The organism is Furfurilactobacillus entadae, from assembly GCF_045862745.1.
Taxonomy (GTDB): domain Bacteria; phylum Bacillota; class Bacilli; order Lactobacillales; family Lactobacillaceae; genus Furfurilactobacillus; species Furfurilactobacillus entadae.
Window position 1 is genome coordinate 57672 of record NZ_BQXN01000006.1, and the last position, 52948, is coordinate 110619.

Here is a 52948-nt window from a genome sequence, read left to right on the forward strand (position 1 = left end):
TTTTGATCATTAATGGCGCCGGGGGTGTCGGGTCCATGGCCATTCAGCTAGCAAAGTGGGCTGGTTTGACGGTGACAGCTACGGCGTCCCGTCCGGAAACCATTGCCTGGGTTAAGCAACTGGGCGCTGACCGGGTGTTTAACCACCGGGAAAACTTAGTTGAGCAAGCCCATGCGGAAAACATTGATGGCTTTGACGGAATTTTGATTTTGCATTCAACCGATCAGTACTTTGAACAGGCAGCACAGCTTGTGAAGGCGTTTGGTCATGTCGCCTCGATCGTTGAAAATCAGGGGCCGCTACCACTGGGCCTGTTGAAAAATAAGGCGGCCAGCTTTGACTGGGAGTACATGTTTGCTAAAACAGACTACCAGCAGGACCTCGCAAGCCAGGGACGTGAGCTGGCCCAAATTGCGACATTGGTGGATGCTGGGGCCCTGCAAAGTACCCTGACCAAAACCATTGCTGACGGGATTAATGCGGCTAGTTTACGGGCAGCCCATCAACTGGTTGAAGCCAATAAGATGACCGGCAAAGTGGTCGTGACTGGGCCGTTTAACGGATCGGTCATGCAGTAACCAATCGAAAAGGGGAATAACGAGACGTGGAGTGGACTGAAGTTGCAGTAACAACAACGAACGAGGCCGTTGAGGCCGTTAGTAACATTTTAATGGACGCCGGGGCGACCGGGACCAAAATTGAGGACGCCGCCGATTTTCTTGCGCTTCAAGCGGAGTTTCCGGGTGAACTGTTGGATAAGAAGAGTGTGCCTCATTTGGATCAGGGTGCGGTGGTCACGGCGTACTATCCAGAGACCGTTGTCATGGCGGAAGCATTAACCACAATCAAGACCCGCTTGGCTGAATTAACAACGTTTGGCCTGGATGCTGGTGACGCGAGTGTCATGGTCAAACCAGTGGCGGATGACGACTGGGCCACAGCGTGGAAAAAGTATTATCATCCGGTTCGGGTAACCCGCTACCTAACCGTGGTGCCAAGCTGGGAGCATTATGAACCGACCTCAGCCGATGAAAAGTTACTGGTTTTAGACCCCGGCATGGCCTTTGGTACCGGGACTCACCCGACAACGTCATTGATGTTGCAAGCGTTGGAAATGGTGGTCCGTGGTGGTGAAACGGTGCTAGATGTCGGGACTGGTTCTGGGGTGTTGTCCATTGCGGCAAAACAACTGGGGGCTGGCGACGTGTATGCATATGATGTTGATCAAATTGCCGTGGATGCTGCCAATAGTAACTTGGCATTAAACCCGGTTGCCAGCGATGTCCAGGTGGCAGCAAACGACTTGTTGGCTGGCGTAAACCAGCACGCAGACATCATCGTGGCGAACATTCTTGCTGAGATTCTGGTGCCATTGATTCCGCAAACGGCGCCCTTGTTACCAGAACACGGCCTTTTCTTGCTCAGTGGAATCATTGTCGACAAGTATCCGCTGATTAAAGAGCAGCTTGAAGTGGCCGGCTATCGGATCGTTGAAGTTATGCGTCGTGGAGACTGGTACGGCATTATTGCACAAAAACCGGGGGTTGATGATTAGTCATGCAACATTACTTTTTACCGACCGAGCTGGTGTTAACGACGGTGGGCGAAACGTTTTCACTGACACCCGCCCTTTATAAACATTTTGTTCAAGTGCTTCGGGCCCAGGTGGGGACAACCGCCGAATTTGTTACCGGGGAACATCAGCTTCTGGAAGCCCAACTGACCACGTTGACGCCAGACGATAAACAAGCGGTGATGACCGTGACCGCATTTAAACCGAGCACGGTGGAGCTACCAGTTCACACCCGGATCGTTTGTGGTGTGCCAAAGGGTGACAAGGCAGAATTGATCACACAAAAAGCGACAGAACTTGGGGTTGCTGAAATTGTGTTTGTGCCCACAGCTTGGGCGGTTGCGTCATGGAAGCAAAAAGCGGCTAAGAAAATTAGTCGTTATCAAGAGATTGCGACAAACGCGGCCCAACAGTCACACCGGTTGGTTATCCCGACTGTTCGCTATTGTGAATCGTTGACAGCGGCCTTAACACTGCCCACTGATGCTGGACTGGTAGCGTGGGAAGAAGCCGCCAAGCAGGGGGAACAGGCACAGTTAGCCCAAACGTTGACACAGCTTCAACCGGGTCAGTGGGTCACGGCCATTTTTGGCCCTGAAGGCGGGTTGAGTCAGGACGAAGCGGCCCAGATTACCGCTGCTGGTTATGTAACGGCTGGTCTTGGCCCCCGGATCTTACGGACAGAAACGGCACCGCTGTACTTTTTAAGCGCCGTTTCGTATGCGACTGAACTGTTTGCCTAGCAGAAGTTTGAAAGAAAACCTTAAGGGCACGATGTTTTTGTGACGCCACGTAGAAAATTGACTATAATAACCACTATGATTAAAATTCGATAACAAGCGTGGCGATAGTATGAGTTATTTTAAAAAACATAGCGGCTGGCAATATTGGCTGGGTGGATTGGTTGTTGGCGCGGTGTTGCCATGGCTGGTTAATCTCTCCAGTTTGTCGGTGTACCATAAGGTTTTGTGGCTTCTCATTGGGTTTAACGGCCTGTATGCAATTCTCGTGGGGTGGCGTGTTAGTCGCCAACAGCGTGATAATTGGCACGTGGTGATTTTCCCGATGGTCTTTGCCGTAGCGACATTTCTGTTCAAAACGAACGCACATGATTATGCCTATTACATGGCCATTGGCTACGCATGTATCAGTTACTTTGTGGTTGGCTTTAATGCTGGTTTTATGGTGGGCCAACAACCAACCCGACCACGGCAGTCACAGACGACTGAACAACCAACTGTGGGGAGTCAGGGCTAATTGAAAAAGGTTAACGGCACTTTTTGAAAGTGTTCTTAGCGTAAACAGACTGACCCCTGAAACGATGGTGGTCAGTTTTTTTGTGTCTGATCAGGGTTGATCAGTCGACGAGGCTCATTTTTCGGTCAATTAACAGAAAATCCGTTAATTAGACCGGATTTCAGCTCGTTAGGATTGTTTAATTTGACAATTCGGTTAAAATAAGGAAAACAATTCATTAATTTTATTGGGGTGAGACGATGTCAAAAGAACACATTTGGACCGCTGAAGAGGTTATGACCCAGGTGGGCACCTATATGAACGATGACCACGTGGCAGAAGTCCGTGAGGCATATGATTTTGCGGCCCGGGTTCACGCTGACCAACAGCGCCAATCTGGTGAGGCTTACATCATGCACCCAATTCAGGTTGCCGCCATTTTGGCAGATCTGAAAATGGACCCGGCAACGGTTGAGGCCGGTTTTTTACATGACGTTGTGGAAGACACAGTAGCAACGTTAGACGACCTGCGTGAACTGTTCGGTAATGACGTGGCCGAAATTGTTGATGGGGTCACTAAGATTGGGAAAATCAAGTACCGGTCAAACAGAGAACAATTGGCGGAAAACCACCGAAAGTTACTGCTGGCGATGTCACACGACATTCGGGTGATCATCGTGAAGCTGGCAGACCGCTTGCACAACATGCGGACGTTACAGCATTTGCGGCCGGATAAGCAACGCCGCATTGCTAACGAAACGTTAGAGATTTACGCACCATTGGCGGACCGGTTAGGGATCAGCACCATTAAGTGGGAACTGGAAGACTTGAGCTTGCGGTACCTTAACCCAGAACAGTATTACCGCATCGTTCACTTGATGAACTCTAAGCGTAACCAACGGATCGAGATCATCAATGAGGCCATTGACGAATTAAACGGTGCAATCAGTGACCTCGGCATCGAAACCGAAGTGTATGGGCGTCCGAAGCACATCTATTCTGTGTACCGAAAGATGGTTGATAAGCACAAACAGTTTGACCAAATCTATGATCTGCTTGCCATTCGGGTGATCGTGAAATCAATTCGTGATTGTTACGGCGTTTTAGGGGCCATTCACACCCACTGGACGCCAATGCCTGGGCGGTTTAAGGATTACATCGCCATGCCAAAAGCAAATATGTACCAATCACTGCACACCACGGTGATTGGACCAGAGGGCAAACCACTTGAAATTCAGATTCGGACGGAAGACATGCACCGGATCGCTGAATACGGGGTTGCTGCGCATTGGGCGTACAAAGAAGGGCAAACGGATGAAGTGCAGGAGACGTCAAACGATGACCGGTTAAACTGGTTTAAGCAGATCATCGAATTGCAGAATAACGCCTCAAATGCGGACGACTTCATGGAAGGCGTCAAGGGGGATCTATTCACGGATTCCGTTTACGCGTTCACACCAAAGGGTGATGTACTGGAACTGCCAAAGGGTGCCGGGCCACTTGATATGGCCTACATCATTCATACGCAGGTCGGTAACCACACCACTGGTGCCAAAGTGAATGGGAAGATTGTCCCCCTGGATTCCGAAATTAAGACGGGGGACATCGTTGACATTTTAACGTCACAAAATTCAAGTGGGCCGAGTCGTGACTGGGTCAACCTTGTGCACACACGGCGGGCACGGAATAAGATCAAACAGCATTTCCGGAAGCTAGATCGTGATGATAACATTGCTAGTGGCCGTGACATGGTCATGCATCAGCTTCGTGAACTGAATTTTGATGCGCGGGAAATCATGACGGATGAAAATTTGGCTAACGTTGCTGAACGGATGCACTATCGGTCAACGGATGATCTATTGTCGGCCATTGGCTTTGGTGACGCAGCACCAATGGGTGTCGCCAACAGGTTAACGTCTGATAAACGGGCGCAGCTAGAGGCCGATCGCCAGGCAGAAGCGGAGCGGGAGATTTTATCCGATAACGGCGACAAACCAAAGGCCGAAGAACCACAAACGATTGCGGCTAAGGACGATGCCAAACGCTCCTCTTCTGATGGGGTCATCATCGAGGGGGTCGATAACCTCCTTGTTCGTTTGAGTCACTGTTGTTCACCAGTGCCTGGCGATCCCATCGTTGGGTACATTACGAAGGGCCGCGGGGTCTCTGTTCACCGGGCTGACTGTCCAAACGTCCGTGCAGCTGAAGAACACGGTGAACGAATCGTTGATGTTGTGTGGGAGGATCCAGAAAACAACCGCACCAACTACAACGCTGACATCGAAGTTCGCGGCTACAATCGTAACGGGATGTTAAATGACGTGTTGCGTGTCATCAACAACACCACAAAATTCCTATCATCGGTTAGCGGCAAGGTTGATCACAACAAGATGGTTGTTGTTTCCGCAACCGTTGGTGTCCGTAACGTTGAGGTATTGAATCACATTATGGATAACATCAAGAATGTTCCGGATGTTTACGAAGTTTTACGAGCAACCCATTAATTTGTCGTATTTTTAAGAAGGGGTGTTAAGGATGCGGGTGTTAGCACAACGGGTTCGGCAGGCTACCGTGACCATTGATGGCCAGCAGGTGGGCGCCATTGACCACGGATTATTACTGTTGGTCGGAATTGCGCCAACCGATACTGCGCAAACGGTGGACTACCTGGCGAAAAAAATTCTGAATTCACGGTTGTTTAGCGATGAGGATGGCAAGATGAACAAGAGTGTGCAAGACGTGGCGGGCGCGATCTTATCCGTGTCACAATTCACGTTGTACGCGGATCTTGTCCATGGCAACCGGCCGGGCTTTTCAACGGCAGCGACGCCTGAAATTGCTGAACCACTATGGGCGCGACTGAACCAACAATTGGCGGCGGTCGTTCCACTTGAAACCGGCGAATTTGGTGCCGACATGCAGGTGAGTTTGGTCAATGATGGCCCAGTGACCTTACTGTTCGAACGTGACTAAGACAACAAAAAAGACGGATCACCCAACTAACTTGGGCGGTCCGTCTTTTTAAATTGAAGTAGATCTATGTGCTACTGGGCCTTAGCGGCAAAATACTGATCCAAACCGGTTGTAACGGAATGCGCCACCCGGTAGGGATACGTTATGCCGCTGATGGTTCGAAAGTCCTTCTTGTCGTTAATGTAACCCATTTCTAGAAGCACAGCGGGCCGTTGGTTTTCACGAATGACCTCGAAGTTACCAAACTGAATGCCCTTGTTAGGCATGGGGTAGTGGTTCATCTGCTTGTTTAATGCTTCTGCAAGCCCGTATGACGTCCCTTTATGGTAATAGTAGGTCGTTAGCCCAGAGGATTGATTAACGGCCGGAGATGAATCGAAGTGGATACTGATGAATGCGTCAGCTTGAACCTCGTTTGACAGTGCTGGTCGTGGTGCAAGGCCAACATATTTATCCGTGTCGCGGGTCATGATGACATGGGCACCGCGGCGGCGAAGGTCGCTAGCGACCGCCTGGGCAACCTTCAACGTGTACGTTTTTTCCATGTCCTTTGCTTTAGTGGCATCCATGGTGTGCAGGGCGCCTGAATCAGCGCCACCGTGACCGGGATCAATCACAATTGTCGCCTCTGAAAGGGAGGTGGCCTTCTTCAGGTTTGTCCGCCGGTCAACTAACCAACTGGCAACCCACCCGGTGTGACGATCATCATAACGAACGTGGTACCACAAGTTTTTTTCGCCAATTTTCACCAGCCGACTGTTAAGCTTGGCCTTATGAATGGTTTTATCCGATAAGCTGGGGCCAGAATGCACGTTAAGGTTGTCCACACTGACCGTCACCGTTTGCTCACGGGTTAGCCAAAAGAGAAGAAGCCCGACGGTAATGGTCACGACAATGGTGACCGTGAGCTGAAACCAACGTTGTTTCAAAAAATTCATAGTTTTTTCAATCCTTATTTAGTAAATTAGACCAATTATAGCAAATTCTCCGGGTTCAAACCGCAAATTCAGTGAATCGACTTGACAGATGGGCAAAACTAAACTAAGTTTTAAACACGATATAACAATATTAAAACCGGTGATGGAAGACCATTAGTGGTGCCGATTAACCAAGAGAGCAAGTGGGTGGTGAAAACTTGCATAATCAGCAACATGAAGACACTTTCTAGGTGGATGAAAATCCCGTCGCAAATGACGTTACCCGTGAGAACCAATAAAGGTGGTACCGTGCGCAAGCACCCTTGAATTTAACGTCAGGGGTGTTTTTTTATTTTTTCGGCACCATTAACGATCACGTTGCATTGTTATGCTAACAATTTTGGAGGTCAAGATTATGAAATACCAACGCCCAAAAGGGACCGCAGATATTTTACCCGGTGAATCAGCAAAGTGGAGTTACGTGGAAGAAACGGCCCGACTGCTGTTTGATAATTACCAATTTCATGAAATTCGGACACCGCTGTTTGAGAACTTCGAAGTTTTCTCACGGTCTGCCGGAGACACCAGCGATGTCGTTACCAAGGAAATGTACGATTTTCATGATAAGGGCGATCGCCACATTGCGCTACGGCCAGAGGGAACGGCTGGGGTTGTTCGGGCCTACGTTGAAAATAAACTGTACGCGCCTGAACAAGAGAAGCCATACAAAGTCTACTACATGGGACCAATGTTCCGTTATGAACGGCCACAATCTGGGCGGATGCGTGAATTTCATCAAATCGGGGTTGAAGCCTTCGGGAGTGATTCACCAGCAGTTGATGTTGAAGTAATGGCCATGGCCATGGACTTCTTCACCCAATTGGGACTGTCAGGCTTGAAGTTAGCCATCAATTCACTGGGTGACCAGGAGACACGGGCAGCGTACCACCAAGCACTTGTTGATTATTTGGAACCTCATTTTGCCGAACTTAGTGAGGATTCACAGGCCCGCTTACACAAAAACCCATTACGCGTGTTGGACAGTAAAGCAGACCAAGACAAGGTCATTGTTGAAAATGCGCCATCCATCCTTGACTTCATGACGCCAGCGGCACAAGCCCATTTAGACGCCGTCAAGGAGATGCTAACGTCATTATCAATTCCGTTTGAAGTGGATGCAACGATGGTGCGCGGTCTGGATTACTATAACCACACAATTTTCGAAATCGAAAGTAACGCGTCTGTTTTAGGGCACGGATGGACAACCATCTGTGGTGGTGGTCGTTACAACGGGTTGGTTGAAGAATTGGGTGGCCCAGAAACACCTGGCTTTGGTTTTGGGATCGGATTGGAACGGCTCTTATTACTGCTGGATCAAGCAGCAGTCAGCATGCCAACCGAAATGCCACTTGATGTTTACGTTGTCGGTATCGGTGAAGAAACCAGCAGCACAACGCTCCAACTTGTGCAGGCCATTCGCCACGCTGGCTTCAGTGCGGACCGGGATTACCTGAACCGGAAACCAAAGGCTCAGTTTAAGACGGCCGATCGCCGTTCAGCACGGTTTACAATGACCGTTGGTGAAAAGGAGTTGGCAAGTCAAACGGTCAACTTTAAAAACATGGCCTCTGGCGAAGAAGTAACGGTGCCAATGGCGGATGTGACTGCCGACTTTGGTCGGATTTTTGACCGTTATTTTGAAGAAGATTAGGCAATAAAAGGAGAGTTCAACAATGGAACGAACACAATATGCGGGCCTCATTGATGAAAGCTATGAAGGCCAAGAAGTCACCCTTGAGGGGTGGGTCCAAAAACGCCGGGACTTAGGAAAGCTGATTTTTATTGACCTGCGTGATCGTGAAGGCCTAGTTCAACTGGTCTTCAGTGCGGCCAATGGTGAAGCAGCGTTAGCAGCTGCTGAAGAAATGCGGAGCGAATTCGTTATTAAAATTAACGGAACGGTCAAGGCCAGAAGTGCAAAGGAAGTTAACCCGGACATGAAGACCGGGAAGGTGGAAGTGGAAGTTAACGCTGCTGAAATCTTGAACCGGTCAAAGGTGCCGCCGTTTGATATTTCAAACGGGGTGGAAGCCGCTGAAGACCTGAAGTTAAAGTACCGTTACCTTGATTTACGGCGGCCAGAGATGCAACGTGGATTGATCATGCGAAGTAAGATCACCCAGGCTGTGCACAGTTACTTTGATGAAAATGGCTTTATCGACATCGAAACGCCAGACTTAACGAAGTCGACACCAGAAGGGGCCAGAGATTACCTGGTGCCAAGTCGGATCTATCCAGGTCATTTCTACGCATTGCCACAGTCACCACAGTTATTTAAACAGTTATTGATGGGCGCTGGGTTTGACCGTTACTACCAAATTGCGCGGTGTTTCCGTGACGAAGATCTCCGTGGTGACCGGCAACCTGAATTTACACAGATTGACATGGAAACCAGTTTCATGAGTCAACATGACATCATGGACATGACGGAAGGGCTGATCGCCCGGGTGATGAAGAACACGTTGAACATGGACGTGACGTTGCCATTCAACCGGATCACATGGCAAGAATCCATGGATCGGTTCGGAACGGACCAACCAGACTTACGGTTTGACATGGAATTAAAGGATCTGTCAGCATTGATGGCTGACAGTAGCTTTAAGGTCTTTAGTGGCGCCGTTGAAAACGGTGGTCAGGTGAAGGCCATTGCCGTGCCAAACGGGGCGGACCACTACTCACGGAAACAGATCGACGCCTTCACGGACTACATCAAGCGGTTTGGTGCTAAGGGGTTGGCCTGGGTCAAGGTCGTTGACGGTGCCTTCAACGGCCCGGTTGCCAAGTTCATCAACGATCAGTTTGATGACATTACGACGGCGACAGCAGCTAATGATGGTGATTTGATCCTGTTCGTCGCTGACAGAAGCAAAGTTGTTGCAGATAGTTTAGGCTACTTGCGGACAACGATTGCTAAGGAAATGGACATGATCGACGCCGATAAGTTTGCGTTCTTGTGGGTGATTGACTGGCCACTGTTTGAATACGATGAAGGGGCTGAACGATGGGTCCCAGCGCACCACCCATTCACAATGCCAAATGAAGGCGATGAACACTACTTGAATGATGGTGAAGATCCTTACAAGGCCCATGCCCAAAGTTACGACATCATTTTAAATGGTTTGGAACTTGGTGGTGGCTCAATCCGGATCCACACGCGTGAGCTACAAGAAAAAATGTTGAAAGCCCTTGGGTTTACGCCAGAGCGGGCCAATGATCAATTTGGCTTCCTGCTGAATGCCTTGGATTACGGGTTCCCACCACATGGTGGTTTAGCCATCGGGTTAGACCGGTTTGCCCGGCTATTAGCGGGCGCTGACAACATTCGTGAAGTCATTGCCTTTCCAAAGAATTCAAAGGCAACAGAACCGATGACAGAGGCCCCAAGTCAGGTATCTGATCACCAATTAACAGAATTATCGCTGGCGGTCAATGAACCGGCAGCAACGTCAGAAGATAAATAAGAATCAAGCAATCGCCGTGAGCCCTGCTCGCGACGATTTTTTAGTGGGTAAAAATGGCAATTACCACTGGTTCGATAAAAAAAGTCAGTGACTTTCTTTGCCAAGTGTTGTGAATTTACTTACAATATGTTTGAATAAAGGAATCTATTATTGTAAGTAAACCACTTTGCTATTGTTGGAGGAGAACTATGAATAAGTACGTTGCAATCGTCGGCACGAATGCTGATCACTCAACGAATCGGCAACTGTTGCAGTTCATGCAACAGCATTTTAATGACCAAGCAACCATTGAAATTGTCGAAATCACCAATTTACCGTTGTTTAACAAACCAGAAAACATGAAGGTGCCCGCAGTGGCCACGAACATTGCGGATAAAATCGATCATGCGGATGGTGTAATTATCAGCACCCCAGAATACGATCACTCAGTTCCTGCGGCCTTAATGAACGCCTTGGAATGGTTATCTTACGGGATTCACCCATTTGTGGACAAACCGGTCATGATCACTGGTGCTTCATACGGTTCCCTTGGTTCTTCACGGGCACAGGGGCACTTACGGTTAATTCTTGATTCACCAGAATTACGCGCCCGGATCATGCCAAGTTCAGAATTTTTGTTGGCACACTCATTGCAGGCGTTTGATGAAGACGGGAACTTAACTGATCAAGAACAAGTGACCAAGCTAGATGGTCTGTTCGCCGACTTTGAAACGTTTGTTGCCATGACAAAGCAACTGAACCACACGACCGCTCAGGACCAAAAAGAAGCGGCCAATTTCTCATGGGATAATTTATAGGAGGCGCGGAAAAATGAAATTAGTTGGAATTGCCGGCTCCATTGCCGATCATTCATATAATCGGATGTTATTAAAGTTTATTGCCAACCACTTCAGTGACCAGGTTGAGATTGAATTGTTAGACATCAATGATGTCCCACTGTTTAACGAGAGTGATGACCAAACCAATAGTCCTGCCATTCAATACTTAACTCATAAAATTGAAGCGGCAGACGGGGTGATCATTAGCACACCAGAACACAATCACACGTTGACGGCCAGCTTGAAGAGCGTCATTGAATGGTTATCTTACAACGTTCATCCGCTGAACGATAAGCCAGTTATGATCGTGGGAGCGTCTTATTACGATCAAGGCTCATCACGAGCTCAGCTAATGCTGCGGCAAATTTTGGAATCACCTGGTGTTAACGCCATTGTGATGCCCGGAAACGAATTCTTATTGGCAAACGTTAAGGACGCGTTTGACGATAACCAACAACTGGTTGACCAACGGACGGTTGATTTTCTTGGGAGCACATTAGCAAAGTTCTTGAACTTTGTTCGGGTCATTAACACGTTAAACGAACCAGCAGAACCAACTGGCGCAGCGGCAGAAGACTTAACGGCGAGCGGCCACATTGATACAACGGTTGATGGCGTTGATATGAGCGCCGATGATTGGTTGGAACAAGCGGCAGAAAAGACCCATGCTGTCAGTGGAAATACCTACGTGAAGTTGGACCGGGGGTTGTTAACGGTTGATCAACTGAACGCCTTTTTGAACGCGATGCCGATGGAATTGACGTACGCTGATAGCAACAACCAGTTCTTGTACTACAACCAACAAGGGCCAGCCAAGAAGATGCTGGCACCACGTGTACCTGGTCAAGTGGGAAGTGCGCTTTCCATGGTTCACCCAAAGCGGGCGGAACAGCACGTTGCTGAAGTGATTAACGCCTTGCGGACTGGTAAGACACCAGAAGTGAAGATGGCAATTCCGGGTAACGGGCCTGATAAATTTATCATGCACTATTACCGGGCCATGCACGACGGCAAAGATCAGTACATGGGGATCAATGAATACGTGCTCGATTTGATGCCAACCATTAACTACTATCTTTCACAAACAGGGCAGAAGCTTGTGGCTGATCCGGATGCACCGGACGCCGTCTCTGGTGCATCAGAGAAAGAGGCAACGCCTAAGGTTGCCGCAATGGCACCTGCTGAACCTGAGACAGACGACACAACCAGTGCTTCGGTGGACATGGATGAAGGCGAAGAAACGGTAGCTGCACCGGTAACGCCCACACCAGTAGAAAAGCCGGTTGAGCCTGAAACAGATGACACAACTAGTGCCTCTGTGGACGACTAAGTCACAGCTTTGTGAATAGCGGTGGTGACTAACCGACGCAAGTTGTCGGTCTGTAAATTAAAGCGGCTGCTTTCCCATAGACGGGAAAGCAGCCGCTTTTTGAATGTGTTTATATTATAACAATGGGCCTCACCGAGATTACTGCTCGTAGGTCACCTGTCGTTTAAAATCAATGGTGCGTGTTTGCTGATGCTTTGAGGTTTCTTTACCACGAAGTTGTTGACCATGAGTCCCCAGTGTTTTGGTGACTGAAGCTGGCTGTTCAGACCATTTTGCTGACGTGAGGTGAACGGTCAGGGTGCCTGGCGTCAGTGGGTCGCCGTTGACAGTGAGTGGGCTTGTCTTAAACGTCTTCTCCGATGTAACCGTAACATCATCACCAACCACCGTGTTTTTGGCGGTAATGACCACATGGAGTTTTGTTTTTTCCGGAAGGTTAGTGGTTCCAGTCAAACGGACGTGACCATTGTGATCGACTGTCATGTGCAGGGTCGTTTTTGCCGCGACTGTTTTGGTCGAGTGGCTTGTGTCGAGCCATGTTTCACCAACCTTGGGGTTTCCCGATGAAGGGGCAAGACCAGCAATGGTCCAGACACCAATGGATAAAAGGGATAAACAGATGGCAAGAATGAGCTTTGTCTTATTTTTCCACGGGCCGAATTTGTACATCACGTAAATGCCGGCTGGAAAGAAAATAACGGTTAAAACAATGCCAAACCAGGGTTCTTTATAAAAGCTATTTGCTTGTGTATTCATGAAGACCTCCAAATCTGATTCTCTTAGTATAGCATGTGGGTCCGGTTAAAAACTGCTGACTTTAGCCCAGTATTGCGCGGACTTTGTTATAATGGGGCCATCAATTAAAAAGGATCTGAATCATGAATGACTTACAGCAGTTAATCGAACGGCATCAGTACACGGGTCGATTGGGAACCGCCTTTATTTACTCAATTTGTGTCTCCATCGCCCTAAACTTCTTCTGGAACCCCGGTCACATTTATTCTTCTGGGATTACCGGGGCAGCACAATTGACCCACACACTATCGTCGCGCTACCTGGGTGTTAATTTGGGAATCGGGGAATTGCTCTTTCTCCTAAACGTGCCGTTATTTGTCCTCGCCTGGCTTAAAATTAGTCACCGGTTTACTGTGTTCACCGTGATTGCCGTTGGGCTATCCACGGTCATGATCAAGGTGCTTCATCCCGTTACCTTAACGACCGACCCCATTGTTTGTGCCATTTTTGGTGGAGCAGTCAACGGCTTTGGGACTGGGCTGGCTCTGCGTTACGGGATTTCGACTGGTGGTTTGGATATCCTGGGAATCGTGATTCGCCGGGCGACCGGCCGGAAAATCGGCCAAATCAACATGATGTTCAATGCGTTTATCGTGGTGGCCGCTGGGTTCGTCTTTGGCTGGCCCTACGCGTTTTACTCAGCCATCGGGATCTTTGTGAATGCCAGGGTCATGGACATGGTCTACACCCGGCAGCAACGGCTCCAAGTGATGATCATTACCGACCGGCCGAAGACGGTGGTGGATTCCGTTCAGCACCACATTCGGCGGGGAATCACCATTGTTCACGGTGCCGAGGGGGCCTATAAGCACGATGAAAAGGCAATTCTCTTTACCGTGATCTCTGGTTACGAGGTCGGCGAGCTCCAGGAAGCCATCAATGAATCAGATCCTGGGTCATTCGTTTCATTGAGCAACATTACCCGGATCTTAGGGAACTTTTATGAGCCACGGTTATAAACCAAAGGAGTGTTTAACTAAATGTTAGTTGGATCGCATGTCAGCATGAGTGGTAAAAAAATGTTACTGGGCGCCGCTGAAGAGGCTGCTAGCTATCATGCTAGTACCTTTATGATTTATACGGGGGCCCCGCAAAACACACGGCGAAAGGCCGTTAGCGAGATGAACGTTGAAGCCGGCCACGACTACATGGCTGAGCAGGGGCTTGCTCATGTTGTCGTCCACGCGCCCTACATTGTGAACTTAGGGAACACCTATAAACCAGAAAACTTTGCATTTGCGGTTGATTTCTTACGTGAAGAAGTGCGCCGGGCGGATGCGCTGGGGGCTGAACAAATTGTTTTACACCCTGGTGCTCACGTTGGTGCTGGTCCGGACGCTGCGATTGCGTCCATCATAAAGGGGCTAAACGAAATTTTAACGCCTGAACAACACGCCCAGATTGCGATTGAGACCATGGCTGGTAAGGGAACTGAGGTCGGCACGACCTTTGAACAGCTGGCAGAAATGATTGATGGGGTTACGTTAAACGAAAAAATTTCCATTTGTTTTGATACCTGTCACACCAGTGATGCCGGTTATGCCATTAAGGATGATTTTGATGGTGTCATGAGTGAATTTGATCAAATTATTGGGTTGGACCGGATCAAGGTCATTCATCTGAATGATTCTAAGAATCCCCAGGGAGCCCATAAAGATCGCCATGCCAATTTGGGCTATGGTGAAATCGGCTTTGACCGATTAAACGCCATCGCCCATGATCCGCGGTTTGAAATAATTCCGAAGATTATGGAAACGCCATATGTGCCGGTTGATCCAGAAAATAATCCGAAACTGAAGCGGTCACCTTATGGTTATGAAATTGCTGAATTGGAAGCCGGGCAATTTAATGCGCATTTAGCAGCGGACATTATTGCAGACCGTCCGTTTGATGCGTTTCTAAAATGATTGCAGAATTTTAAAATAATTAGCTGTTAGTAATTGACGTTGGGCAATGGTTTCTGTATACTCTTTTAAGGACAGTTAAGTGCGAATCGTACAAAACCGTTACTAAACGCTCGAAGGGAGGGGATTTCACAATGGCAAAGACAGTTGTTCGTAAGAACGAATCCTTAGATGATGCTCTCCGGCGTTTCAAACGGACCGTTTCTAAGAACGGAACCCTTCAAGAATACCGTAAACGGGAATTCTATGAAAAGCCAAGTGTTAAGCGCAAGCTTAAGTCAGAGGCTGCTCGTAAACGCAAGAACAAGAAGAGCCGCTTTTAATGATTAAACGTCAGTTATTGTAACTGGCGTTTTTTTATGGTTTTTATTCGTGTAGGCCTGCCCCCTGTTTTTGGGAAAAGCGGTATACTAGATTCATTAGTTAAGGGAGGTACATGAGAAATGACACTATTAGACCAATTAAACGCTGATTTGAAGACGGCAATGAAGGCACGGGACAAACAGACCCTAACTGTCATTCGCTCGCTTAAATCGGCTGTTATGAATGAACAAATTGATTTGGGCCACGATTTAACGGATGACGAAGGGGTTACTGTCGTCGCCCGGGGCTTAAAGCAGCGCCGTGAATCACTCGCTGAATTTGAAAAGGCTGATCGGGCCGAATTGGTGGCTGATACAAAGGCCGAAATCGCAATTGTTGAACGGTACATGCCGGCACAAATGAGTGCAGACAAAATTGCTGCGGTGGTTAAGGAAACGGCTGACCAAGTTGGCGCAACCAGTAAGGCGGACTTTGGTAAGTTAATGGGGGCCGTAATGCCTAAGATTAAAGGAAAGGCTGACGGGAACATGGTTAACCAAGCAGTCAAGGCGTTGTTAAGTTAACAATACTATTGAAGCTAACCTTAAAGAACATCACGACGGAGATTACTCCGGTTGTGATGTTTTTTTGTGATGCTAACTAATTTTTCCGGCTGAAGAAGCATCGCGAAACTACATATTTCGTTTAAATATTCATTAGATGAATAACTAATAAAAAACAATTTGAATAAGTAATATAATTGTTTTTAACAATTTTTTTATATATTTTTGATGATTTATCTGTTATTTAATTAAGTTTACGGTTACACTTAGAAGTGGTTAGAACACAAGACGGTTGTTCACTGCTTAATTAATATTTGTTTAATAATACACAATCAAAAAAATAAAATTTGTTGATTGATTTTTTATTGATAGGCTTTGGGGGCAATAACATGAAAACCGATTTAAACAGGATGGGTTGGCCAGGTAAAACACATTATAAACTGTATAAGTCTGGCAAAATGTGGGTCACCGCTGGGATGACACTTTTTTCGATTGGATTAGGCTTAACGGTCAGTCAACCGACGTTAGTAAAAGCGGCAACGGTAGATGACGGAACTGACGCGGAAACAACGGCGAGTTCAGTCACACCGCTCACTGAGCAAAAGGCGGTGACTTTACAATCATCAGCGGCAGACAATTCACAAGCAACAAGTGAAGCAACTTCGACAGCGAGTGCCACCACGGCTCAGTCTGCGACAAGTGCTGCAAGTGACGCTTCATCAACGGCTAGTCAAGCGACCGTAACGTCTGCAACAAAGACGACAGACACGCGCTCACAAACTGACACAACAACGGCAACGTCCGCCGCTAGTTCTAGTGCTGCCACGGCAAGTGCTGCCGCAACAGAAACGGTTGCCAGTCAAGCGCTCGCAACACAGAAAGTCGCGACGACTCAAATTGTTGCGGCCGATGACACCGTGGCAACGCCAACTGTGAGTTTAGTTACTAGTGGAACAATTTCAATGGTTTATAAAACAGGTGCGGCTAATCTGGGACAGTTGAGCTTATATGTTAGTTCACCAACAACATCGCCAGCCAATGATGCAGCCCTATATATGCAAGATGACTCTGGCAATTATTTTGTTGACGCAAATGGAACAAAAGTTAACTTGCTGTATTTATTATTAAACGATCCTTCGGCTGAGAACTACTTGAGCATTACCTATACAGATCTTAAAGGAAATACAATAACTTATCCTGATGGAACTGATTTAACGACACTTACGGCGCCGGGTGACTACGCAATCACATTAAATGACGCTGGAAAAGGTGCAATGGAAAGCATTATTCAGTCTCCAAATAGTGTTGGACAGTATGTACTGCCCATGAGCCCGGATGATATTACGCCAACCTTTTCGGAAGGTGCAACGGACTATACTTTCCATGTAAAGATTTTGCCTGCCACCATTAAAGCTTCTGTGGAAAATAGTGGCACTAATGATATGCGGGTTTTGCAAGGAACTCAAACTTATACGGGGCAATTAACGATGATTCCGTTAATTTCTGTTCGGGATGGTTCTGGTAATCAAGCCTTGATTATCTCAAGCGGCAAAATAAGCAATATGGCAACTGATATTAACGGAACCATTGGCCAAACGGTTTTGACGACAGCTGACTTTACCTATGCTTATCAAGGAACAACTAACTTAACCGGCGCAGATGTTGGGAATTACATTGCAACGTTGACACCGGCTGGTGCAGCAAAAATTCAGGCTGTATTGGGAACAAATTATGTTCTCGATGCTAATGCAACGTTTGTTAACCAAAATCCAAGTTTTATTACAGCCGCCAAATTAACAGTAGCAACTGTCCCAGCAACAATTATTTATGATGGTCAAGCACATACGCCAGGAACAGGAGTTATCAGCGGCACTAATTACGATAAGTTAGACTTCAGCTCAATTGCTACTGACGGTAGTGGTGCTACAAGTTATACCAATGCTGGCACATACACCTTAACGTATACTTTAGCTGACCCAACACAGGCGGCAATTTTAGCAAAGAACTATAAATTAACAGCAACAACTGGAACGCTGACGATCGATAAGGAACCGTTAACGGTAACCGTTGCGAATGACCAACACGTTACTTATGATGGTCAGGCTCACGGCACCACGACAAGCGTTACAAAGGGGACTAATTACGATAATTTGGTCTTTAAAGCGGTAGAAAAAGCCGACGGAACAACAGCTACTGTTACTAATGCTGGCACATACACAATGACTGGGACAACAGATGCTGACGTAAGTAATTACGATGTGAGTTATATCGATGGAACATTAACGATTGATAAAGCGCCTGCCACCATTACGTTACCAAATCAGACATTGTGGGCGGATGGAACGACCAAGAACCTGACACCAACGGTAACGGGTGAAGTCAACGGTGAAAAGTTAGTCTATACAATAGATGATGGTTTATCGACCGTTGGTACGAAACAAATTACGGCAACACTTGACGCAACGGCTGCGGTTAACCAAAACTATGCGGTAACCATTACGCCAGGCACATTGACGGTTGGTGACGTTGCTGTGAAATACGTTTACCAACACACGAACGCGGATGGCACAACGGCCGTTGATTCAACCGTGACGGGAACCGCTAGTCACGGGACGGATGCCAGTGCGGCTGACTATTTAAACTACACCACAACGGCGCAGCCAAAAGTGGGTTACACGCTAGTTTCTGATAATACTGGCCTACCAGCTAGTGGTCAGCTGACTGGTGAAGGTGGCACGGTCGTTTACGTTTATCAGGCCAATAAAGAAACAGCGACGGTCAAATATGTGGATGGGACGACTGGTAAGACGTTAGGTGACGTTGATACCCTGAGTGGTGATTTTGGCACAACGGATGCCTATACCCCTGCTAGTCGAATAGCCGGTTACGAACAAAAAGGGTATGCTTTAACACCATCAGGAACTGACTTTCCAGCAACCGGAGTTGTGTATGATGCTGATGGGATAGTTAAGGCGTACACGGTAACCTTGCATCATAAATGGGTGATAGTGACTCCGAATAACCCAGCTACACCGGGTCAGCCAATTGATCCAAGTGATCCAGATGGGCCAAAGTATCCAGCTGGAACGGATGAGGACTCATTAAATTTAGTGAAGAAACGCATCATCCATTACACATTAGCAGATCAAACAACAAACGTCGCACCAATGACCACGCTAACAGTGACTTATACGCGTCAAGCAGTATTCGATGCGGTTACGGGTGAAGTCACTTATGGTCCATGGACTTCGGATAATAACCTTTTTCCTGAAGTGGTTCCGCCGGTTATCACAGGTTACGATAGCGACAAATTGCTCGTTGCCGCTTCGACGGCCTTTGTAACGACTCAGCCGGTTAGTGATATTTATGTTACCTACACGCCTAAACCCGTCCAAATCTTGGTGAAATACGTCGATCAAGAAACTGGCACTGTGTTGGCCACAGATATTAAGAATGGTCCGTACACATCATCGTATTCGTACGATGCAACGGCCTTGATTGCTCAGCAGGAAAACAAGGGTTATCAATATGAAAACACTGATCTTCCCACGACCGCAATTGAACTTAGTGAGTATGGGAAGGTGTACGCCTACACGGTTAACTTTACGCATAAGCGCATCACGGTAACGCCGGATAACCCAGGCACACCTGGCGAACCAATTGATCCAAACAACCCAGATGGACCAAAGTATCCGGACGAAACGGATTATGATTCATTAGAAACGTCAAGCACGCAAACAATTACGTATGTCTACACTGATGGAACGACCGCAGCACCAAGTTCAGTTCAAACGGTCACGTATAAGCGAACTGCCACAATTGATGAAGCCACGGGTGACGTTACCCATACTGACTGGGCAACGGATAAAGGGAACTATGACACCGTTGTTTCGCCAATCATAACGGGCTATAGTCCTTTGCAAAATAAAACGCAAGTTCCTGGAAGCAATGTCCCACAAGGTGACGGTGATACGAACATTAAGGTGACCTACAGAGGAAATCCGGAAAAGGCAACGGTGACGTACTTTGATCAAACGGCTAACAAACAGCTGTCATCCAAATCGTTACCAGGTCTTTATGGTTCAACTAATTCGTATACGACTGCGGCCCAAATTGCGGCCTATGAAAAGCAGGGTTATGTGCTAGTTAGTTCTGATTTCCCAGTCGATGGGATTAAGTACGATACTGATGATGGAACGACGAAGACCTATACGGCAATTTTTGAACACGGCACAAAGACGGTAACGCCGGATAACCCAGGCACACCTGGCGAACCAATCGATCCAAGTAATCCTGATGGACCTAAGTATCCAGCCGGAACGGATCAGGCGGCGTTGACGTCGACTCGGACCCAGACGATTAAGTATGTTTATAAGGATGGGACCGTGGCGGCACCAGATGCAACGCAAACAGTAACATTTACGCGTGATGCCAAAATTGATGTCGTGACTGGTGAAGTGACGTATACCGATTGGGCAACGACAAAGAATGCTTACGACACGCAGGTTTCACCGACCTTAACGGGTTACACCGTTGATCAAACGCAGGTTGATGGCAGTGTTGTCACACAAAGTGATGCGGATAAATTGGTTACTGTGATGTACACGCCAAACGTGGAAACCGCCGCGGTCAATTATGTTGATCAAAAGACCGGAAAGACTTTGACGACGGATGATCTGAGTGGTGACTACGGGACAACCAGCGCCTACACAACGGCCGAACAGATTGCTAAGTATGAACAGCTTGGTTATGTGCTAGTTAGTTCTGACTTCCCAGTCGATGGGATTAAGTACGATACTGATGATGGAACGACGAAGACCTACACGGTAATCTTTGATCATGGAACCAAGACGGTAACGCCGGATAACCCAGGCACGCCAGGTCAGCCAATTGATCCAAGCAATCCTGATGGGCCTAAGTACCCAGCCGGAACGGATTTGAAGTCGCTGGCCGAAGCAAGCACCCAGACGATTAAGTATGTTTATAAGGACGGGACCGCGGCTGCACCAGACGCGACGCAAACAGTAACGTATACACGTGATGCCACAATTGATGTCGTGACTGGCGAAGTGACGTATACAGATTGGGCTGCTGCAAAAGATCATTATGATACGCAAGTTTCACCTGAGTTAACGGGTTACACCGCCAGTCAGATACAGGTTGATGGTAGTGTGGTCGCTCACGGCGACGCTGATAAAGCGATCACAGTGACGTACACACCAAACGTCGAAACTGCCACAGTCACCTATGTTGATGAAACGACCGGAAAAACGTTGACGACGGATAATCTGAGCGGTGACTACGGGACGACTAGCGCCTACACAACGGCTGAACAGATTGCTAAGTATGAACAACTTGGTTATGTTCTAGTTGGTTCAAATGTCCCAACGACCCTGACGTATAATGTCGACGAACCACAGAATTACACGGTGACCCTAAAGCATGGCACAAAGACGGTAACGCCTGATAACCCAGGGACGCCAGGTCAGCCAATTGATCCAAGCAATCCTGATGGACCTAAGTACCCGGCTGGAACGGATTTGAAGTCACTGACCGAAACGAGCACCCAGACGATCAACTACGTTTACTCAGATGGCACCATGGCAAAACCAAGTGTTAGTCAGAAAGTCACGTACACGCGATCGGCGACGGTTGATGCCGTTACAGGTGCGTTCGGTAATTATGGCGACTGGACAACCGCTAAGAATCATTACGACACCACGGTTTCACCTGAATTAACGGGTTACACCGCCAGTCAGGCACAGGTGGATGGTAGCGTGGTCGCTCATGGAGACGCCGATAAAGCGATCACAGTCACGTACGCGATTAACAACGAAACCGCGACGGTGACCTATGTTGATGAGACAACTGGGAAAACGTTGACGGTGGATGATCTGACTGGTGCTTATGGGACAACTGATGCCTACACCACCGCAGAAAAGATTGCGGCGTACGAACAAAAACACTATGTTCTGGTTGGTTCCGACTTCCCAGAAACAGGTATTGTGTATGATCAGGATGGCGTGGCTAAGGCATACACCGTTCGTTTGAAACATCAGGTGGTTCCGGTAACCAATGCGGATGAGTTAACCAAGACAGTCACCCAAACCATTCATTATCAAGATGATGCGGGGAATCCATTAGCGCCAGATTTGGTGCGGACGATTTCGTTTACACGAACTGGTACACTTGATTTGGTTACAAACGTAGCAACGTATGGAAACTGGGCATCGACACAGGATGGTCTTGTGTTTACCGCCGAACCGGCAAAATCAATTGCTGGTTTCCATGCGTTAATGGCGGCAACAACCGTGGTTAACGTGACGCCACAAAGTGCTGACGACGTTCAAACGTTGGTTTATGCGCGTGATGAACCAGTTACGACCCCAGGTGAAACGGTCACGCCAGGGGAACCTGGGCAATTAACGCCAACAACACCGACGACGTCAACACCAGACAACTCTGGCCAGTACGAAACGGTGCCAACTACTGGAACTGCCTCAGAGCAGACGAGCCGTGACCATCACGACGCTAACAACCAGCAGGTTAGTTTGCCTGAGACTGGTGAAACCAACCGGACGGAAACCTTGGCCGAACTGGTCGGTCTCTCTGCAGTCTCGTTATTGGCAGGGTTAAGCCTATTTCGTAAAAAGCATCACGAATAGACAATGAACATTGGATAAACTAAAACTGCTCTGGTCATGAAACTTGTGGCCAGGGCAGTTTTAGTTGTTCAGAACGACTAAGTTTGACACATTGTTTGTTGTTAGGGGGCTTTATGCTAAAATAGGGGGTAACCACACCGGCATTATGCCTGAATATTATGGTAAAGGAGTGTCATTTTTGGCAGACAACCACGATGCGTTTGAACGGAGTTTTCGTTTATCAACACCAGATTTAGAAGCTGGCTTAGTTGGGGCCAATGACGCGAACCTAACGTTGTTGGCTGAAGGAATGGCCGTCAGAATTCACCCCTTTGGTGACCTGATTACCGTGTCCGGTGATGACGAAGATCACGTTAAGCAAACGATTCAAATTATTGATAATTTAGTTCAGTTAATGAAACAGGGCATTACACTTAACAGTGCTGACATTGTCTCGGCAATGAACATGGCGCATAAGGACACCCTGGATTATTTCCAAGATCTCTATAAACAGACATTGTTGAAGGATGACCGCGGCCGCGCCATCCGGGTTAAAAATTATGGTCAGCGGCAGTACATTCAGTCCATTGGTCATAATGACATCACGTTTGGCATTGGTCCTGCTGGGACTGGGAAGACATTTTTGGCCGTGGTGATGGCCGTCGCTGCGTTAAAACGGGGGGACGTCGAAAAAATCATTTTGACCCGCCCTGCCGTGGAAGCCGGCGAAAGTCTTGGGTTCTTACCAGGGGACCTGAAAGAAAAGGTTGATCCTTACCTGCGGCCGATTTATGACGCGTTGTACCAGATTTTAGGTGCTGAACACACGCAACGGTTATTGGATCGTGAGGTCATCGAAATTGCGCCATTAGCGTACATGCGGGGCCGAACGTTAGACAACGCGTTTGTTATTTTAGATGAAGCACAAAACACAACGAATGCTCAAATGAAGATGTTTTTGACCCGTCTTGGGTTTGGCTCAAAGATGATTGTTAACGGTGATATTTCACAAATTGACCTCCCGCGAGGAACCCACTCCGGTCTTGTTGACGCCAATCATTTGTTACAACACATTGATCACATCGGTTTTGTAACGTTTAGCGCCGATGACGTGGTTCGGCATCCCGTTGTGGCAAGCATCATTAACGCGTACGAGAAACAAACCACAGCTCAATAGGCGTGGGTGAGATGAAAGGATAACCATGGATTTAGAAATTTTTGATCAAACAGAAGCTGGTGTGCCAGAAGCACAGTTGACGCTGATTCGCGGCGTGCTTGAGAAAGCTAGTCAAGAAATTGATTTGCCAGAAAACACGGAGATGTCCGTGACGCTGATGAATAATGACGCCATGCGTAAGCTCAACAACGAGTACCGTGGGGTCGACAAGCCAACCGATGTCATTAGTTTTGCCATTGAAGAGGATCCTGACGACGAGGACGCCATCATCATGGATGACGAACTGCGTGCAGAGATTCCGCTAAACATCGGCGACATCATGATTTCCGTTGATAAAGTGGGTACGCAAGCAGAGTACCTTGGCCACTCTTATGAACGGGAACTTGGGTTCTTGACGATTCACGGCTTCCTCCATTTGAACGGGTTTGATCACATGGAGCCTGAAGACGAAAAGAAGATGTTTGATCTTCAACGGAAGATCCTTGATGATTATGGCCTCACCAGATAAGCGGCAGACGGACAAAAATCATCATTTCATCCAGGCCTTTCATCACGCGATCGATGGAATCATGGACACGATCCATACGGAACCAAACATGCGCTACCACCTCATCTTTGCGCTGGCTGCGTTATTATGTGGGTTGATTTTGCAGATCAACCGTGTGGATTGGCTATGGATCACGCTTGCAATTTTTACGGTCATCCTCGCAGAATTTGCGAACACAATTGCGGAAGCCTTGAGTGATTTAGTGACCCAGGGCCAGTATAATCCGGCGGCCAAACGGGTTAAGGATGTTGCTGCCGGCGCAGTGGTGGTTGCGGCAATGTTTGCCATCATTACGGGCTGTTTAGTGTTTGTACCACGGGTTTGGCAACTATTATTTTAACGTCGAAGGGAAGTTAACAAGTTATGCAGGAACAACCAGCGTTTCATTCAGGATTCGTGGCCATTATTGGTCGCCCAAATGTCGGTAAATCTACCTTTTTAAACCGGGTGATTGGCCAAAAAGTGGCCATTATGAGTAATGTGGCCCAAACAACACGGAACAAAATTCAGGGAATCTACACAACCAACACGGAACAAATTGTGTTCATTGATACGCCCGGAATTTTTAAACCCACCAGTAAACTGGATGAATTCATGGTTAATTCGGCCGTTTCAACGTTAAACGAAGTTGACGCTGTGTTATTCATGGTTAACGCTACGCAAATGCGTGGGGCGGGTGATAACTACATCATTGATCGGTTGAAGGACATTCATAAGCCAATTTACCTGGTGATTAACAAGATCGATCAAATTCACCCAGACAAATTAATGTCCGTTCTCGAACAATATAAAGACGCATTGGATTGGAAGGAAGTGTACCCAATCTCGGCGTTGCAGGGCAATAACGTTGACGAATTTTTGACCCAATTATCAGCTGATCTCCCAGAGGGGCCTCAGTATTACCCTGATGATCAAATTACGGATCACCCAGAACGGTTCGTGGTGGCTGAATTGGTTCGGGAGAAGGTCCTTCAGTTAACACGTGATGAAGTTCCGCACTCCGTTGCTGTTGAAGTGGAATCCATGAAACGTGAGACCCGGCCGGGCAAAAACGCTGATGGTCAACCAAACGAACTGGTGCACATTGCGGCCACAATTGTTGTGGACCGGACGTCACAAAAGGGGATCATTATTGGTAAAGGTGGTAAGATGTTAAAGGAAATCGGGTCACGTGCCCGGGCCGACATCGAACCGCTTTTGGGTGACCGTGTGTACCTGGAACTCTGGGTCAAGGTGGTCCAACACTGGCGTGATAAACCATCAGCGCTACGTGAATATGGCTATAAAGCAAAAGACTATTAATTGCGTTTAGTAAGTCGTGACGGGGGCCGTTAGACCACCGTTGCGACTTGCTTGCGTTAACGTTAAGGGGGTGTCACGAATGGCAACGTACCAAAACGTTTTGTTTAATGGAATCATCATGTACAGCCAGGATTACCGCGAACGTGATCAGCTGATTAAAATTTTTACCGGCGAATATGGTAAAAAAATGTTTTTCATTAAGGACGGTAAACGGCGGGGCTTTCGCCTCCACAGCGCGCTGTTACCATTTATGATGGGCGCTTACGTCGGAAACGTGAACGATGATGGTCTTAGTTTCATTAACGCTGCCAAACAAACGACCCAGTTTCGAACGATCAGTGCAGATATCAACAAGAATGCTTACGCCACGTACATTTTAAGCTTGATTGACGCGGCATTTCATGATGGTCAAGTGGTGCCCCAGTGGTTTTTAAAGACGCAGCGGGCGTTGACACTCATTGATGAGGGGCTCGACGAACAGATCATTACGAACATTATGGAAATCCAGTTGCTGACAGCCTTTGGGGTTGCCCCTGAGTTACAGGGGTGTGCAATTTGCGGCCGGACTGACCTTCCGTTTGATTATTCGGAAGCGGCTGGTGGGCTCATTTGTCAAAATCATTTTGCGACGGATGAACATCGGCTCCACTTGGACGCCCGAACCATCTTCTACTTACGGCAATTTTCAGTGATCGATTTAGATAAGGTAACGACGATCAACGTTTCGGCAAAAACCAAACGGGGGCTTCGGCGTGTCCTAGACTTAATTTATGATAATAGTGTCGGGTTGCACCTACGTTCGAAACGGTTTATTGATCAGATGGCGACGTGGGAGGATCAACTTGCGACGCGCGGTGAACAGCTGAAGCAGCGGGCTAAATCGGAGGAAGTACCGACACCACCGGCGGCTTCAACAGAACCAGGCGAGCCAACGTCACATGAATCCTAGTCAGCAAAGAGGGAAGGTAACGAGATGAAAAAAGCGTTAATTGTTGGTGCCTCACGTGGAATTGGCCTTGGTCTTGTTAAGGAACTGGCCCACCGCCAGTGGTCGACCGTTGGGACCGTTCGGCCAGGTTCACAAACTGAGTTAGGGGCCTTTGCGACAGCAAACCCGGCGTTGAACGTGACAACGGCGACCGTTGACATTACGCTTGACCAAACGGTGACTGATCTTCAGCGTGAATTGGCTGATCAACGGTTTGATTTGATCTTAGTCAATGCGGGGATCGCACCGAAAGATGTCCCAGTCAGTGAAATGCCGGCAGGCGAATTTAGTCAGGTTATGCTGACCAATGCGTTTGCACCGGTGCGTTTCATTGAGCGAATGGCCCCGCTGCTGAACGCCCACGGCACGTTAGCTGTGACGTCTTCACGACAGGGCAGCGTGAGTCTTAATGTTCGTGGCGGTGATGATGTGTATCGTGCCAGTAAGGCAGCACTAAACCAACTCGTTCGAAGCTATGGTGCATCTTCACCACAGCAAGCGCTGTTGCTCCTTCATCCCGGTTGGGTCCAAACGGATCTTGGTCGCCAATCTGGGCAAGCCCCGCTAACAGTCGAACAAAGTGTTAGTGGACTGGCGGATGTTATTGAACGACACTTAGGCGAACCAGGCGTTTGGTTCCGTGATTATCAGGATCAAATTGTGCCATGGTAAAAAAACTAATCATCGACGATTGACAACCGTTTGTTCAATGTCTATGATGAGGAAGTTAAGTAATTTAATACCGTCGACATGGACCAAAAAGGGTCATCGTGAGGACGTTTAGCGAGCCAGGGAGAGTGTGAGCCTGGTCGTCCTTGCGAACGATTGGCATTTTGCGAGTCGACAACCAATCAAGCTGCCCGAATTCTTTTGGGAAGTAGGGTGGAACCGCGTCGATTAATTAGTCACGTCCCTACATCAACACACATTGTGTTGGTGTAGGGACGTTTTTATTTTAAAAGGAGACCATCATGGAAAATCAGATCGATCAAAAGCTTTCCGTGCAACAAATTATTCTTACGTTGCAACAATACTGGGCTGCACAGGGCTGTATGCTGATGCAGGCCTACGATACCGAAAAGGGGGCCGGAACCATGAGTCCCTACACGTTCCTGCGTGCCATCGGTCCAGAACCATGGAACGCCGCTTACGTGGAACCAAGTCGGCGACCTGCCGATGGCCGTTACGGGGAAAACCCGAACCGGTTGTACCAACACCACCAATTCCAAGTGCTGATGAAGCCAGCCCCAGCGAACATTCAGGAATTATACTTGAACAGTTTGCGTGAATTGGGCATTGATCCATTAGAACATGACATTCGCTTCGTTGAAGATAACTGGGAAAACCCATCAATGGGGTGTGCCGGTGTTGGTTGGGAAGTCTGGCTGGATGGGATGGAGATTACCCAGTTCACGTACTTCCAAATCGTCGGTGGTCAGGAAATGAACCCGGTTGCTGCTGAAGTGACCTACGGATTGGAACGGTTATCTTCCTACATTCAGGACGTAAACTCCGTGTTTGATTTGGAATGGAGCGACGGCGTTTTGTATGGCGACATCTTCAAAGAACCTGAATACGAACACAGTAAGTATTCATTTGAAGAAAGCAACCAGGAAATGTTACTGCGGATGTTTGACGACTTTGAGCGTGAAGCCCAAGCCAACCTGGCAAAGGGCCTCGTGCACCCCGCTTACGATGACATTTTGAAGTGTTCCCACACATTTAACCTATTAGATGCTCGGGGCGCCGTTTCTGTGACTGAACGGGCTGGCTATCTAAGCCGGATTCGGAACATGGCGCGGACCGTTGCCCAAACGTTTATTGATGAACGGGCTAAGCGTGGCTTCCCGTTGATCAAAGATGACAAGCAACGGCAGGCAGTTTTGGCTGATTGGGAAGCCCGTCAGGCGAAAAAAGCGGCTAAGGCAGCTAAACGGACAAAGAAGGAGGCTAAATAATGGCACATGAATTCTTACTTGAAGTTGGTTTAGAAGAAATTCCGGCGCATGTGGTCACACCTAGTATTGATCAACTGGTTGCTCGGACAACAACGTACCTAAATGAACAACGAATTACGTTTGACGCAATTAAGTCATTTTCGACACCACGGCGGTTAGCCCTCCTGATTTCTGGACTGGCTGATCAACAACCAGATATTGAAGAAGAAGTTAAGGGTCCAGCTAAACGGATCGCGCAAGACGAAGACGGCAACTGGACAAAGGCTGCGCAGGGTTTTGTTCGGGGCCAAGGGGCCACGGTTGACGACATCACGTTTAAGGCCATCAAGGGCGAGGACTATGTTTACGTTAACAAGCATGAAGATGGCCAACCGGTTGCCACGGTTCTGACTGGCTTGAAGGACGTGATCATGGCGATGACGTTCCCAACCATGATGAAATGGGGGAGCTTTAAGTTCCAATATGTCCGGCCAATTCGTTGGCTTGTGGCGTTGTTAGATGATAAGGTGCTTCCGTTTAGCATTTTAAACATCACCACTGGACGGACAACACAAGGCCACCGGTTCCTAGGAAAAGAAGTTGACCTAGCCACGGCTGCTGATTATGAAGAAGCATTGACTAGCCAATTCGTAATCGCAGACGCTGGCAAACGGAAGGCCCGGATTCGTCAGCAAATTGCTGAAATCGCTGAAACTAATGGTTGGACGATCACGGTGGATGACGATCTTTTGGAAGAAGTCAACAACCTGGTTGAATGGCCAACGAGTTTTGCTGGTCACTTTGATGACAAGTACCTGACGATTCCGGACGAAGTGTTGATCACTTCCATGCGTGACCACCAACGCTTCTTCTACGTTCAGGATGCGTCAGGAAAGCTCCTGCCAAACTTTGTCTCTGTTCGAAATGGGAACGACCAACATTTAGATAATGTGATCGCCGGAAACGAAAAGGTGCTGACGGCTCGTTTAGAGGACGCAATGTTCTTCTACCAAGAAGACCAAAAGCACGACATTGATTTCTATGTCAACAAGTTAAAGGGCGTTAGTTTCCATGACAAGATTGGGTCCATGGCAGAACATATGAAGCGGACCGGGATCATCGCCAATTTGATTGGGCAACGGATCGGTTTCTCTGACGAAGAACTTGCTGATTTACAACGAGCAAGCGAAATCTATAAGTTTGACCTTGTGACTGGAATGGTCGGCGAATTTGCTGAACTGCAAGGAATCATGGGTGAAAAATACGCGTTGCTGTTTGGTGAAAAGCCGAGTGTTGCGCAAGCCATTCGTGAACACTACATGCCAATCTCTGCTGAAGGTGCATTGCCGAAATCACGGATTGGGGCAGCGCTAGCGGTTGCTGATAAGTACGACAGCATCGTGTCCTTCTTTGCGGCCGACATGATTCCAAACGGTTCAAACGACCCGTACGCATTGCGGCGGCAAGCGTTTGGAATTGTGCGGATTCTGCGTGATCAAAAGTGGCATTTACCACTGATGAAGATGGGGCAAGACTTCGGAATTGCCTTATCCAATAAGCACGTTGAATTTAATCCTGAATTAATGGCAAACTTGGACCACAGTCGGCAACAGATCCAGGCGTTCATGAACGATCGGGTTCGCCAGTGGTTTGCTGGTCAGCATGTTCGTCATGATATCGTTGAAGCCGTAACCAACGCAAAGACCAGTGATGTGTTGAGTATGTTAGACGACGCAGCCGCACTGATCGCCCATGCCAACGATGGTGACTTTAAGGATGCCATTGAAGCACTGACCCGGGTGGCCCGGTTAACGAAGGATGAGTTATTAACGCAGACGGAATTACCAGTTGATCCAGCACTGTTTGACGATGATTCTGAACAAACGTTATTTGATGCCGTTAATGATGTTAAACGTCATTTTGACGAACGGACACCGGACGAAAACTACCGGGCCTTAGCTGATCTTCGGCCAGCCATTGAAGCGTACTTTGAAGCGAACATGGTCATGGCTGATGATGATGCTGTACGGCGGAACCGGTTGAACCAGCTGGCTCAATTAACGCAATTGACGATTCAATTGGGTGATTTACAACAGCTGATCGTGAAGTAAGCTAAATTAGCCAAAGTGCGTTAAAATAAGATTGATCGTAAACCGTGAGGAGCAACGCTCCTTGCGGTTTATTTGTTGGTGTGAATGGGGGGATGCAGATGTTACAAATCAAACGGGTGTATGCACCAGTTATGGAGACGGACGGCCAGCGTATTTTAGTGGACCGGTTGTGGGCGCGTGGCCGCTCAAAAGAACAGGCGGCGTTGACGGATTGGGCGAAAGTAATTGCACCCAGCACGATGATCCGGCAACAATTCGGGCATGACCCAAACCAGTTTCCGACGTTTGTCACGGCCTATACGGCTGAGTTAGCGGTCAATCCGGCAACGCCAAAATTTATTGAACAGGTGGCGACGGGGCTTGAACAGGGGAATGTGACCCTTGTTTACGGTGCGAAAGATGAGTTGCATAACAATGCCGTTGTCTTAAAGGCGTACTTGCTAACACAATTACCGGCTAAGTTGACAAAAGTGACCGACTAAGAATTACTTTCTGAACATGAATCAAAGTCCTGTACATTGATTGGAAAGCGTGTATAATATCTTATGTGTGTAAATGGGCCAATTTTTAGAGTCGCATTTTTTGTTTCCCCGAAGCCGACTGGTGACGAAGACGGAAGATGCGCCTTTTTACGCTCATTATTGACACTGAACTCATGAAATGAACCGTTACTGGAGGTGATGTTGTGGCAACACGAATTCCTGAAGACGTCATTGAAACAGTGCGGACATCCGTCAACATTGCGGATGTCGTTGGTCAAACTGTCCAGTTAAAAAAATCGGGTAAGAATTTGTTCGGCCTGTGTCCGTTTCATGAAGAACGCACCCCGTCATTTTCTGTCAATGAAGAAAAGCAAATCTTTCATTGCTTTAGTTGTGGTCGGGGCGGTAATGTATTCAAATTCCTGATGGAGTTAAATAACCTCAGCTTCCCGGAGGCCGTCTTACAAGTCGCTGATGATGCCAACATCAACATTGCGGCTGAGTATCGGCAGGTTGAGTCCGCACCAGTTGATACACAATCAAGTCGGTTAATCGCGTTATACGAGGATGCCGCCAAGTTGTATCACCACGTGTTAGTTAACACCCAACTGGGCGAAGAGGCCTTGGCATACTTGCACGATCGGGGTCTGGACGATGAGACCATCGAAGCGTTTAACATTGGGTTTGCGCCCAGTGAAGGGTTACTCAAACCGTTCTTTGAAGAGCGGCAGATTGATTATCAGTTATTACGGCGTTCAGGTTTGTTTATTGAAAATCAGGATGGCCAGCTTCGGGATCGGTTTAGCAACCGGGTGATGTTTACGATTCGTAGCCAGCGTGGAAAGGTGATTGCCTTTTCCGGCCGACTTCTCCACAAGGATCCAGATGCACCGAAGTATCTGAACAGTCCCGAAACCGACATTTTCCATAAAAGTGATACCCTGTTTAATTTCGATCTTGCGCGACCAGAGATTCGGAAAGCGGACGCGGTGATTTTGTTCGAAGGGTTTATGGATGTGATTGCCGCTTATTCTGCGGGCATTAAAAACGGGATTGCCTCCATGGGAACTAGTTTGACAACGGATCAAATCGGCATCTTACAACGGGTCGCCCACACCTTGTATGTCTCATATGATGGTGATAATGCCGGTCAAAACGCGACCCACCGGGCGCTGTCATTGATTGGCGAACAAAGCACAATGACGCTTGGCGTGGTTCAAATGCCGGAGGGCCTTGATCCAGATGAGTACCTGCGTAAGTACGATGCCGAACGTTTTCGGGCCGTTTATGAAGGGGCCAAAGAGACGCCGGTCGGCTTTGCGTTGCGGTACCTGGCCCGTGGTCGGAACCTCGATAATCAAAGCGATCAACTAACGTATCTGGATGAGGTGCTAAAGATCATTGCTGGCGTTCGTGCCCCCGTTGAGCGCGATTTGTACATCAATCAACTGGCGGAGCGCTTTGACGTTGACAAGGCAAGTTTAAAACAGCAGCTTGCTGAGATGTTACAGTCACGGCAAGCACCAGCGACAGTGGCTGGCGAAGGGCATTTGGCGCCCGCAGCACCACCACGACAGGTGGAGCAAGAACGGGCTGTGTTATCGCAGGTTGAGCGTGCCGAACAGCTGTTACTGGAACGGATGCTTACGGATCAAAGTGTGTGGCTGCATGTAACGGCCAATCAAGATTTTCACTTTGTTCATGACCAGTACCAAACGCTGTTTTTATTGGCACAGGGGTTTAAACAAACGCATGCGGAGCTTCAGATCGCCGGCTTTTTGGATTACATCAATGATGATGCCTTGCAACGGGTGCTGATTGAGGTGACCGAACGGCCGACCGTGACGCGGAATGATTTAACGGATGTTGATGACTGTATGCATTTGATTATGCACCAGGCGCCACTAGATGAAGCCATTCGGCAAAAGAACCTGGCCATGATCGAAGCCAAGCGGTTGAACAACCGTGATCTTCAAAATCAGTTAACGTTGGACCTGGTTAATTTGTATAAACAAAAACAGGCCATGAAGAATGCTTGATTATTTTTTAAATCAGTGTAAACTAATTGTTCTTATCGGATCGTGAATAATAAGGGGGACCTTGCATGTCTGAAAAGCAAGAAACAGCAGCAAAGAATTTTGATGAAAAAAAGTTCACCACAGCCGTTAATGGGTTAATTAAGGACCACAAGAAGGCAAAAGAAGTTCAGTACGACGATTTGCAAAAGCAACTCGTGACGCCCTTCAAACTGGACGCAGATCAAATCGATGATTTGATGCAAAAGGTTGAGGACGCCGGGATCAGTGTTGTCGATGAAAATGGTGACCCCTCTGAACACGCGTTAAAGAATAAGAAGAGCGATGTTTCTGCTAAAGAATTAAAGGCAAGTGACGCCGCACCATCCGGGATTAAGATTAATGATCCTGTGCGGATGTACCTGAAAGAAATTGGTCGGGTTTCATTGCTGTCAGCTGATGAAGAAGTGGCTTTGGCCCTGCGGATTGAGCAAGGCGATGAAGAAGCTAAACAAGAATTAGCTGAAGCAAACTTACGGTTGGTGGTTTCCATCGCTAAACGGTATGTTGGTCGGGGAATGCAGTTCTTGGACTTGATCCAAGAAGGAAACATGGGCTTGATGAAGGCCGTTGAAAAGTTTGACTACCGGAAGGGATTCAAATTCTCAACGTACGCCACATGGTGGATTCGTCAAGCAATTACCCGTGCCATTGCTGACCAAGCGCGGACGATCCGGATTCCGGTTCACATGGTTGAAACCATCAACAAGTTGATTCGGATTCAACGTCAATTACTTCAAGACTTAGGGCGTGAACCCATTCCTGAAGAAATTGGGGCCGAAATGGACATGCCAACGGACAAGGTTCGTGAAATCTTGAAGATCGCGCAAGAACCCGTTTCATTGGAAACGCCAATTGGTGAAGAAGATGATTCTCACCTGGGTGACTTCATTGAAGACCAGGATGCTACGTCACCAGCGGATCACGCCGCCTATGAACTTCTGAAGGAACAGTTGGAAAGTGTCCTGGACACGCTGACTGACCGGGAAGAAAATGTGTTGCGGTTACGGTTTGGGTTGGACGATGGTCGGACCCGGACGTTGGAAGAAGTTGGGAAGGTGTTCGGTGTGACCCGGGAACGGATTCGTCAAATCGAAGCCAAGGCGTTGCGGAAGTTACGCCACCCAAGTCGTTCAAAGCAGCTTAAAGATTTCTTGGAATAAAAATGAACAACTCGAAAAAGCGCTAATGGATGTTTAATCATCCGTTAGCGCTTTTTTTGTGGGTTGACGATGAAGGACGGCCGCCGCGGCTTTTATTGCCGCTTTTTCTGTAAAATCCTGTCGGGATAACGCGGTGATTGCTATACTGGTAAGTGACAAACAGTGAAGGAGATTCATATGGACGCAGATCATTTATCAAAACGGTTAACGAAAGTGGCCGAATACGTACCACGTGGGGCACGGATGGCAGACATTGGGTCTGATCATGCTTACTTACCAGCGCACCTTGCGAAGGCTGGCTTGATTCAGTTCGCGGTGGCGGGCGAAGTCGTGAAGGGGCCGTTTGAAAACGCCCGTTCCGAGGTCCAATCACAAGGGCTCACTGATCAAATCGAGGCCCGGCTGGGTGATGGTTTATCCGTCATCAACCCAACGGATAATCTCGATGCGATTGTCATTGCCGGCATGGGTGGCACCCTGATCAGCGACATTTTGACCCGCGGGTGGCAGCAATTAACTGGTAAAGAACGTCTGGTTCTTCAACCAAACGTTGGTGAATATCACTTACGCCAGTGGTTGGTCGAACACCAGTATGAATTGGTGACCGAAGCCATCATGAAGGATGATGGTCATATTTATGAAGTGTTGGTTGCTGAAAAGGCGGCAGCGCCAGTGATGTTGACCGAATTGGATGCACGCTTTGGACCGTTTTTACGACAAGCACCAAACGCGGCCTTTATCGAAAAGTGGCAACATGAGCAGCAACGGACAGAACGCGTGTTGGCCTCTGTGTCACAGGCCGCAGTTGTGCCAGCCGAGAAGCAACGGGCACTACAACATGAACTAGACTTAATAAAGGAAGTGTTATCTGATGCAAGCACAAACCTTAATTGATCAATTTGAAACGTTTGCCCCCCTCAGTTACCGTGAAGCAGGTGATCCAACCGGGTTTCAAATTGGTGATCGTCATGCGGAGATTCACCGGGTGATGACCACCCTGGATGTGCGCCCTGAGGTGGTCGATGAAGCAATTGCCCAAAACGTCGACTTCATTTTTGCACATCATCCGGTCATGTTTCGACCGGCCAAAAATTTGGATTTTGCGGCCGATCCACAACTTGCCATGTACGGCAAACTGGTGGCAAATCATATCACCGTTTACGCAGCGCACACCAACTTGGATAATGCACCCGGCGGCATGAATGATTGGCTTGCTGAGACATTGGGATTAACAGCGGTCAGCGGTTGGCTCCCAAATCCAGAAGCGCCAACGGTACAAATGGGGCGGGTTGGGGCCTTGCCAGAATCGATGTCGATGCAAGCGTTCGCTGAATACTGTAAAACGCAATTCAAGGTGGGCGGATTACGGCTGATTTCACATGAACCTGACCGGTTGGTTAGCCGCGTTGCTGTTTTAGGTGGCGACGGTGGAAAGTTCTTCCATGAAGCCCAGGCAACGGGGGCTGATGTGTATGTCACCGGGGACGTTTACTACCATACGGGTCATGATATGTTAGCGGCTAATTTTTCCGTGGTGGACCCAGGTCACCACATTGAAGCGGTCTGCATTCCTAAGCTGGCGGCAATGCTTCGGCAGTGGTCAGTTGAAAAGCAGTGGCACATTGACGTTGTTGAATCAAAACCAAATACCGACCCGTTTATCTTTGTGTAAGCGGATTAAATCGGGTACACTAGGTAGGTACAAACAATTTAAGGAGCGTGACAATTTTGGCAAAATATGACACATTACTCTCACGGTTTATCGGGTACGTAAAGGTCAACACGCGGTCAGATCCAGATTCAACGACCATTCCTTCTGCACAACGCGAAGTTGACTTCTTAAAGTCAATCGCTGAAGAATTGGCAGAAATCGGTCTGTCCGACATCAAGACGGATCCAAACAGCGGCTATGTAACGGCGGTTTTACCCGCTAATGATGGTGGAGACAGTGATCCCATCGGGTTCTTAGCCCACATTGATACGGCCGAATTTAATGCTGAAAACATCGCGCCACAAATCGTTAACGATTATGATGGTGAATCCGACATTAAACTAAGTGACGATGGCAAGTGGACCTTAAAGGTCAGTGAATTCCCATCATTGCGCAACTACAAGGGCAAGACGTTGATCACGACTGACGGGACCACGTTACTTGGTGCCGACGACAAGTCCGGGGTTGCTGAAATCATGACCGCCATGGAATACTTGGTCAACCATCCAGAAGTTAAGCATGGTGACTTACACGTTGGTTTCGGTCCTGATGAAGAAATCGGAACGGGTGCCGATCACTTTGACGCCAAGGGCTTTGGCGTGAAGTTTGCTTATACGGTTGATGGCGGTCCACTGGGCGAATTGGAATACGAGACGTTCAACGCTGCCCAAGCAGTCGTCGACATCCAAGGGAAAGAAGTTCACACCGCGACGGCCAAGGGTGTGATGGTCAATGCCTTACAAGTAGGGGTTGATTACCACAACTTGCTGCCTGCTGGTGACCGGCCTGAATTAACGGAAGGTCGTCAAGGCTTCTTCCACTTGTACAAGATGGACGGCACGGTTGATCACGCTAAATTAACGTACATCATTCGTGACCATGACAAGGCCACGTTTGAACAACGGAAGCAACAAATGCTGGACATTGCCGAAAAACTGAACGCAGATCTTGAAGAAGACCGGATCAGCGTCACGTTAACGGACCAATACTACAACATGCGTGAAGTTCTGGAAAAGGACATGACCTCCGTTGAATTGGCCCAAAAGGCCATGGAAGACTTGGACATTAAGCCAGTTATCTACCCAGTTCGTGGGGGGACGGATGGTTCCAAGATTTCCTTCATGGGTGTTCCAACACCAAACCTCTTTGCTGGTGGCGAAAACATGCACAGTCGGTTTGAATACGTTTCGTTAGAAACGATGGAACAAGCCGTTGATGTCTTGTTGAAGATCAGTGAATTGAACACAAAAAATTAATCATAAAAAGAACCTGATTGTGTGAGCAAGTTGCCAACACGATCAGGTTCTTTTTTATGCGTAATAAGTGCTGAACCATCAATCTAACGGATGATTATGGGACATGCTGATCCCCATATAGGTTAAATAAGCATCAAGAACCAGCCAGTGCCCAATCTTGCCCAACAAATGACGTGCGGTCATAAAGTTACCTCCCTTTAGTTTACTGATTGGTAAAGTATTTTCATAAATCATCACTGGCTTACTTTACCAATCAGTAAAGTATTGGTAAAATGGATTCAGCAAGTAAATGAGGTGGGTAGCGATGGGACGAAACAAGTCGTTTGATGAAGAAGAAGCGTTGCAAGAAATGCTCACGGTGTTTAATCAAAATGGGTATCATCAAGCTTCGATGGCGCAGTTAGAACAGGCAACGGGCTTAAAGAAAAATAGTTTGTACTTTGCGTTTGGTGATAAATACCCAATGTTCACCCGGGTGTTTCAAGTTTATTTAGACGGAATTTTTGCATCTTTGACCACCGTTCAGACACGTGGTCGGCAAAAAAACGCCCTTGAACAATTAGCGTTACTCCTGATAAATGATTTCACGCCGGCAAACTTACCGACGGCCAACTTTTATATCAATGCTCTGATTGCGTTTAAAGAGGATAACGGACCGGTTCATGATTTATTGAGCGATGCCCATGAACGATACACCAGAATATTAACGGAGACCCTGGCCGTTGGGCAGGCGCGTGGCGAGGTGACCACCATGCTGACGGTTGCTGAATTGGTCGATTACTGTTTTAATGTGCGCACGGGACTGTTAGCGACGGTTAACGTCACGCCTGATGTGGAAGACCTCAAAACGACGTTGATGATCTCTTTACGGCTCCTTGAGCCACACAAATGAACACAAAAAAGCACCGATGGTTGATAACAACCATCGGTGCTTTTTTACGTTTACGTAAGCCAATCAATGAACCTAACGAGCTTACGTTATTTATTGGCGTCAACTGGTGCAGGCTTGTCTGCCAAGAGAACCGTGCAGACACTGACAACTAAACAAACGATAGCAGCAACAATGCCGACTTCCAGAGGTTTATATGTCATCAATTCGAGTTGGCCACCGATGTAACCGATGACTTCACCCCAGATGAAGCCCCAAAAAATAACAGTTAAGTAGCGCATAATGTGACCACCTTTCAATTCAATTAGTAGTTTACCACTTTACCCATGAAATTCAATTCATGAGCGAAAACTTCATTAAAAAGCGGTCGCTCCGGGATTGGAAGTTCAGAAATCTAGATGAAGGTTTGGTATAATAAATGAACGAACAAACGTTTGAAAGGAGGCCGATCTGTGACACAAACAGACGCGGAACAAACACCGTTAATCGTTCCATTATCGGTCATGAGTAACTACAGTTTGCTCCAGAGCCCCACACGAATCAAAGACCTAGTCCAGGCAGCAAAGGACAGGGGGTACGGTGCGTTAGCGCTGACGGACACCAACGTCCTGTACGGCGTCGTGGACTTTTTTAACGCGGCAAAAGCAGTGGGGATCAAGCCCTTAATTGGTTTAGCCGTTGAGCTGACCGGACTTGTGGATGAGACCCAGACGTTTCCGCTAACGTTGATCGCAAACGACGCAGTGGGGTACCAAAACCTCATTCAAATATCGTCTGCCAAAATGACGGCGGAAGCGCCGTTGGCGATCACATTGGCCACAATCGCGCCGTGGCTGACCCACATGACAATCATTAACGGCTTGGAAAGTGAAGCGGGCCGGTTGATCAGTACCGGGCAACAGCAGGCGGCAGGGCGGGTGCTAACGGCGCAACAAACGGCTGGTGATGCTGAGGAAGTTTACCTAGGGGTGAGCGATCAGCAATCACCAACTGCAATTGAAAACCTGCGCGAGTTTGCGACAATACAGCAAACGGCACTGGTCGCGGTTAATCACGTTCAGTATTTAGACGCGACGGATCAATTTAAGGCAAGTGTGTTGCAGGCGATTAGTAAAGGCGAACAGATTAGTAACCTTGGTGCCGTCAGCCAACAACTGGGTCCCTGGTATTTACGCGACGCCCGGGCGTTGACGACACATTATGAACAACTTGGATTGCACGATGCGGTGGCTGCGACAACGACCATCGCAACGAAGGCGACCGTGGACTTTACGTTTCAGGCGCCGCAACTACCACATTTTAAGACACCAGAAGAACAACCAGCGGCAATGTTTCTTCGGGAACAGTGTGAAAAGGGCCTGGTCGAACGGCTCGGCACAGACAACCCGTTGCAAGGCCGCTACCAAAAGCGGTTGGATCATGAATTGACCGTCATTCACGATCTTGGTTTTGATGATTACTTCCTTATTGTATGGGACGTGATGAACTACGCACATGAGCACCACATTACAACGGGGCCCGGGCGTGGGTCCGCAGCTGGTTCATTGGTGGCGTACACGCTTGCCATTACCGAGGTTGACCCGTTGATGTATGACTTGTTGTTCGAACGGTTTTTAAATGATCAGCGGGCGCAGATGCCGGATATTGATTTAGACATTCCGGATGACAAACGGGATCAATTGTTGCTCTATGTTCGTGATCGCTACGGGGCGGATAAAGTGGGCCAGATTCTGACATTTGGAACGTTGGGCGCTAAGCAAGCCCTTCGCGATGTGGGCCGTGTCTTTGGCCTTTCAACGTTCCAATTGGCCGATTGGAGTCGAGCAGTTCCCAATGGCTTAGGCATTACGCTGACAGAGGCCCAAGCGGCGTCACAGCCGTTACGAAATCTAATTGCCGATAGCCAAACCAACCAGTTATTGTTTGAAACGGCGCTGGCTGTGGAGGGGTTACCGCGGCACACCTCAACCCATGCGGCCGGGGTCGTGTTGAGTGATGAACCATTGACGAACATCGTTCCGGTCCAGTCAGGGTCAGAAGGCTTACTGATCACCCAGTTTCCAAAGAACACGGTGGAAGCACTGGGACTGCTGAAGATGGATTTTCTTGGCCTTCGTAACCTCACCATTTTGGCAGCAACACTAGCCGCCGTGGCGCAGACGACGGATAAACCACTGGCTGTCAACGACATTCCGCTCACCGACGCAGAGACGCTGGCCCTTTTCCAGCGCGGCGATACAAACGGCGTCTTTCAGTTTGAATCCAGCGGAATCAAGAACGTTTTGCGAAAGTTACATCCAGAGACGTTTGAACTGGTTGTGGCCGTGAACGCCCTGTACCGACCAGGACCGATGGAAAACATCGACCGGTTTATTGCCCGTAAAAAGGGGCAGGAACCGGTGACCTATCCGGCACAGGTGTTAGAACCGATCCTCGGACCAACGTACGGGATTATTGTGTATCAAGAACAAGTTATGCGGGTTGCGGCCGTGATGGGTGGTTTCTCACTTGGAAAAGCCGACCTCTTGCGCCGGGCCATGAGTAAGAAAGACCACGCAAAAATTGATGCCTTACGTGATGAGTTTATCGCCGGCGCCACTGAAAAAGGGTTTACGCAGGCCGTTGCGGTTCAAGTTTATGACTACATCGAAAACTTTGCTTCGTATGGTTTTAACCGCTCACACGCGGTGGCGTACAGTAAGATGGCGTTTGAACTGGCGTACCTTAAGGTGCACCATCCGGCCGCGTTCTTTATGGCACTGCTGAACTCTGTTTTGGGGAACGCCGCCAAAATTAAGCTGTACCTTTTAGAGGCAAAACAGCACGGGGTAAACGTGGCCGGGCCAAACGTCAACGTAAGTCAGCCAGACTTTTCGTTAAAAAACGGGCAAATTTTATTTGGTCTTGGCGACATCAAGGGCCTACGCCGCGACTTTGTGGCAAACATCTTGGCTGTACGGGCGGAACACGGATCCTTTACGGATCTGGATGACTTTGTGACCCACATTGATCCGCAATACCGAAAGGAAGAACCGCTGACGGCAATGATCTACGCCGGCGCGTTTGATGACTTTGGGTTGAACCGGGCCGAGTTATTAGATCTCCTGCCACGGGTGATCTCAGGGGCCCAAATCAACATTGATTTATTTGATGATATTGCAGGCCTGAAGTCAAAGGTGGCCCATAAACCGGATCTATCCCTCAAAGAAAAGCTTGCTCACGAGGCTGAGGTACTTGGCGCTTACTTATCAGGGCATCCGGTTGAACAATATACCGGTCTTAGTCAGCGCCTTCACGCGGTTCCGGTGGTTGATCTAACGGTTGGTGATCGCGCCACGGTTGTTTTATACACCAGTAGAATTCGGGAAATTCGAACCAAAAAGGGCGATAAGATGGCCTTTGTAAGTGGAAATGATCCGTCTGGTGAATTATCGATCACATTATTTCCACGACTGTACAAAGCCGTTAGTGAGTGGCTGCGGTCTGAACAAGTCGTGGTGGTCAGTGGCCGGATCGATACCGGTCGCCAAATGGAAATCGTGGCGGACCAATTGCAACTCGCCAGTGACATGCAGCAAGCGCCCGGGTCAGATCAGTCCCCACAACCAGCACAACAATCGGCGACGGGAACCTGGTATTTACAGGTGACGGCAACGACTAAAGCCACTGCACAGGCTACGTTTAGTCAGCAGGTGACGCACTTAGCAGGCCCTAATCCGGTCATTTTCCATGACCAGACCAATGATTCAACGATTAAATTACAACCTGCGTTTTGGCTGGCTGATCCAACAATCATTCAGTCACAGCTAATGGACATTTTTGGTCAAAAAAACGTGGTTTTTCGGCCGAAACAGACGGAATCTTAAAAACCGTCATCAAAGTTATGAAAATAAGCCAACCGTTTTCATTAATATTTTTGAAAACTGATGAAAAGGGCGACAATCCGAGCACAAAAGTGTTAAACTAAGTACCGTATTCAAAGGGAAATGATTGTGTTTCCTTAAAATCGCCACTTGATGGCACAACTCAAAGGGAGAGATTTTTGTTATGAAAAAAACTAAAATCGTTAGTACGCTGGGACCTGCTAGTACAGATGTCGACACGATCGTTAAGTTGATTGAGGCCGGTGCCAACGTTTTCCGGTTTAACTTTTCTCACGGAGATCATGAAGAACATCTTGGTCGTTTGAACAATGTTCATGAAGCCGAAAAGATTACTGGCAAGACTGTTGGGATCATGCTTGACACCAAGGGTGCCGAAATTCGGACCACTGTTCAAAAAGATGGTAAAATCGCCTACAAGATTGGTGACACGGTTCGGATCTCAATGGACGACTCCATTGAAGGAACACACGATAAGATCGCCGTTACTTACCCTGGTTTGTACGACGACGTTCATGTTGGTGGCCACGTCTTATTCGATGATGGTTTGATCGACATGAAGATCGACGAAAAGGACGACGCTAACAAGGAATTGGTAACGACCGTTCAAAACAACGGACTGTTGGGCTCACGGAAGGGTGTTAACGCACCTGGTGTTTCCATCAACCTACCTGGGATCACTGAAAAAGATGCTTCTGACATTCGTTTCGGTTTAGACAACGAAATCAACTTCATTGCTGCTTCATTCGTTCGTAAGGCCCAAGATGTCTTGGATATCCGTGCTTTACTTGAAGAAAAGAACATGCCACACGTTCAAATCTTCCCTAAGATTGAATCACAAGAAGGAATCGACAACTTCGATGAAATTCTTGAAGTTTCTGACGGTTTGATGGTTGCTCGTGGAGACATGGGTGTGGAGATTCCACCTGAAAACGTTCCGTTGGTTCAAAAAGAATTGATCCGTCGTTGTAACGAATTGGGCAAGCCAGTTATCACAGCAACCCAAATGCTGGACTCCATGCAAGAAAACCCACGCCCAACGCGTGCCGAAGCTTCTGACGTTGCCAACGCCGTCTTTGATGGTACTGACGCAACCATGTTATCTGGTGAATCAGCTAACGGGGACTACCCAGTAGAATCCGTTGCTACCATGAACCGGATCGACATCAAGGCTGAAAACGACTTGAGTGTTGATGGTCACGCCGTTCACAACTACGACACTTCAGATGTTACGGAAGCCGTTGCTGCTGCCGTTGCCCGGACTGCAAGTAACTTGCATGTTAAGACAATCGTTGCTGCGACTGCTTCAGGTCACACTGCCCGGATGATCAGTAAGTACCGTCCAAACGCAGACATCTTGGCCGTAACGTTCGACGAACGCACACAACGTGGTTTGATGATCAACTGGGGTGTTTACCCAGTGATCGACACTGCTCCAGCAAGTACTGATGACATGTTCGCATTAGCGAAGAAGCGTGTTGTTGAAGAAGGCTTGGCTGAAAAGGGTGACACGATCATCGTGACTGCCGGTGTTCCTGTTGGAACTAAGGGCACAACGAACATCATGCGCGTTATGCGGATCGACTAAGCATTAATGTGTTAACAATAAACGGAATTATGGCATAAGACCGTTTAGAGAATTAATTTCAAGTTGAAATGGCTGACTTCCTGAGTTCAGGAAGTCAGCCATTTTTGTTGCAAGAAAAATGAGTGGCGAGTTAGCCGGGCGGCGGTCGCGTGATGGCGCGCATTCTGCTATAATGGTACAAACGAAAACGACAACGTGGAGGCAGCTATGCATGATTTACTCGGTCGGGTCATCGAAGCAAAGGTGATCGACCAAAATGACGAGAATTACGTCGTTCAAAGTAACGGCTTTTCGTTCCTATTTGCAAAAGAAGAAGCAGACCACAAACTGGGGATTGGTGCCCAGGTGGTGGGATTTGCCTATGAAAATGAACATCATGATTATCAGTTAACCACCCACATTCCTAAAGCCCAGGTGGGGCACTATGCGTTTGGCACGGTTGTCCGGTCTGCTCATGGCCTTGGGGTGTTCGTGGATGTTGGTTTACCGAACAAGGATTTCGTCGTTTCAGTCGATGAATTACCAACGGTCGCCAACCTAATGCCACAAAAGGGCGATCGGTTGATGATCAGCCTGGTCGTGGACAATAAGAACCGCTTGTGGGGACACTTGGCGGATAGTGACGTCTTTACAGCCATTAGTCGGCGGGCGACACCACAACTGAAAAATCAGGACGTCACGGCGACCGTTTACCGGTTGAAATTGGCTGGAACGCTGGTCTTAACGGATGATTATTACCTTGGATTTGTTCATCCATCCGAACGTGAACGCGAACCACGGCTTGGTGAATCCGTTACCGGCCGGGTGATTGGCGTTCGTCCCGATGGTGGGATGAACATTTCACTGAAGCCGCGGGCCTACCAAGCAATTGGTGATGACGCCGGGCAGCTTTTAGCAGCCTTAAGTCATGATGCAGAACATACCTTGCCTTTTACGGATAAAAGTAGTCCAGACGCCATTAAGGAATACTTCGGGATCAGTAAGGGTCAGTTTAAACGCGCCCTTGGTCATTTATTAAAGGACCGTTTGATCACACAAGAGCCAACGGGGATCACGTTAACGGCGGCAGGGATCAAGGCAGCAAGTCATGACAACGCCAAGTAAGGTTCCAACGAGTCTGGCAGATCCCATGGCTGACTACCTCACCTACGTTAAGGTTGAGCGGGGGTTAGCGAAGAATAGTCTAACGAGTTACGCGCAGGAATTACGTGCGTTTAATGCGTTTTTAATGCGGCGCCACATTACGGACCTCCGTCGGGTGGATCGTTACGTGATTTTAAATTATTTGCAGGCAGAAGATGAGGCGGACAAAGCGCGTGCTAGTGTCATTCATACGGTATCAGCACTGCGAAAATACTTCATGTTTTTAACCCGGGATGGTGTTATTGCGCAAAATCCCATGCTAAAGGTGGATCCACCGAAGCCTGCACGCCATTTGCCACAGGTATTGACGACGGCGGAAGTGGATCGTTTGTTACAGGTGCCTGATGTCACGAAGCCGCTGGGCATCCGTGATCGAACACTGCTTGAAGTGATGTATGCAACGGGGCTGCGGGTCAGCGAAGTCATTAACCTGACGGGTGACAACCTTCACCTTGATCTGGGTTTCATTCAAACGGTTGGGAAGGGTGACAAAGAGCGCATCATTCCAATCGGTGATCTGGCCAGTGAGTGGTTGACGACGTACATGACAACAATCCGCCCGAAGCTGATCAAGGACCAGCCAACAACGGCAATTTTTGTGAATGCCCACGGGCGCCAATTGACGCGTCAAGGGGTTTGGAAAAATTTAAAGGCCATGGTTCGGGCAGCGGATATCGATAAGGATGTAACGCCGCATACGTTGCGGCATTCGTTTGCTACGCACATTTTAGAAAACGGGGCCGATCTGCGGGTGGTTCAAGAATTGCTGGGCCACTCTGATATTTCGACCACCCAAATCTACACGCACATTTCAAAACAGCGCTTGGCGGATGTTTACCGAAAGGCACATCCCCGGGCTTAACCAAACAAATCATGATGGGAGGCAACAACGACGTGTTAGTGAAGTATCGCGATGATTACGAGAAAACCACAATGGGCTTGTTAGCCTTCTTACCGGATTTTCGAAACATGGACCATTTGAAAACGGAGATGCGGTGGTACACCGAGGTTTCAGCGCGACAAATGTATTTGTGGCGTAATGACCATCAACAGTTTACAGGGGTTCTTGGTGTGGAATTAACGGGCGATGTTGTGCTGGTTCGCCTGCTGGTCTTGTCACCGCAAGAACGGAACGATAGTACGAGAAACGCCATCCTTGATGCCGTTGCCAAGTTGTATCCGGAACGCCGGATCATGGGAACCATCGAAATGACGCCAACAATTCTCCGGTGGCAGAACCTTGACGGCCGCTGATCAGACCCCGTCAAGTGGCCAGCGGCGCGGACAAATAGCACATGACCGCGAAGCTGCCATCAACTTGGCGTTGGCAAATCAACCTACCATTAAAATTAACGATTTTGAGGGCCCCCTCGACCTGTTGCTCCATTTGATTCGGAGTTCAGAAATGGATATTTACGATATCCAAATTTCAGCCATTACGGCCCAGTATCTCGGCTACCTTCACCAGATGAAGGAAATGAAGTTGGATGTTGCTGGTGAATATCTGGTCATGGCGGCAACGTTGATGACCATTAAAAGTCGGATGTTGTTACCGCGAGCAGAACCAGAATTGACCGAAGAAGATGGTCAAGTGCTGGACCCGCGGGCAGAGTTAGTGAGCCAGTTACTGGAATACCGGCGTTATCAGCAAGCAGCCAATGAGTTGCGCGATAAAGAGCAAGACCGTAAGCAACAGTTTACCCGGGCAGCCAGTGCGGTGCCGGACGACATTACGCTGGCACCGATTTCCCCCGGTCTTAATTTGGACGACCTGCAAGCGGCGTTTGAAAAAATGCTCAGTCGGCGGCAAGTGACACAGCCACTATTTAAAACGGTGGCAACAGAACAGTTTTCGTTACGCGAACAAATGCATGTCGTGTTAACACAGCTCGATCAGGTACGGCCCACGACATTTGACGCGTTATTTACGGTGCAGCCAACGACTGACGAAGTGGTGACCACCTTTTTAGCCGTCCTGGAGTTAGCGAAGCTAAGTGCGGTTCGGTTTGAGCAGGCAGAAGCAAATGAGCCGATCATGGTGTACGCTGGGGAGCAAAACGAAGCCGCGTTAGCGGAAGCTGATTTAACAATTTTTGGGAATGAGACAACAAATGACGAACATTGAGCAAATTGAGGCCCTCCTGTTTGTGGCGGGTGACGAAGGAATTTCAATTAACGAAATCGCCCATGCAACCGGGTTTATGCGACCGGCCATCAGTACACTGTTGGATGAACTGGCCACTCGGTACCAGACAGATGAAAATTCACCGCTATGTTTACTGGAAACAGATGACCTCTACCGGTTAGCAACGAAAAAGGAATTGGCACCGATCATCAAACGCTATTTTGAAGCACCACTTGCAACGAACCTGTCGCAGGCCTCACTGGAGGTGCTCGCCATCACAGCGTACCGGCAACCAGTCACGCGGGTCGATATTGATGAAATTCGTGGTGTTTCCAGTACCACAACGCTACAGAAATTGGTTCTCCGCAACCTTGTGGAAACAAAGGGGCGTAAGGATGAACCTGGGCGACCGATTCTGTATGCCACGACCAACTATTTTTTAAACTACTTTGGACTTACCAATTTAGATCAATTACCACCACTGCCAGAAACGGAGCAGTTGGATGAGGACCAACCAGAAACGGGTGATTTGTTCCTGGCCGCGTTCACTAATCAGCTGACCAAGGCAACTGGTTCGACGAATGAAGATACTGACGAGAAGTCAGAAGAAAGTCAAGAGGACTAAAACATGGAACGACTACAAAAAGTTATGGCACAGGCGGGGATTGCGTCCCGGCGTAAATCAGAGACGCTCATTGCTTCCGGTCACGTTAAGGTGAACGGTGAAGTGATCAAAGAACTTGGCACAAAGGTTGGGCCAGAGGACGCCATTCAGGTCGACGGCGTTGCCATTCAACAAGAACAATTCGTTTACTACCTGTTGTACAAGCCGCGTGGTGTTGTCTCAACGGCGCATGATGACAAGGGGCGGACGACGGTTGTGGATCTATTTCAGGACGTGACCCAACGCATCTATCCCGTTGGTCGCCTGGACTACGATACGTCCGGCTTACTGTTAATGACGAATGACGGTGAATTGGCCAACCAACTAATGCACCCTAAATACAAGGTGGACAAGACCTACGTTGCAAAGGTTAAGGGCATTCCAACGAATGAAGCCCTGGAACAAATGCGTCATGGACTAGTGGTCGATGGTCATAAAACGGCGCCCGCTCGGAGCAAAGTCCTGAGTGTTGATAAGCGAAAGCAAACGGCCATCATTCAGTTAACGATCCATGAAGGGCACAATCACCAAGTTAAAAACATGTTAAAGGCAATCGGGACACCAGTTGAAAAGCTCCGGCGCGATAGCTACGGCCCCCTTGATCTGTTGGGGATGACGTCTGGTGATTACCGTGAATTAAAGGCGACAGAAATCACTGCCTTGCGTGAGGCCGTTACTGAGCAACGGGTTCCTCGGCGACGGTAATTAGTTGCGGTTTAACAATATTGTGTTATACTGCACTAGTAAATTAAATTAAATTGGTTCGTCTTCAGGGCAGGGTGTAATTCCCGACCGGCGGTGATAGCCCGCGACTCCTAAGTAATTAGGATTGATCTTGGTGGAATTCCGAGGCCGACAGTAAAGTCTGGTATAAAGAAGATTGACAACAGTTCACGTGGTTCTTAACGTGGGTTAATTTGTCTATCCATTGTTTCCTGAAGAAGCAAGGGGTGGACTTTTTTTGTGGTCAACCAACGAAGATGATCCTAAATGGTTTACGGACTAATTTAGGAGGACATGGTTATGGGAAACACAGCGTTACGAAGAATGATTGGGGTGGCCGTCTTGGGGGCGGTCGCTGCCGTGGTGATGTTCATCGAATTTCCAATTTTGCCGGGGGCAACCTTTATGAAATTGGATTTAAGTTTGTTGATCATCTTGCTTGGGACCATTTTATATGGTTTGGGGGATGGGGTCCTGATCGCTGTGATTGCGGTCGTCTTACACCTCCTGTTTAAGGGTGTTAATCCGTTCAGTTTGATCGGTGACAGCATCGCCCTTGTTGCAAACATCGCGTACGTCCTGCCACTTTACTGGCTATTAAAAAAAGTGCCATGGCGGCGGGGTGTCACGTTATCTGTTGGCATTCTGGTGAGCACCGTCCTGCTGACGGTCATCATGACGGCACTAAACGGCTGGCTCATGTTTCCGCTGTACATTCAAGCGGGAGGGTTACCACAGACAACCGATATTGCTGCCTTATTGGTTTCCGTGGTGGTTCCGTTCAACCTATTAAAGGGACTCATTATTGGCGGGGCCTTCTGGGTTGTTTACGTTCGCATGGAACCCTGGCTCAATCGGCAACACCAGCAGTTAAGTCAGTCACATGCTGACGTTCATTAAAATAAACCGTTAGACGACTACCCAACGGATGTGTTGGGTAGTCGTTTTTACATCGTTTACGTAGATTCAAACGGGGACTTTATCGCGGTGATGACGGCGAATGTGCTACACTAACACCAGCGAAAAATGACAGGAGGATGGTCGCGTGGCACCGACACTTTTATTAGCACTACTTTCACCGACACAACCGCGCCGACCAAAGGTTCTATATAACTGTTTACAGGGCCGGAAGACCGTGTCGATTCTTTTTTGGAGTTTACGGTATGATGTCCTCTCGTGGTCAAACGTTCTGCCAAACCTAACGTGGGCAGAAATGACGACCGCAATTGATGAGTTGGTTAAACGCCAGCAGGTGCTTGTGACGCCGGATGGCCAATTGGTGGTTGCCAAACCGGCCGTTCCAGCATGGCAAACAGCGGTGACGATGGTGACTGAACTCGTGCCAGAAACACTCCGACAACAGGCACGGTGGCTGCCGTGGCAACAGGTCAGTGAAACAGGTTTGTTGGGGCTCCAAGCAGTCGCACAGGCCCAGCACCACGAGATGACCTATTTTCCGGTTAGTGTTACGGAACAAGCGCGGGCGCACGTTCGTGAATGGTTTAAGACACTTACGGTAACCAAGACGGTTGACCAAGTGCCGCGACAACTGCACGATTGGTTACTAACCTTACCAGATCGCCAAGCACAGCTATTTGTCAGTCAATTGGTTGGCCCCGCACATCCGGGAACGACCACGACGCAGCTTAGCCAGCTATGGTCAGCACCTGGATGGACGATCCAGTTGCAGCAAATTGCCAATTGGTTAAGTTTGGCCGTGTTTTTACAGTCAGAAGCAACCGGGCTTGCGCTCTTGGTGGCGCCATTTTGGCAACCAATGTTAGCCCCTTCGCTGGATCAAACGCTGACCGCACTCAAGCAAGGGTTAACGCAAACCCAGATTCAACAGCAGCGCGGATTGAAGGTTAGCACCATCAATGAACATTTGTTGGAAGCAGCCATTTGGTTGCCGGTGGATGAATTTCCTTATAAGCGGTTGCTGACCGCAGACGTTATTAACCAGGTTCGTCAACAGCAACCGCAAAACATTGATGAGTGGCAGTATGAAACACAAACCGCAGCAGCCGATTTTTTTACGTTTCGACTTGTTCAAATTTGGGAGACAAAACATGACTCAGGGACCAACCCACGTGAAACCGAATGATCCGCGCTTAAAGTTATCGCAATCCGCGGTCGATTTTGCCAGAGAGCGCAACGCCGCATTACGTGATCACTTCGGCTTTTCAACGTTTCACCCCGGCCAAGCTGAAGCGCTCGATAGTTTGCAACATGGCCGTGATATCCTTGCGGTGTTGCCCACCGGGAGCGGAAAAACACTTGTGTACGAATTGGCCACCTATCTGTTAAACGGTCGGTGTTTGATCGTGTCGCCGTTGTTGTCCTTAATGCAAGACCAGGTTGGGCGGTTAAATGCCCGGGGTGAGCGGCGGGCCGTCGCCATTAATTCAACGTTGAACCGGTCCGAGCAGCTCACAGTCTTAAACCAACTGGCGACGTATCGCTTCATTTATGTCTCACCAGAAATGTTAGCAAACGAGCAGGTTATTAGTGCGCTGCAACGCGTGCAATTACGCCTGTTTGTGGTGGATGAGGCGCACTGTATTTCAACGTGGGGCCCAGACTTTCGGCCGGCGTACTTAAGTTTAGGCGCGGTTCGGCAAACGCTTGGCCAGCCCTTGACGCTGGCACTCACTGCAACGGCTGATCAGCACGTTCGAACCGATATTTGTGAGTGCTTAAAACTATCTTCAACGCACGAAGAATTACTGTATTCGGTGGACCGAAAGAACATCTTCCTGGACGTTGAGCAATGTCAATCGCGACAAGACAAGGATGAGCGGTTGCTTAAATTAGTGCAGCAATTGGTCATGCCAGGCATTGTTTACTTTTCTAGTAAAAACCAGGCGGATGAATGGGCGGAACGGCTGGTTCAAGCCGGGATTTCAGCGGCCAGTTACCATGCAGGGCTAGACGCTCAAACGCGGTTTACCGTTCAACAACAGTTTATGCAGGATCAACTCCAAGTGGTGTGTGCGACGAGTGCGTTTGGAATGGGCATTGATAAGGCTGACATTCGGTTTGTGATCCATTACCACTTACCAGGCAACTTAACCGATTACGTTCAGGAAATTGGCCGGGCCGGCCGTGACGGGAATCAAAGTGTTGCGCTACTGTTACTCGCACCAGGGGATTCGCAACTGCCAGCGGCATTTACAGAGATGCAACTACCGGACGAGCGGGTGATCCACCATGTTTTTGCCAACGGAACGGGAAAGCAGCCTGATGGTGCCGTTGGTCTAGTGGCCTATTACAAGGATCATGGCGCGAGTGAGACGGCGGTGATTGACCGGTTTAACGAACGGCGGCGGTGGCGACAAGACGCCCTTAGTCAGATCGTCAACTACGCTCAAAATCAAACGTGTTTACGCAGTCAGCTACGCCAGGCGTTTGGTGAAACGAGTGAACCGCATACAGAAACCTGCTGCGCACCCGGCAGTGTGCCGGTGGATCTACCGGCGTTAGGGCTTGCCCGTGAGGAAAAGGCGACGACGGCGACCCCGGCGTTACCATCATGGCAAACACAATTTCAAACACTTTTTAGCAAAAACTTTACTAACTGAACTAGCAGACTATGCTAAGATATTAGGTAGTATAGTCATCAGGGAGGAACGGTCATGAGCCAGAATAACGACCCCCGCGACCAAAAGCCGTGGGACAAACAATTTACAGAGGATAACGGTGAATCATCACGAACCGCAGCACGCAAACGAAACAGCCATAATTCATGGATCACAACGGTGCTTGTGTTGGCAATCATCTGTTTAGCAGCCATTCCGGTTTGGTACTTTGTGTCAAACATGAACACATTTAACCATCCCCAAAATTCTGCACAGGTGGCCGTGTCATCTTCTAAGAAGAAGGCGTCAAGTTCATCGTCGTCATCCAAAAAAGCAAGCAGTGCGAAGTCTTCATCAGCAAAGTCTGAATCAAGCAGTTCGTCTGTTTTAGAAGAGGCGTCAAGTGCGACATCAAGCTCAGCAGAAAGTAGTTCTAGCAGCAGTAGCAGCAGTGACGAAAAGTATGTCACCGTTGAATCTGGTCAGGGTTTATACCGGGTCGCTGTGAACAACGGGTTGACGTTACAGCAATTACTGACGTTGAACGGATTAAGCAGTTCATCGCAGGTTGCTCCTGGACAACAATTGCGGGTTAAGTAAGACTGAATTTAATAACGGCCGAATTTTCGGTAAAAGCAATCTTGATCGGAAGGTTGCTTTTTATTTGGCCATTTTTTGGCACCATTAGGCGCGTATCAAAGCATTAGTTACGAACATCAGAGGATGCGCCGGCGCTTTAATGATAAACTTGAACCAACAGTGACCAATCGTTAATAATTGCTGACGTGTGCCAGCGGTTGAAGTAAGGCGGGAACGTTTAGAATAACCGTTATTAGAAAGAAGACACGACAATGACACTCAACTCAACTCAACTCAACTCAACTCAACTCAACTCAACTCAACTCAACTCAACTCAACTTAACTCAACTCAACTCAACTCAACTCAACTCAACTCAACTCACCTCAACTCAACTCAACTCAACTCAACTCAACTCAACTCAACTCAACTCAACTCAACTCAACTCAACTCA

Annotated in this window: 44 protein-coding genes, 1 pseudogene and 1 riboswitch (1 of these 46 running past the window's edge); of the genes and pseudogenes, 42 read left to right on the forward strand and 3 right to left on the reverse strand. The window is 48.4% G+C overall.

Going from position 1 to position 52948, the window contains the following annotated elements:
• The 6 genes from ACKTR5_RS04190 to dtd form a co-directional block, all read left to right on the forward strand.
• Positions 1 to 578, forward strand: the 3' portion of a protein-coding gene (locus tag ACKTR5_RS04190; protein WP_407879486.1) for a zinc-binding alcohol dehydrogenase family protein. Its footprint begins 448 nt before the window's first position; 578 of the gene's 1026 nt are visible here — the last part of the coding sequence; the start codon falls outside the window, past its left edge; the stop codon is at positions 576 to 578.
• Between the two features lie 26 nt (positions 579 to 604).
• Positions 605 to 1555, forward strand: a complete 951-nt coding sequence (prmA, locus tag ACKTR5_RS04195) for a 50S ribosomal protein L11 methyltransferase (protein WP_407879427.1) — start codon at positions 605 to 607, stop codon at positions 1553 to 1555.
• Positions 1556 to 1557: 2 nt separating this feature from the next.
• Positions 1558 to 2316 (forward strand): RsmE family RNA methyltransferase, encoded by a 759-nt coding sequence (locus ACKTR5_RS04200; RefSeq protein WP_407879429.1) that lies wholly within the window; start codon positions 1558 to 1560, stop codon positions 2314 to 2316.
• A 109-nt stretch (positions 2317 to 2425) separates the two neighbouring features.
• A complete protein-coding gene (locus tag ACKTR5_RS04205) occupies positions 2426 to 2830 on the forward strand; it encodes a hypothetical protein (protein WP_407879431.1) in 405 nt (134 codons plus the stop codon).
• A 239-nt stretch (positions 2831 to 3069) separates the two neighbouring features.
• Positions 3070 to 5313 carry a RelA/SpoT family protein gene (locus ACKTR5_RS04210; RefSeq protein ID WP_407879432.1) on the forward strand — a complete coding sequence of 748 codons (2244 nt, stop codon included), beginning with the start codon at positions 3070 to 3072 and terminating at the stop codon, positions 5311 to 5313.
• Positions 5314 to 5344: 31 nt separating this feature from the next.
• Positions 5345 to 5782, forward strand: a complete 438-nt coding sequence (gene dtd / locus ACKTR5_RS04215; RefSeq protein ID WP_407879433.1) for a D-aminoacyl-tRNA deacylase — start codon at positions 5345 to 5347, stop codon at positions 5780 to 5782.
• Between the two features lie 71 nt (positions 5783 to 5853).
• On the opposite strand, the gene ACKTR5_RS04220 is transcribed toward dtd, so the two are convergent.
• Entirely contained in the window at positions 5854 to 6720 is an 867-nt protein-coding gene (locus ACKTR5_RS04220) for an N-acetylmuramoyl-L-alanine amidase (RefSeq protein ID WP_407879434.1), read from the reverse strand.
• A gap of 394 nt (positions 6721 to 7114) precedes the next feature.
• On the opposite strand from ACKTR5_RS04220, the gene hisS reads away from it, so the two are divergent.
• The 4 genes from hisS to ACKTR5_RS04240 all read left to right on the forward strand — a co-directional run bounded on the left by hisS (position 7115) and on the right by ACKTR5_RS04240 (position 12368).
• Positions 7115 to 8410 carry a histidine--tRNA ligase gene (hisS, locus tag ACKTR5_RS04225; RefSeq protein WP_407879435.1) on the forward strand — a complete coding sequence of 432 codons (1296 nt, stop codon included), beginning with the start codon at positions 7115 to 7117 and terminating at the stop codon, positions 8408 to 8410.
• 22 nt (positions 8411 to 8432) lie between these two features.
• Positions 8433 to 10220, forward strand: coding sequence for an aspartate--tRNA ligase (gene aspS / locus ACKTR5_RS04230; RefSeq protein WP_407879436.1), 1788 nt, complete (start codon positions 8433 to 8435; stop codon positions 10218 to 10220).
• A gap of 188 nt (positions 10221 to 10408) precedes the next feature.
• Positions 10409 to 11017: an NADPH-dependent FMN reductase gene (locus ACKTR5_RS04235; protein ID WP_407879438.1), complete on the forward strand. Its 609-nt coding sequence runs from the start codon at positions 10409 to 10411 to the stop codon at positions 11015 to 11017.
• A 13-nt stretch (positions 11018 to 11030) separates the two neighbouring features.
• The gene (locus ACKTR5_RS04240) at positions 11031 to 12368 is read left to right on the forward strand and encodes an NAD(P)H-dependent oxidoreductase (RefSeq protein ID WP_407879440.1); all 1338 of its coding nucleotides are present in this window, start codon (positions 11031 to 11033) and stop codon (positions 12366 to 12368) included.
• A gap of 138 nt (positions 12369 to 12506) precedes the next feature.
• Here the strand turns inward: ACKTR5_RS04240 and ACKTR5_RS04245 are convergent, their stop codons facing one another.
• Positions 12507 to 13124 (reverse strand): hypothetical protein, encoded by a 618-nt coding sequence (locus ACKTR5_RS04245; RefSeq protein ID WP_407879441.1) that lies wholly within the window; start codon positions 13122 to 13124, stop codon positions 12507 to 12509.
• A gap of 122 nt (positions 13125 to 13246) precedes the next feature.
• Between ACKTR5_RS04245 and ACKTR5_RS04250 the strand changes: the two genes are divergently transcribed.
• From ACKTR5_RS04250 to ACKTR5_RS04345, 20 genes are all read left to right on the forward strand, one after another.
• The gene (locus tag ACKTR5_RS04250; protein ID WP_407879442.1) at positions 13247 to 14122 is read left to right on the forward strand and encodes a YitT family protein; all 876 of its coding nucleotides are present in this window, start codon (positions 13247 to 13249) and stop codon (positions 14120 to 14122) included.
• A gap of 21 nt (positions 14123 to 14143) precedes the next feature.
• Complete coding sequence (locus ACKTR5_RS04255) at positions 14144 to 15070, forward strand: deoxyribonuclease IV (protein ID WP_407879443.1); 927 nt, start codon at positions 14144 to 14146, stop codon at positions 15068 to 15070.
• Positions 15071 to 15201: 131 nt separating this feature from the next.
• Positions 15202 to 15390 carry a 30S ribosomal protein S21 gene (gene rpsU, locus ACKTR5_RS04260; protein ID WP_017261952.1) on the forward strand — a complete coding sequence of 63 codons (189 nt, stop codon included), beginning with the start codon at positions 15202 to 15204 and terminating at the stop codon, positions 15388 to 15390.
• A gap of 120 nt (positions 15391 to 15510) precedes the next feature.
• On the forward strand, positions 15511 to 15954 hold the full coding sequence (locus ACKTR5_RS04265) for a GatB/YqeY domain-containing protein (protein WP_407879445.1): 444 nt from the start codon (positions 15511 to 15513) through the stop codon (positions 15952 to 15954).
• Between the two features lie 368 nt (positions 15955 to 16322).
• Positions 16323 to 22598 carry a mucin-binding protein gene (locus tag ACKTR5_RS04270; RefSeq protein ID WP_407879447.1) on the forward strand — a complete coding sequence of 2092 codons (6276 nt, stop codon included), beginning with the start codon at positions 16323 to 16325 and terminating at the stop codon, positions 22596 to 22598.
• A 145-nt stretch (positions 22599 to 22743) separates the two neighbouring features.
• On the forward strand, positions 22744 to 23754 hold the full coding sequence (locus ACKTR5_RS04275; protein WP_407879448.1) for a PhoH family protein: 1011 nt from the start codon (positions 22744 to 22746) through the stop codon (positions 23752 to 23754).
• Between the two features lie 25 nt (positions 23755 to 23779).
• The gene (ybeY, locus tag ACKTR5_RS04280; RefSeq protein WP_407879450.1) at positions 23780 to 24262 is read left to right on the forward strand and encodes an rRNA maturation RNase YbeY; all 483 of its coding nucleotides are present in this window, start codon (positions 23780 to 23782) and stop codon (positions 24260 to 24262) included.
• Positions 24246 to 24641, forward strand: coding sequence for a diacylglycerol kinase family protein (locus tag ACKTR5_RS04285; protein ID WP_407879452.1), 396 nt, complete (start codon positions 24246 to 24248; stop codon positions 24639 to 24641). Before ybeY ends, ACKTR5_RS04285 begins: the two co-directional genes overlap by 17 nt.
• Before the next feature lie 23 nt (positions 24642 to 24664).
• Positions 24665 to 25603, forward strand: coding sequence for a GTPase Era (era, locus tag ACKTR5_RS04290; protein WP_407879454.1), 939 nt, complete (start codon positions 24665 to 24667; stop codon positions 25601 to 25603).
• A 79-nt stretch (positions 25604 to 25682) separates the two neighbouring features.
• The gene (gene recO, locus ACKTR5_RS04295; protein WP_407879455.1) at positions 25683 to 26552 is read left to right on the forward strand and encodes a DNA repair protein RecO; all 870 of its coding nucleotides are present in this window, start codon (positions 25683 to 25685) and stop codon (positions 26550 to 26552) included.
• Between the two features lie 24 nt (positions 26553 to 26576).
• The gene (locus tag ACKTR5_RS04300; protein ID WP_407879457.1) at positions 26577 to 27263 is read left to right on the forward strand and encodes an SDR family NAD(P)-dependent oxidoreductase; all 687 of its coding nucleotides are present in this window, start codon (positions 26577 to 26579) and stop codon (positions 27261 to 27263) included.
• A gap of 311 nt (positions 27264 to 27574) precedes the next feature.
• Entirely contained in the window at positions 27575 to 28549 is a 975-nt protein-coding gene (gene glyQ / locus ACKTR5_RS04305; protein ID WP_407879487.1) for a glycine--tRNA ligase subunit alpha, read from the forward strand.
• Positions 28549 to 30639: a glycine--tRNA ligase subunit beta gene (gene glyS, locus ACKTR5_RS04310; protein ID WP_407879459.1), complete on the forward strand. Its 2091-nt coding sequence runs from the start codon at positions 28549 to 28551 to the stop codon at positions 30637 to 30639. Before glyQ ends, glyS begins: the two co-directional genes overlap by 1 nt.
• Positions 30640 to 30737: 98 nt before the next feature.
• A complete protein-coding gene (locus ACKTR5_RS04315) occupies positions 30738 to 31121 on the forward strand; it encodes a DUF488 domain-containing protein (protein ID WP_407879460.1) in 384 nt (127 codons plus the stop codon).
• Between the two features lie 203 nt (positions 31122 to 31324).
• Complete coding sequence (gene dnaG, locus ACKTR5_RS04320; protein WP_407879462.1) at positions 31325 to 33160, forward strand: DNA primase; 1836 nt, start codon at positions 31325 to 31327, stop codon at positions 33158 to 33160.
• A gap of 65 nt (positions 33161 to 33225) precedes the next feature.
• Positions 33226 to 34359: an RNA polymerase sigma factor RpoD gene (rpoD, locus tag ACKTR5_RS04325; protein ID WP_407879464.1), complete on the forward strand. Its 1134-nt coding sequence runs from the start codon at positions 33226 to 33228 to the stop codon at positions 34357 to 34359.
• A gap of 177 nt (positions 34360 to 34536) precedes the next feature.
• Positions 34537 to 35253 (forward strand): tRNA (adenine(22)-N(1))-methyltransferase, encoded by a 717-nt coding sequence (locus ACKTR5_RS04330; RefSeq protein WP_407879466.1) that lies wholly within the window; start codon positions 34537 to 34539, stop codon positions 35251 to 35253.
• Positions 35228 to 36031: a Nif3-like dinuclear metal center hexameric protein gene (locus tag ACKTR5_RS04335; RefSeq protein WP_407879489.1), complete on the forward strand. Its 804-nt coding sequence runs from the start codon at positions 35228 to 35230 to the stop codon at positions 36029 to 36031. Before ACKTR5_RS04330 ends, ACKTR5_RS04335 begins: the two co-directional genes overlap by 26 nt.
• A 56-nt stretch (positions 36032 to 36087) precedes the next feature.
• Entirely contained in the window at positions 36088 to 37326 is a 1239-nt protein-coding gene (pepT, locus tag ACKTR5_RS04340) for a peptidase T (protein ID WP_407879468.1), read from the forward strand.
• Between the two features lie 304 nt (positions 37327 to 37630).
• Positions 37631 to 38218, forward strand: a complete 588-nt coding sequence (locus tag ACKTR5_RS04345) for a TetR/AcrR family transcriptional regulator (RefSeq protein WP_407879469.1) — start codon at positions 37631 to 37633, stop codon at positions 38216 to 38218.
• Between the two features lie 86 nt (positions 38219 to 38304).
• Here the strand turns inward: ACKTR5_RS04345 and ACKTR5_RS04350 are convergent, their stop codons facing one another.
• On the reverse strand, positions 38305 to 38496 hold the full coding sequence (locus ACKTR5_RS04350; RefSeq protein ID WP_407879471.1) for a YjzD family protein: 192 nt from the start codon (positions 38494 to 38496) through the stop codon (positions 38305 to 38307).
• Positions 38497 to 38667: 171 nt separating this feature from the next.
• On the opposite strand from ACKTR5_RS04350, the gene ACKTR5_RS04355 reads away from it, so the two are divergent.
• The 12 genes and pseudogenes from ACKTR5_RS04355 (at position 38668) to ACKTR5_RS04410 (ending at position 52517) form a co-directional block, all read left to right on the forward strand.
• The gene (locus ACKTR5_RS04355; RefSeq protein ID WP_407879473.1) at positions 38668 to 42081 is read left to right on the forward strand and encodes a DNA polymerase III subunit alpha; all 3414 of its coding nucleotides are present in this window, start codon (positions 38668 to 38670) and stop codon (positions 42079 to 42081) included.
• A gap of 181 nt (positions 42082 to 42262) precedes the next feature.
• A pseudogene (gene pyk / locus ACKTR5_RS04360) lies at positions 42263 to 43678 on the forward strand (pyruvate kinase); the annotation flags it as partial.
• Positions 43679 to 43891: 213 nt separating this feature from the next.
• The gene (locus tag ACKTR5_RS04365) at positions 43892 to 44788 is read left to right on the forward strand and encodes a CvfB family protein (RefSeq protein ID WP_407879475.1); all 897 of its coding nucleotides are present in this window, start codon (positions 43892 to 43894) and stop codon (positions 44786 to 44788) included.
• Complete coding sequence (xerD, locus tag ACKTR5_RS04370; protein ID WP_407879476.1) at positions 44772 to 45689, forward strand: site-specific tyrosine recombinase XerD; 918 nt, start codon at positions 44772 to 44774, stop codon at positions 45687 to 45689. The genes ACKTR5_RS04365 and xerD overlap by 17 nt, the downstream gene beginning before the upstream one ends.
• Before the next feature lie 32 nt (positions 45690 to 45721).
• Positions 45722 to 46081 (forward strand): N-acetyltransferase, encoded by a 360-nt coding sequence (locus tag ACKTR5_RS04375; protein WP_407879477.1) that lies wholly within the window; start codon positions 45722 to 45724, stop codon positions 46079 to 46081.
• A 64-nt stretch (positions 46082 to 46145) separates the two neighbouring features.
• A complete protein-coding gene (locus tag ACKTR5_RS04380; protein ID WP_407879490.1) occupies positions 46146 to 46952 on the forward strand; it encodes a segregation and condensation protein A in 807 nt (268 codons plus the stop codon).
• Complete coding sequence (gene scpB, locus ACKTR5_RS04385; protein ID WP_407879478.1) at positions 46939 to 47577, forward strand: SMC-Scp complex subunit ScpB; 639 nt, start codon at positions 46939 to 46941, stop codon at positions 47575 to 47577. The genes ACKTR5_RS04380 and scpB overlap by 14 nt, the downstream gene beginning before the upstream one ends.
• Before the next feature lie 3 nt (positions 47578 to 47580).
• Entirely contained in the window at positions 47581 to 48321 is a 741-nt protein-coding gene (locus ACKTR5_RS04390) for a pseudouridine synthase (RefSeq protein WP_407879479.1), read from the forward strand.
• A gap of 56 nt (positions 48322 to 48377) precedes the next feature.
• Positions 48378 to 48501: riboswitch (FMN riboswitch) on the forward strand.
• A gap of 138 nt (positions 48502 to 48639) precedes the next feature.
• The gene (locus ACKTR5_RS04395; protein WP_407879480.1) at positions 48640 to 49239 is read left to right on the forward strand and encodes an ECF transporter S component; all 600 of its coding nucleotides are present in this window, start codon (positions 48640 to 48642) and stop codon (positions 49237 to 49239) included.
• A gap of 145 nt (positions 49240 to 49384) precedes the next feature.
• Positions 49385 to 50443, forward strand: a complete 1059-nt coding sequence (locus ACKTR5_RS04400) for a helix-turn-helix domain-containing protein (RefSeq protein WP_407879481.1) — start codon at positions 49385 to 49387, stop codon at positions 50441 to 50443.
• The gene (locus ACKTR5_RS04405) at positions 50409 to 51920 is read left to right on the forward strand and encodes a RecQ family ATP-dependent DNA helicase (RefSeq protein WP_407879482.1); all 1512 of its coding nucleotides are present in this window, start codon (positions 50409 to 50411) and stop codon (positions 51918 to 51920) included. Before ACKTR5_RS04400 ends, ACKTR5_RS04405 begins: the two co-directional genes overlap by 35 nt.
• Before the next feature lie 54 nt (positions 51921 to 51974).
• Entirely contained in the window at positions 51975 to 52517 is a 543-nt protein-coding gene (locus ACKTR5_RS04410) for an SAG1386/EF1546 family surface-associated protein (RefSeq protein WP_407879483.1), read from the forward strand.
• Positions 52518 to 52948 lie beyond the last annotated feature (431 nt).

Excerpts from the sequence above, each read along its gene's own strand:
- ACKTR5_RS04200 (WP_407879429.1), top strand. The coding sequence starts at position 1,558 with ATGCAACATTACTTTTTACCGACCGAGCTGGTGTTAACGACGGTGGGC.
- ACKTR5_RS04205 (WP_407879431.1), top strand. The coding sequence starts at position 2,426 with ATGAGTTATTTTAAAAAACATAGCGGCTGGCAATATTGGCTGGGTGGA.
- ACKTR5_RS04210 (WP_407879432.1), top strand. The coding sequence starts at position 3,070 with ATGTCAAAAGAACACATTTGGACCGCTGAAGAGGTTATGACCCAGGTG.
- dtd (WP_407879433.1), top strand. The coding sequence starts at position 5,345 with ATGCGGGTGTTAGCACAACGGGTTCGGCAGGCTACCGTGACCATTGAT.
- ACKTR5_RS04220 (WP_407879434.1), bottom strand. The coding sequence starts at position 6,720 with ATGAATTTTTTGAAACAACGTTGGTTTCAGCTCACGGTCACCATTGTC.
- hisS (WP_407879435.1), top strand. The coding sequence starts at position 7,115 with ATGAAATACCAACGCCCAAAAGGGACCGCAGATATTTTACCCGGTGAA.
- aspS (WP_407879436.1), top strand. The coding sequence starts at position 8,433 with ATGGAACGAACACAATATGCGGGCCTCATTGATGAAAGCTATGAAGGC.
- ACKTR5_RS04235 (WP_407879438.1), top strand. The coding sequence starts at position 10,409 with ATGAATAAGTACGTTGCAATCGTCGGCACGAATGCTGATCACTCAACG.
- ACKTR5_RS04240 (WP_407879440.1), top strand. The coding sequence starts at position 11,031 with ATGAAATTAGTTGGAATTGCCGGCTCCATTGCCGATCATTCATATAAT.
- ACKTR5_RS04245 (WP_407879441.1), bottom strand. The coding sequence starts at position 13,124 with ATGAATACACAAGCAAATAGCTTTTATAAAGAACCCTGGTTTGGCATT.
- ACKTR5_RS04250 (WP_407879442.1), top strand. The coding sequence starts at position 13,247 with ATGAATGACTTACAGCAGTTAATCGAACGGCATCAGTACACGGGTCGA.
- ACKTR5_RS04255 (WP_407879443.1), top strand. The coding sequence starts at position 14,144 with ATGTTAGTTGGATCGCATGTCAGCATGAGTGGTAAAAAAATGTTACTG.
- rpsU (WP_017261952.1), top strand. The coding sequence starts at position 15,202 with ATGGCAAAGACAGTTGTTCGTAAGAACGAATCCTTAGATGATGCTCTC.
- ACKTR5_RS04265 (WP_407879445.1), top strand. The coding sequence starts at position 15,511 with ATGACACTATTAGACCAATTAAACGCTGATTTGAAGACGGCAATGAAG.
- ACKTR5_RS04270 (WP_407879447.1), top strand. The coding sequence starts at position 16,323 with ATGAAAACCGATTTAAACAGGATGGGTTGGCCAGGTAAAACACATTAT.
- ACKTR5_RS04275 (WP_407879448.1), top strand. The coding sequence starts at position 22,744 with ATGCCTGAATATTATGGTAAAGGAGTGTCATTTTTGGCAGACAACCAC.
- ybeY (WP_407879450.1), top strand. The coding sequence starts at position 23,780 with ATGGATTTAGAAATTTTTGATCAAACAGAAGCTGGTGTGCCAGAAGCA.
- ACKTR5_RS04285 (WP_407879452.1), top strand. The coding sequence starts at position 24,246 with ATGGCCTCACCAGATAAGCGGCAGACGGACAAAAATCATCATTTCATC.
- era (WP_407879454.1), top strand. The coding sequence starts at position 24,665 with ATGCAGGAACAACCAGCGTTTCATTCAGGATTCGTGGCCATTATTGGT.
- recO (WP_407879455.1), top strand. The coding sequence starts at position 25,683 with ATGGCAACGTACCAAAACGTTTTGTTTAATGGAATCATCATGTACAGC.
- ACKTR5_RS04300 (WP_407879457.1), top strand. The coding sequence starts at position 26,577 with ATGAAAAAAGCGTTAATTGTTGGTGCCTCACGTGGAATTGGCCTTGGT.
- glyS (WP_407879459.1), top strand. The coding sequence starts at position 28,549 with ATGGCACATGAATTCTTACTTGAAGTTGGTTTAGAAGAAATTCCGGCG.
- ACKTR5_RS04315 (WP_407879460.1), top strand. The coding sequence starts at position 30,738 with ATGTTACAAATCAAACGGGTGTATGCACCAGTTATGGAGACGGACGGC.
- rpoD (WP_407879464.1), top strand. The coding sequence starts at position 33,226 with ATGTCTGAAAAGCAAGAAACAGCAGCAAAGAATTTTGATGAAAAAAAG.
- ACKTR5_RS04330 (WP_407879466.1), top strand. The coding sequence starts at position 34,537 with ATGGACGCAGATCATTTATCAAAACGGTTAACGAAAGTGGCCGAATAC.
- ACKTR5_RS04345 (WP_407879469.1), top strand. The coding sequence starts at position 37,631 with ATGGGACGAAACAAGTCGTTTGATGAAGAAGAAGCGTTGCAAGAAATG.
- ACKTR5_RS04350 (WP_407879471.1), bottom strand. The coding sequence starts at position 38,496 with ATGCGCTACTTAACTGTTATTTTTTGGGGCTTCATCTGGGGTGAAGTC.
- ACKTR5_RS04365 (WP_407879475.1), top strand. The coding sequence starts at position 43,892 with ATGCATGATTTACTCGGTCGGGTCATCGAAGCAAAGGTGATCGACCAA.
- xerD (WP_407879476.1), top strand. The coding sequence starts at position 44,772 with ATGACAACGCCAAGTAAGGTTCCAACGAGTCTGGCAGATCCCATGGCT.
- scpB (WP_407879478.1), top strand. The coding sequence starts at position 46,939 with ATGACGAACATTGAGCAAATTGAGGCCCTCCTGTTTGTGGCGGGTGAC.
- ACKTR5_RS04390 (WP_407879479.1), top strand. The coding sequence starts at position 47,581 with ATGGAACGACTACAAAAAGTTATGGCACAGGCGGGGATTGCGTCCCGG.
- ACKTR5_RS04395 (WP_407879480.1), top strand. The coding sequence starts at position 48,640 with ATGGGAAACACAGCGTTACGAAGAATGATTGGGGTGGCCGTCTTGGGG.
- ACKTR5_RS04405 (WP_407879482.1), top strand. The coding sequence starts at position 50,409 with ATGACTCAGGGACCAACCCACGTGAAACCGAATGATCCGCGCTTAAAG.
- ACKTR5_RS04410 (WP_407879483.1), top strand. The coding sequence starts at position 51,975 with ATGAGCCAGAATAACGACCCCCGCGACCAAAAGCCGTGGGACAAACAA.